Source organism: Lacrimispora sp. 210928-DFI.3.58 (assembly GCF_020554865.1).
GTDB lineage: Bacteria > Bacillota > Clostridia > Lachnospirales > Lachnospiraceae > Enterocloster.
On sequence record NZ_JAJCIC010000030.1, the window covers coordinates 1 to 56,180 of the forward strand.

The 56,180-nt window shown below is 48.5% G+C and carries 51 protein-coding genes, 1 tRNA gene and 2 pseudogenes; 34 read left to right on the top strand and 20 right to left on the bottom strand.

Annotated elements, in window-relative coordinates:
• Positions 1-234: 234 nt before the first annotated feature.
• A tRNA-Pro gene (locus tag LIZ87_RS16475) sits at positions 235-308 on the bottom strand.
• A 76-nt stretch (positions 309-384) separates the two neighbouring features.
• Here LIZ87_RS16475 and LIZ87_RS16480 point away from each other — a divergent pair.
• The 3 genes from LIZ87_RS16480 to LIZ87_RS16490 all read left to right on the top strand — a co-directional run bounded on the left by LIZ87_RS16480 (position 385) and on the right by LIZ87_RS16490 (position 4,569).
• Complete coding sequence (locus tag LIZ87_RS16480) at positions 385-1,185, top strand: Cof-type HAD-IIB family hydrolase (RefSeq protein WP_227148475.1); 801 nt, start codon at positions 385-387, stop codon at positions 1,183-1,185.
• Positions 1,186-1,203: 18 nt separating this feature from the next.
• Entirely contained in the window at positions 1,204-2,634 is a 1,431-nt protein-coding gene (gene lpdA / locus LIZ87_RS16485) for a dihydrolipoyl dehydrogenase (RefSeq protein WP_227148476.1), read from the top strand.
• A gap of 105 nt (positions 2,635-2,739) precedes the next feature.
• Positions 2,740-4,569, top strand: a complete 1,830-nt coding sequence (locus tag LIZ87_RS16490; RefSeq protein WP_227148478.1) for an aminopeptidase P family protein — start codon at positions 2,740-2,742, stop codon at positions 4,567-4,569.
• Between the two features lie 74 nt (positions 4,570-4,643).
• On the opposite strand, the gene LIZ87_RS16495 is transcribed toward LIZ87_RS16490, so the two are convergent.
• Positions 4,644-5,240, bottom strand: a complete 597-nt coding sequence (locus LIZ87_RS16495; RefSeq protein WP_178317197.1) for a prolyl-tRNA synthetase associated domain-containing protein — start codon at positions 5,238-5,240, stop codon at positions 4,644-4,646.
• Positions 5,241-5,444: 204 nt separating this feature from the next.
• On the opposite strand from LIZ87_RS16495, the pseudogene rlmD reads away from it, so the two are divergent.
• From rlmD to LIZ87_RS16555, 12 genes and pseudogenes are all read left to right on the top strand, one after another.
• Positions 5,445-6,581 (top strand): annotated as a pseudogene (gene rlmD / locus LIZ87_RS16500) (23S rRNA (uracil(1939)-C(5))-methyltransferase RlmD); the annotation flags it as partial.
• A gap of 435 nt (positions 6,582-7,016) precedes the next feature.
• On the top strand, positions 7,017-7,928 hold the full coding sequence (locus LIZ87_RS16505) for a helix-turn-helix transcriptional regulator (protein ID WP_178317198.1): 912 nt from the start codon (positions 7,017-7,019) through the stop codon (positions 7,926-7,928).
• 4 nt (positions 7,929-7,932) lie between these two features.
• The gene (locus LIZ87_RS16510; RefSeq protein ID WP_178317199.1) at positions 7,933-8,352 is read left to right on the top strand and encodes a VOC family protein; all 420 of its coding nucleotides are present in this window, start codon (positions 7,933-7,935) and stop codon (positions 8,350-8,352) included.
• Between the two features lie 43 nt (positions 8,353-8,395).
• A pseudogene (locus LIZ87_RS22945) lies at positions 8,396-8,758 on the top strand (GyrI-like domain-containing protein); the annotation flags it as partial.
• A gap of 106 nt (positions 8,759-8,864) precedes the next feature.
• On the top strand, positions 8,865-9,611 hold the full coding sequence (locus LIZ87_RS16520; RefSeq protein WP_178317200.1) for an N-acetyltransferase: 747 nt from the start codon (positions 8,865-8,867) through the stop codon (positions 9,609-9,611).
• A gap of 11 nt (positions 9,612-9,622) precedes the next feature.
• Positions 9,623-9,934: a TfoX/Sxy family protein gene (locus tag LIZ87_RS16525; RefSeq protein WP_227148480.1), complete on the top strand. Its 312-nt coding sequence runs from the start codon at positions 9,623-9,625 to the stop codon at positions 9,932-9,934.
• Between the two features lie 614 nt (positions 9,935-10,548).
• Positions 10,549-11,955 carry an RNA-binding domain-containing protein gene (locus tag LIZ87_RS16530; RefSeq protein WP_227148482.1) on the top strand — a complete coding sequence of 469 codons (1,407 nt, stop codon included), beginning with the start codon at positions 10,549-10,551 and terminating at the stop codon, positions 11,953-11,955.
• 307 nt (positions 11,956-12,262) lie between these two features.
• A complete protein-coding gene (locus LIZ87_RS16535; RefSeq protein WP_227148484.1) occupies positions 12,263-12,493 on the top strand; it encodes a hypothetical protein in 231 nt (76 codons plus the stop codon).
• A gap of 124 nt (positions 12,494-12,617) precedes the next feature.
• A complete protein-coding gene (locus LIZ87_RS16540; protein WP_227148486.1) occupies positions 12,618-13,211 on the top strand; it encodes a LysE family transporter in 594 nt (197 codons plus the stop codon).
• Positions 13,212-13,370: 159 nt separating this feature from the next.
• On the top strand, positions 13,371-14,561 hold the full coding sequence (locus LIZ87_RS16545; RefSeq protein WP_227148488.1) for an ion transporter: 1,191 nt from the start codon (positions 13,371-13,373) through the stop codon (positions 14,559-14,561).
• A gap of 20 nt (positions 14,562-14,581) precedes the next feature.
• Positions 14,582-15,595, top strand: coding sequence for a transglutaminase domain-containing protein (locus LIZ87_RS16550; RefSeq protein WP_227148490.1), 1,014 nt, complete (start codon positions 14,582-14,584; stop codon positions 15,593-15,595).
• A gap of 43 nt (positions 15,596-15,638) precedes the next feature.
• On the top strand, positions 15,639-16,493 hold the full coding sequence (locus LIZ87_RS16555; protein WP_227148532.1) for a patatin-like phospholipase family protein: 855 nt from the start codon (positions 15,639-15,641) through the stop codon (positions 16,491-16,493).
• A gap of 47 nt (positions 16,494-16,540) precedes the next feature.
• Here the strand turns inward: LIZ87_RS16555 and LIZ87_RS16560 are convergent, their stop codons facing one another.
• Both LIZ87_RS16560 and LIZ87_RS16565 read right to left on the bottom strand, forming a co-directional pair.
• Complete coding sequence (locus LIZ87_RS16560; RefSeq protein ID WP_227148492.1) at positions 16,541-16,966, bottom strand: hypothetical protein; 426 nt, start codon at positions 16,964-16,966, stop codon at positions 16,541-16,543.
• A complete protein-coding gene (locus LIZ87_RS16565; RefSeq protein ID WP_227148494.1) occupies positions 16,959-17,099 on the bottom strand; it encodes a hypothetical protein in 141 nt (46 codons plus the stop codon). The genes LIZ87_RS16560 and LIZ87_RS16565 overlap by 8 nt, the downstream gene beginning before the upstream one ends.
• 226 nt (positions 17,100-17,325) lie before the next feature.
• Between LIZ87_RS16565 and LIZ87_RS16570 the strand changes: the two genes are divergently transcribed.
• Genes LIZ87_RS16570 through LIZ87_RS16580 form a run of 3 tightly spaced genes read left to right on the top strand, consistent with a single transcriptional unit; the run spans position 17,326 to position 18,700 of the window.
• Positions 17,326-17,805 carry a spore coat associated protein CotJA gene (locus LIZ87_RS16570; RefSeq protein WP_227148496.1) on the top strand — a complete coding sequence of 160 codons (480 nt, stop codon included), beginning with the start codon at positions 17,326-17,328 and terminating at the stop codon, positions 17,803-17,805.
• Complete coding sequence (locus LIZ87_RS16575; RefSeq protein WP_178316870.1) at positions 17,802-18,065, top strand: spore coat protein CotJB; 264 nt, start codon at positions 17,802-17,804, stop codon at positions 18,063-18,065. Before LIZ87_RS16570 ends, LIZ87_RS16575 begins: the two co-directional genes overlap by 4 nt.
• Entirely contained in the window at positions 18,065-18,700 is a 636-nt protein-coding gene (locus LIZ87_RS16580) for a manganese catalase family protein (protein WP_178316869.1), read from the top strand. The genes LIZ87_RS16575 and LIZ87_RS16580 overlap by 1 nt, the downstream gene beginning before the upstream one ends.
• Positions 18,701-18,742: 42 nt before the next feature.
• Here the strand turns inward: LIZ87_RS16580 and LIZ87_RS16585 are convergent, their stop codons facing one another.
• From LIZ87_RS16585 to LIZ87_RS16595, 3 genes are all read right to left on the bottom strand, one after another.
• On the bottom strand, positions 18,743-19,339 hold the full coding sequence (locus tag LIZ87_RS16585) for an ATP-binding cassette domain-containing protein (RefSeq protein WP_227148498.1): 597 nt from the start codon (positions 19,337-19,339) through the stop codon (positions 18,743-18,745).
• Positions 19,340-19,376: 37 nt separating this feature from the next.
• On the bottom strand, positions 19,377-20,114 hold the full coding sequence (locus tag LIZ87_RS16590; RefSeq protein ID WP_227148499.1) for an ABC transporter permease: 738 nt from the start codon (positions 20,112-20,114) through the stop codon (positions 19,377-19,379).
• 123 nt (positions 20,115-20,237) lie between these two features.
• Positions 20,238-21,356, bottom strand: a complete 1,119-nt coding sequence (locus tag LIZ87_RS16595) for an ABC transporter substrate-binding protein (RefSeq protein WP_227148501.1) — start codon at positions 21,354-21,356, stop codon at positions 20,238-20,240.
• A 163-nt stretch (positions 21,357-21,519) separates the two neighbouring features.
• Between LIZ87_RS16595 and LIZ87_RS16600 the strand changes: the two genes are divergently transcribed.
• The 4 genes from LIZ87_RS16600 (at position 21,520) to LIZ87_RS16615 (ending at position 26,692) form a co-directional block, all read left to right on the top strand.
• Positions 21,520-21,759 carry a (2Fe-2S) ferredoxin domain-containing protein gene (locus LIZ87_RS16600; RefSeq protein ID WP_178316865.1) on the top strand — a complete coding sequence of 80 codons (240 nt, stop codon included), beginning with the start codon at positions 21,520-21,522 and terminating at the stop codon, positions 21,757-21,759.
• 2 nt (positions 21,760-21,761) lie between these two features.
• A complete protein-coding gene (locus tag LIZ87_RS16605) occupies positions 21,762-23,708 on the top strand; it encodes a [Fe-Fe] hydrogenase large subunit C-terminal domain-containing protein (protein ID WP_227148503.1) in 1,947 nt (648 codons plus the stop codon).
• Positions 23,708-24,886 (top strand): SpoIIE family protein phosphatase, encoded by a 1,179-nt coding sequence (locus LIZ87_RS16610; RefSeq protein ID WP_178316863.1) that lies wholly within the window; start codon positions 23,708-23,710, stop codon positions 24,884-24,886. The genes LIZ87_RS16605 and LIZ87_RS16610 overlap by 1 nt, the downstream gene beginning before the upstream one ends.
• A gap of 354 nt (positions 24,887-25,240) precedes the next feature.
• Positions 25,241-26,692, top strand: coding sequence for a 4Fe-4S dicluster domain-containing protein (locus LIZ87_RS16615; RefSeq protein ID WP_227148505.1), 1,452 nt, complete (start codon positions 25,241-25,243; stop codon positions 26,690-26,692).
• An 84-nt stretch (positions 26,693-26,776) separates the two neighbouring features.
• Here the strand turns inward: LIZ87_RS16615 and LIZ87_RS16620 are convergent, their stop codons facing one another.
• From LIZ87_RS16620 to LIZ87_RS16675, 12 genes are all read right to left on the bottom strand, one after another.
• Positions 26,777-27,991, bottom strand: coding sequence for an MFS transporter (locus LIZ87_RS16620; RefSeq protein WP_227148507.1), 1,215 nt, complete (start codon positions 27,989-27,991; stop codon positions 26,777-26,779).
• Positions 27,992-27,995: 4 nt separating this feature from the next.
• On the bottom strand, positions 27,996-28,340 hold the full coding sequence (locus tag LIZ87_RS16625) for a helix-turn-helix domain-containing protein (protein WP_178316860.1): 345 nt from the start codon (positions 28,338-28,340) through the stop codon (positions 27,996-27,998).
• A 25-nt stretch (positions 28,341-28,365) separates the two neighbouring features.
• The gene (locus LIZ87_RS16630) at positions 28,366-29,049 is read right to left on the bottom strand and encodes an SDR family oxidoreductase (protein WP_227148509.1); all 684 of its coding nucleotides are present in this window, start codon (positions 29,047-29,049) and stop codon (positions 28,366-28,368) included.
• A 14-nt stretch (positions 29,050-29,063) separates the two neighbouring features.
• Positions 29,064-29,750: an SDR family NAD(P)-dependent oxidoreductase gene (locus LIZ87_RS16635; protein ID WP_227148511.1), complete on the bottom strand. Its 687-nt coding sequence runs from the start codon at positions 29,748-29,750 to the stop codon at positions 29,064-29,066.
• Positions 29,751-29,795: 45 nt separating this feature from the next.
• The gene (locus tag LIZ87_RS16640) at positions 29,796-30,488 is read right to left on the bottom strand and encodes a ThuA domain-containing protein (protein ID WP_227148513.1); all 693 of its coding nucleotides are present in this window, start codon (positions 30,486-30,488) and stop codon (positions 29,796-29,798) included.
• A gap of 37 nt (positions 30,489-30,525) precedes the next feature.
• Entirely contained in the window at positions 30,526-32,277 is a 1,752-nt protein-coding gene (gene ilvD / locus LIZ87_RS16645) for a dihydroxy-acid dehydratase (RefSeq protein WP_227148533.1), read from the bottom strand.
• Complete coding sequence (locus LIZ87_RS16650; RefSeq protein WP_178314303.1) at positions 32,274-33,041, bottom strand: FadR/GntR family transcriptional regulator; 768 nt, start codon at positions 33,039-33,041, stop codon at positions 32,274-32,276. Before LIZ87_RS16650 ends, ilvD begins: the two co-directional genes overlap by 4 nt.
• A gap of 44 nt (positions 33,042-33,085) precedes the next feature.
• Positions 33,086-33,796: an ABC transporter ATP-binding protein gene (locus LIZ87_RS16655; protein ID WP_227148515.1), complete on the bottom strand. Its 711-nt coding sequence runs from the start codon at positions 33,794-33,796 to the stop codon at positions 33,086-33,088.
• The gene (locus LIZ87_RS16660; RefSeq protein ID WP_227148517.1) at positions 33,793-34,569 is read right to left on the bottom strand and encodes an ABC transporter ATP-binding protein; all 777 of its coding nucleotides are present in this window, start codon (positions 34,567-34,569) and stop codon (positions 33,793-33,795) included. Before LIZ87_RS16660 ends, LIZ87_RS16655 begins: the two co-directional genes overlap by 4 nt.
• Before the next feature lie 3 nt (positions 34,570-34,572).
• The gene (locus tag LIZ87_RS16665) at positions 34,573-35,550 is read right to left on the bottom strand and encodes a branched-chain amino acid ABC transporter permease (RefSeq protein ID WP_178314299.1); all 978 of its coding nucleotides are present in this window, start codon (positions 35,548-35,550) and stop codon (positions 34,573-34,575) included.
• Positions 35,551-35,564: 14 nt separating this feature from the next.
• A complete protein-coding gene (locus LIZ87_RS16670; RefSeq protein WP_178314297.1) occupies positions 35,565-36,452 on the bottom strand; it encodes a branched-chain amino acid ABC transporter permease in 888 nt (295 codons plus the stop codon).
• Between the two features lie 61 nt (positions 36,453-36,513).
• Positions 36,514-37,803 (bottom strand): ABC transporter substrate-binding protein, encoded by a 1,290-nt coding sequence (locus LIZ87_RS16675; protein WP_227148519.1) that lies wholly within the window; start codon positions 37,801-37,803, stop codon positions 36,514-36,516.
• A 423-nt stretch (positions 37,804-38,226) separates the two neighbouring features.
• On the opposite strand from LIZ87_RS16675, the gene LIZ87_RS16680 reads away from it, so the two are divergent.
• Both LIZ87_RS16680 and abc-f read left to right on the top strand, forming a co-directional pair.
• A complete protein-coding gene (locus LIZ87_RS16680) occupies positions 38,227-38,610 on the top strand; it encodes a type II toxin-antitoxin system PemK/MazF family toxin (RefSeq protein ID WP_319638595.1) in 384 nt (127 codons plus the stop codon).
• 90 nt (positions 38,611-38,700) lie between these two features.
• A complete protein-coding gene (gene abc-f / locus LIZ87_RS16685) occupies positions 38,701-40,593 on the top strand; it encodes a ribosomal protection-like ABC-F family protein (RefSeq protein WP_227148521.1) in 1,893 nt (630 codons plus the stop codon).
• Here the strand turns inward: abc-f and LIZ87_RS16690 are convergent.
• A complete protein-coding gene (locus LIZ87_RS16690) occupies positions 40,577-42,559 on the bottom strand; it encodes a sigma 54-interacting transcriptional regulator (RefSeq protein ID WP_227148523.1) in 1,983 nt (660 codons plus the stop codon). The genes abc-f and LIZ87_RS16690 overlap by 17 nt on opposite strands.
• Positions 42,560-42,825: 266 nt before the next feature.
• On the opposite strand from LIZ87_RS16690, the gene LIZ87_RS16695 reads away from it, so the two are divergent.
• The 10 genes from LIZ87_RS16695 (at position 42,826) to LIZ87_RS16740 (ending at position 56,088) form a co-directional block, all read left to right on the top strand.
• Positions 42,826-44,481: an ABC transporter substrate-binding protein gene (locus LIZ87_RS16695; protein WP_227148525.1), complete on the top strand. Its 1,656-nt coding sequence runs from the start codon at positions 42,826-42,828 to the stop codon at positions 44,479-44,481.
• Between the two features lie 264 nt (positions 44,482-44,745).
• Positions 44,746-45,711 (top strand): ABC transporter permease, encoded by a 966-nt coding sequence (locus LIZ87_RS16700; RefSeq protein WP_227148526.1) that lies wholly within the window; start codon positions 44,746-44,748, stop codon positions 45,709-45,711.
• Between the two features lie 4 nt (positions 45,712-45,715).
• A complete protein-coding gene (locus tag LIZ87_RS16705) occupies positions 45,716-46,624 on the top strand; it encodes an ABC transporter permease (RefSeq protein WP_178316938.1) in 909 nt (302 codons plus the stop codon).
• 11 nt (positions 46,625-46,635) lie between these two features.
• On the top strand, positions 46,636-47,640 hold the full coding sequence (locus tag LIZ87_RS16710) for an ABC transporter ATP-binding protein (protein ID WP_227148527.1): 1,005 nt from the start codon (positions 46,636-46,638) through the stop codon (positions 47,638-47,640).
• Positions 47,640-48,635 (top strand): ABC transporter ATP-binding protein, encoded by a 996-nt coding sequence (locus tag LIZ87_RS16715; RefSeq protein ID WP_264468036.1) that lies wholly within the window; start codon positions 47,640-47,642, stop codon positions 48,633-48,635. The genes LIZ87_RS16710 and LIZ87_RS16715 overlap by 1 nt, the downstream gene beginning before the upstream one ends.
• Before the next feature lie 94 nt (positions 48,636-48,729).
• The gene (locus tag LIZ87_RS16720; protein WP_227148528.1) at positions 48,730-49,953 is read left to right on the top strand and encodes a M20 family metallopeptidase; all 1,224 of its coding nucleotides are present in this window, start codon (positions 48,730-48,732) and stop codon (positions 49,951-49,953) included.
• A gap of 92 nt (positions 49,954-50,045) precedes the next feature.
• Positions 50,046-51,206, top strand: coding sequence for a beta-aspartyl-peptidase (gene iadA, locus LIZ87_RS16725; protein WP_227148529.1), 1,161 nt, complete (start codon positions 50,046-50,048; stop codon positions 51,204-51,206).
• Complete coding sequence (locus LIZ87_RS16730) at positions 51,199-52,311, top strand: M42 family metallopeptidase (RefSeq protein ID WP_227148530.1); 1,113 nt, start codon at positions 51,199-51,201, stop codon at positions 52,309-52,311. Before iadA ends, LIZ87_RS16730 begins: the two co-directional genes overlap by 8 nt.
• 233 nt (positions 52,312-52,544) lie before the next feature.
• Positions 52,545-53,255, top strand: a complete 711-nt coding sequence (locus tag LIZ87_RS16735) for a response regulator transcription factor (RefSeq protein ID WP_227148534.1) — start codon at positions 52,545-52,547, stop codon at positions 53,253-53,255.
• 160 nt (positions 53,256-53,415) lie between these two features.
• Positions 53,416-56,088, top strand: a complete 2,673-nt coding sequence (locus tag LIZ87_RS16740) for a sensor histidine kinase (RefSeq protein ID WP_442912224.1) — start codon at positions 53,416-53,418, stop codon at positions 56,086-56,088.
• Positions 56,089-56,180 lie beyond the last annotated feature (92 nt).

The following is a 56,180-nucleotide window of genomic DNA, read 5'->3' on the forward strand; positions in this document are numbered from 1 at the left end:
AAGAAAAGTGGTGCTGGGCGTAATCAACTAGCACCAACTTTGTCTACAGTCTGAGCCGAGGTGAGAGCCTCGGCTTTTGTAATGCCGGATGATGCAGCATCTGTGTGATTCTTTTGACATAGCTTGATGAATCCGTAATGCTGGGGTATAATGATAGGAGGTTTTGCGGTTCAGACTGTACGGAAGAATCAGGACAAAAAAATCCCTGATCTTCAAACGATCAGGGATAAAAAATCGGAGTAACAGGATTTGAACCTGCGACCTCTCGGCCCCCAGCCGAGCGCGCTACCAAGCTACGCCATACTCCGCCTCGAACTTCTATATTATAGCAGAGTTTTTTTGATTTGAAAAGCCCTAATTTTGTTTTTTTAGGAGAAATTTTACATGACACAGACAAATCCCAAGAAGAGGATCGTAAGCTTTGATCTGGATATGACCCTGTTGGATCACAAGACCTGGAAAATACCGGACAGCGCTATGAGGGCGCTTAAGTGTTTGAAGGAAGACAGTGTTGTTGCGATCGCCAGCGGCAGAAATATGGACCATGAGATGAGTATTATGTATAAGGAGCTGATACAGCCGGATGCTGTTATCCATATGAACGGTACGAGGGTGGAGGCAGAGGGAACGGTGCTGTATGAGCATTTGATGGATAAGGAGAGGCTGAGAGCTCTTCTGTCCTATGGGGAGAAGAACGGTATTTCTGTGGGTGTCAGCATGAATGGGCATGATTATTTTACCAACATTCCAGGGGTAGTGCTCTATGATAAGACGCGCTGGGGCATTTCAGAGCGCAGCTTTCAGGATGTCTGGGAGCTTATGGATATGCCTGTGCGCACATTGGTTTACATAGGGGGACCGGAGCGGATAGAGGAGCTGGAGTCCGCATTCCCTGATTTGAAATTCCCTATGTTTTCGGGACGTATGGGCGCAGATGTGGTGGAGAAGGAGGCTTCCAAGGCAGAGGGGCTGAAACGGCTGTGCGAATATTACGGGATCGCCATGGAGCAGACCGTAGCCTTTGGAGACAGCATGAATGATTATGAAATTATCCGTGAAGCAGGCATCGGGATCGCTATGGGCAATTCCTGCGGGGAATTAAAGGCAGCGGCAGATTATGTAACGGATGATATTGATAAAGACGGAGTGTGGAATGCCTGCCGGCATTTCGGACTGATAGGATAGGAAAATGGGAGGTTAAGGATGGCAAGAAAATTTGATCTGGTAATTATCGGGGGAGGCCCAGGAGGCTACACAGCGGCTCTCAAGGCAGCAGAGTTTGGAATGAAGGCAGTCGTGATCGAGGCGAAAAAAATAGGGGGAACCTGTGTGAACCGCGGCTGCATTCCCACAAAGGCTCTTCTTCATGCCTCGAATATGTTCCACATGATGCAGAACTGTGATGAATTTGGCGTATCCACGGATTTTATTTCCTTTGATTTTGCGAAAATGCAGCGGTATAAGAGGGAAGCTGTTATAAAATACAGGGAGAGCGTGGTGCGGAATTTTGAGCGCCTTCAGGTGGAAACAGTCCACGGCACAGCCACACTCCGGCGTGACAGGACCGTGGAGGTCGAGCTGGCAGAGGGAGGAAAAGAGTTTTTCCAGGGCACTCATGTGATCATTGCCACAGGCGCTCTTCCCATTATGAGCCATATTCCGGGAGCGAATCTGCCGGGAGTCTGGGACAGTGACAGGCTGCTGGCAGCTCAGAACTGGAATTTTGACCGCCTGACGATCTTAGGAGGCGGAGTGATCGCCGTGGAGTTGGCGACGATCTTCAATAATCTGTGCGCTCATGTGACGATCATTGAAAAGCAGAAGCATCTGATGGCACCCATGGATGACATTATGTCAATTGAATTGGAGAAGGAGCTGCGCAGGAAGGGAATTGATATTTACTGTGACGCCACTGTGACTGAGATCCGGGAGGAAGAAAACGGCCTTTGGTGCACCATCACCCCAAATGAGGAGGGAGAGCCTGTGAAGATGCGGGCAGGACAGGTGCTGATGGCTATTGGACGGCGTCCGAATATTACACGGCTTATGGGAAATGATGTTTCCCTTAAGATGCAGAATGGAAAGATTGCAGTATCAGAGGATTTTGAGACGAGCGAGCCGGGAGTTTATGCCATTGGCGATGTATGTACGAAGAATCAGCTGGCACATGTGGCAGCGGCCGAGGCCACCTATGTGGTGGAGAAGCTGGCGGGAAGGAATCACAGCATCCGCCTGAAGGCCGTTCCCAGCGGGATGTTTGTCTCCCTTCCCATTGTGCCCAACTGCATCTATACAAGTCCGGAGATCGCAACAGTAGGAATTACGGAGGAAGGGGCAAAGCAGGTGGGACTGAAGGTGCGCTGCGGCCATTTCTCCATGAGGGAAAATGGAAAGTCCATTATTTCAGGAACGGAAAATGGCTTTATCCGCCTTGTATTTGAGGCGTATTCCAATACCATCGTGGGCGCGCAGATGATGTGTCCCAGGGCAACCGATATGATCGGGGAGATCGCTATGGCCATTGCCAATGGACTCACAGCGGAGCAGATGTCCTTTGCCATGCGTGCCCATCCTACATACAATGAGGGGATCGGGCTGGCGATTCAGGATGCCATGCACCACGAACCTGTATAAGCCGGGTCACTCAGCTTAAGAAGACTACGCTGAGTAAGTGTGGCACGTACTGCACGCAAGGGCCTGAGGGCAGACGCTGCGTGCTCATAACAAGGAGGAAATTTTATGAATATGATTGAAGAGAGGCTGAAAAGCCTCCGCAGCCTGATGAAGGAGCGGGGGATGGATGCCTATATGGTACCCACGGCAGACTTCCACGAGTCGGAATATGTAGGGGAGCATTTTAAATGCAGGAAATATCTGACAGGATTTACCGGATCCGCAGGCACCGCAGTGGTGACGTTGGAGGAGGCAAGGCTGTGGGTGGACGGCCGCTATTTTGTCCAGGCAGCAGGCGAGCTTTCAGGAACCTCCATTATCATGATGAAGATGGGCTGTGAGGGAGTTCCCACAGTGGAAGAATATTTGGAGGAAATATTACCGCAGAAGGGCGTTCTGGGCTTTGACGGCCGGGTAGTAAATGCCTTGGCCGGGTCAGAGCTGGAGGAGCGGCTGGAGGAAAAGGAGGTTTCCTTCTGCTGCAGCGGGGATCTGGTAGGAGCTATCTGGAAGGACAGGCCGCCGCGCTCCGCAGAGCCGGTGTGGGTGTTAGATGAGCGGTATGCAGGAAAGGCGGCGGAGGATAAGATCAGGGATGTGAGAGCCGCCATGAAGAAGGCCCATGCTACGGTCCATGTGCTGACATCCCTGGATGATATTGCATGGCTGCTCAATATACGCGGAAATGACATTGCCTATAACCCGGTGGCGCTGGCTTATGCAGTGGTGACAATGGATAAGCTGTATCTATTTGCCAATGAACAGGCTCTTGAAAATAACGCATATCCATATTTGGATAATGATGAGAATGTGACAACCAGGGCCTATCTGGAGGGAAAGGGAGTTACCATACTTCCTTATGAGCAGATATATGAGATGGCGGCAGAGCTCAAGGGAGAGCGCGTTCTTCTGGAGATGGGCCGGGTAAATTACTCCATTTACTGCCTGTTAAAGGAATCAAATAAGATCATCAATAAGATGAATCCCACAGCAGAGGCCAAAGCTGTGAAGAATGCGGTTGAGATCGAGAATGAGAAAAAGGCCCACGTAAAAGACGGCGTAGCAATGACAAAGTTCATCTACTGGCTGAAGAAGAATATTGGACGGATCCCCATGGATGAGATCAGCGTATCGGATTATCTGGAGGAGCTGCGAAGGCAGCAGGAGGGCTGTCTGGGACTCAGCTTTTCGACCATATCCGCATACGGAGCACATGGGGCTATGTGCCACTATTCCGCCACAGAGGAGAGCAATGTAAAGCTGGAGCCCAGGGGACTTTATCTGGTGGATTCCGGCGGACAGTATTATGAGGGAACCACAGATATCACAAGGACCATTGCATTGGGGCCTCTCACAGATGAGGAGAAGGAGCATTTCACCCTGGTGCTCATGAGCATGCTGCGGCTGGGAAATGTGAAGTTTCTCCATGGATGCCGGGGGCTCAGCATTGACTATGCTGCCAGAGAGGTGCTTTGGAAGCGGGGATTGAACTTTGAGCACGGTACAGGCCATGGAGTAAGCTATCTCTCCAGCGTTCATGAGCGTCCAAATGGGATCCGTTTTAAGATGGTTCCGGAGCGTCAGGACAGCGGAGTGTTTGAGGCTGGAATGATCACCTCAGACGAGCCTGGACTTTATATTGAGGGCAAGCATGGAATCCGTACAGAGAACCTGATCCTTTGCGTGGAGGATGAGAAAAATGAATATGGGCAGTTTTTGCGGTTTGAGTACCTGACCTATGTTCCGATCGATGTGGAGGCCATTGATAAGTCACTGATGACGGAGCAGGATGTGGAGTATCTGAACCAGTACCACCGGGCTGTGTATGAGAAGATTTCTCCTTATCTGACTGCGGAGGAGGCAGAGTGGCTAAAAGGTGTGACCGCTGCTATCTAATGACCAAACTATATACGCCGGAATCGGATATGCCTGCTGCAAAAGAGCGGCAGGCGGTCAGATTCCGGCGTGTTTTATGCTTCTGTATAGGGAAGGTCAACTAAAGTGTAGGGATGGCCGATGGCCGGAAGGATCTTGTCCAGCAGATCCCTTGTGCGCAGCCTCAGACTGGAGGTGTTGATGCAGGGATGACATCCGATGTATTCGTGGTTTTCCAGGACATCCTTGTCGATCAGCAAACGTACGCGGTGCTCCTTGTCATTCATGAGTCCGAGAACGCTGACAGAGCCGGGAGTGATGTCAAGGAATTGCTCCATAAATTCCGCTTCAGCAAAGGAAAGACGGGCGCTTCCGATCTGTTTGGAGAGAATGGCTGTCTTGAATTTTTTGTTTCCCGGCATCATGAGAAGATAAAAGTCGGTCTTTTGAGCATTTCTCAGAAACAGATTTTTACAGATTTCGATTCCCAGAAGCTTGTCCACCTCGTGGCAGGCCTCAATGGTGGGCATAGCGTCGTGGTCCAGGCGCTGGTAGGGAACATGGAGGGAATCCAGCAGGTCATAGGTGCGTATTTCCTTCTCCGGACGTCCTGAGATATCTGAGGGGCGTCCGGTGTAAAGAGTCCGGTCAATATAGCAGGTCTGGTTATCTGGTATGGGATGTGTGGTCATGTGCAGTACCTCGTTTGGAAAGTGTTTTAAACTGGGTGCAGTTCTTTTTATTTACACATTATATAGGATATATGGTAAAATGTCCACGTGGATATCATTTTCAGAGGAAAGAGAACATAAAAAATGGAATATTTCAATAATAGAAAAGAGAAAAAGGGCAGTGTGAAAAATGAGGCTTCAGGGAGAAACGGGAAGGGGCAGGGACTATGCCCGGTAAGCCAGCTGTGCGGCGGCTGCCAGATGCTGGACCTGGAGTATGAGAAGCAGCTTCGCTTGAAGCAGAAGCAGGTGGAGGAGCTGTTAAAGGGTTTATGTCCGGTAAAGTCCATCATAGGAATGGAGAATCCCTTTCATTACCGCAACAAAGTGCATGCCGTGTTCTCCCAGGACAGGAGGGGCAATACGGTTTCCGGAATTTACCAGGAAAACAGCCATATTGTAGTTCCGGTGGACAAGTGCATGATCGAGGACGAGAAGGCGGATGAGATCATCGTCACGATCAGGGGAATGCTGAAATCCTTTAAAATACGCCCCTACAATGAGGATACAGGCTATGGGCTTCTGCGCCATGTGCTGGTGCGCCGGGGCTTTCAGACCGGGGAGATCATGGTGGTTCTGGTAACGGCATCCCCTGTATTTCCCTCCAAACACAATTTTGTGAAGGCGCTTCGGGAGAAGCACCCGGAGATCACCACTATTATCCAGAACATCAACAGCAGAGGCACCAGCATGGTGCTGGGAGAGCGGGAGCAGGTGCTGTACGGGAAGGGATACATTGTGGATGAACTGTGCGGCTGCAGGTTCCGGATTTCCTCGCGTTCCTTTTATCAGGTGAATCCGGTGCAGACAGAGCGGCTTTATGGCAAGGCTCTGGAGCTGGCCGGGCTGACCGGAAAAGAGACGGTAGTGGATGCCTACTGCGGGATTGGGACAATCGGTATTATTGCCAGCCGTCATGCAGGCCGCGTCATAGGCGTGGAGCTGAACCAGGACGCAGTGAAGGACGCCATCAGCAATGGTAAGCTGAATGGGACAAAGAATATCCAGTTCTACTGCAATGACGCCGGAAGGTTTCTTGTGAATATGGCTGCCCGCGGAGAGAAAGCCGACATTGTGATCATGGATCCCCCCAGAAGTGGAAGTACGGAGGCTTTTATGAGTTCGATTGGAAAGATGGGGGCAGAAAAGGTGGTGTATGTCTCCTGTAATCCGGAGACATTGGCCAGGGACCTGAGATTTATGAAGAAGCTGGGGTATAAAGCGGTGGAGGGATGGGCGGTGGATATGTTTCCGGCGACTGCTCATGTGGAGACTGTGTGCCTCTTAAGCCGCATAAAATAAGGGTTTATGAGGATTTTTTAAAGCCAAAAAGTGGGCGGTGACAACCTTTTGACAACCCTTTTTTGAGAAGTTGTCAAAGGGAGGCCGCCTTTTCAAATATATCCACACTGCGGGAGGCCATGGTATCCGTGGCAAGGAAATTCAGGAAGAGGCCGGGGACAAACGATGGAAGAGTTCCATTCTGTCTCCTGGTGTGTACACTATACTCGAAGTAAAAGCCGGACAGGGGTCTAAGACCGGGATTGGTTTTATTTCGTTGGATTTTGTGCAAAAGCGATAACGGAATAACGGATCGTTATTGAGCCTGCGGGCATGGGGATAATTCCTGATGTTTGCAGGTTTTTTGTTTACGAAAAAATTTCTAACTGATATAATAAACATGACATACAGCTGTCGTGTTGAGCTTGCTATGATATTAACGGAGCGTGAGAGATTATGAAGATAGACAGGCTGATAGGAATATTGTCGATCTTACTGCAGGAAGAGAAGACAACGGCTCCTGAACTGGCAGAAAGATTTGAGGTGTCCCGCAGGACAATAAACCGGGATATTGAAGATCTCTGCAAGGCCGGGATTCCTATAAAGACTGCCCAGGGTACCGGTGGTGGAATCAGCATTATGGACGGATACCGCATGGACAGAACGGTCCTGACATCAAAGGATATGCAGATGATCCTTGCGGGGCTTAGGAGTCTGGATAGCGTAAGCGGAAGCAGCTACTATGGTCAGCTAATGGAGAAGATCCAGACCGGATCATCGGATTTCCTCAGTGGAAGGGATTTCATGCTGATTAATCTGTCGTCATGGTATAAGGACTCTCTTGCACCAAAGATTGAAGTAATCCAGAGCGCAATAGAGAACAGGCATCTTGTGGAGTTCAAGTATTATGCTCCATCGGGAGAAAGCAGAAGGACGATAGAACCATATTATCTGGTTTTCCAATGGTCAAGCTGGTATGTATGGGGATGGTGTTTGAAACGTGAGGATTACAGGCTGTTCAAGCTGAACCGTATGGACAGAGTTGCAGAAATGGGGAAAGATTTTGTTTGTCGGAATGTACCTATGCCGGATCTGTCAAATGAGAAGATATTTCCGGGCTGCATAAAGGTGAAGGCTCTTTTTGCACCGGATATGAAATGGCGGCTGGTTGAAGAGTTTGGTCCGCATTGTTTCACGGAAGCGGATGATGGAAGGCTGCTTTTTTCGGCAGAATATACGGATATGGATAACCTTGTGACATGGCTTATGACATTTGGGTCAAAGGCTGAAGTATTGGAGCCGGTTGAGGTGCGGAACATTATCCGCAGGAATGCGGAAGAAACATTACAGATTTACATGGAGGATTAGGATAATGAGATTAGATGGCTTTGGATTATTTGTTGAGGATATGGCAAAGATGATCCGTTTTTACAGGGACGTTCTTGGATTTGAGATTAAGGAAGAAGAGGATGCGTCAAATGTTTATCTTGTGAAGGACGGAACATTGTTCCTTTTGTATGGCAGGAGAGACTTTGAGAAGATGACAAGACGGAGATATGAATATATCAAGGGACTGAATGGTCATTTTGAAATGGCGTTATATGTCGATACATTTGCTGAGGTTGATGAGGCGTATAAGAAGGCTGTAGAAAATGGTGCGGCATCAGTGCTTCCGCCGGAGCTGGAACCCTGGGGACAGAGAACCTGCTATATCGCGGATCCGGAAGGAAATCTGATAGAGATCGGTTCATGGAACAAGCCTTATGAAGAGAAGGATCTGACGGTGGGATAAAGGCTATGGCCTTGATTATAAGAAGGAATAGAAAGAGTTCGATATGCCAAAGGGAACGCTTGCTATCGTAACTGTTCCGAAAATGAATTAGATAGCGGTAAGGGGCAGCGGGAATCCCAATGATGAAGATGGCGAATACAAGCAGGCTATAGGTTTTCTGTAGGGGATTGCATTTACGATGAAGATGAATAAAAAAGGTGATCATCAGATAGACGGATACTTCGATTATGTGGTGCCGCCTTTGGAAGGATCCTGGTGGCAGGGCGAGCGGCATCCGGTGGATGCCATGGTGCGAACAGACTGAGCCGGCAGGCGAGGCGGCGTGGCTGGTGTTGCTTATGCACATAAGGATACTTTTCAATGGATATCCGCCATCCGTTTGCCGGAATTTGTTACGAAAGAAGATCGTGTCATATGATGATGAGCCTGCCGCGGTAGAGGTGATACACGTAAGGCTGCCACGGAGAAGCGGAAGACCGTGGCAAGGCATCCGATAAGGAGGGCTTGAATGTATGGAATATATCAGAGTTACGAAAGAAAATCTTGAAAAGGAGCACATCTGCTGTGCCATTTCAAACAAAAGGGATGTGCAGGTAGCATCGAAAAAAGCTTGGCTTGCAGACAGGCTTGATGAAGGACTTGTGTTTCTTAAGAGCGTGGAACGTGGTAAGTGCTTTATTGAATATCTCCCTGCGGAGAATGCATGGAATCCCATCAATGCCCCGGGGTATATATATATCGATTGTCTGTGGGTATCAGGTTCTTTCAAGGGACATGGATATTCAAGTGATCTGCTTTCCGAATGTATTAAGGACAGCAAGGAGAAGGAAAAGAAGGGGTTGTGTATTCTGGCAGCAGCGAAGAAAAAACCGTTCTTGGCAGATCCGAAGTTCTTAAAGTACAAAGGCTTTGAGGTCTGTGATGAGGCTGATAACGGAATTCAATTATGGTATCTGCCATTTGAAAAGGGAGCAGAGACTCCTTCGTTTAAAGAATGTGCAAAGCATCCTCATATAGATGAAGGTGGCTATGTTCTTTTCTATACAAACCAGTGCCCGTTTAATGCGAAGAATGTGCCGGTTTTGGAAGAGACGGCTGAGAAGAATGGTATATCTTTCAAGGCTGTAAAGATTGAGAGCAGAGAGGATGCTCAGAATGCACCGACTCCGATCACAACATATGCTCTGTTTCATGACGGTGAGTATGTCACGAATGAGCAGATGAATGATAAGAAGTTCTTGAAGCTTATCAATGGGTAGGAGGAAATGATATGGCGTCAACAAAAGAGTATCTGGATTTTGTCATAGAACAATTATCATGGCTGGATGAAATCAGCAGCCGGGCAATGATGGGAGAATACATCCTTTATTATCGAGGAAGGGTGTTTGGAGGAATATACGATGACGGACTTCTGGTGAAGCCGGTTCCGGCGGCTGTAAAGCGGATGCTGGATGCTGAAATGGAACTGCCTTATGAAGGAGCCAAAGAGTTGATTTTGGTTGATGATGTAGATAATCGGGAGTTTCTGGGTGAGCTGATTGAAAGTATGTGGGAAGAACTGCCGGAGAAAAAGAAAAAATAAAAAGGAACCGTTGTGGCTGATGGAGAAGTTTTTCTCTGCCAGCCATTATTCTTTGCTCAAAAATTGGAAAAAGCCGTTAACTCATACCTAAACCTTCAGAAAAGCTGAAGGAGGTCTGAGTGATGTATATCCTGGAATATAAGGACGGAGTGAAACCAGAAAAGCTAAGTCCGAAGGCAAAAGCCAATATGGAGCGCCGTTTGCGAACTTTTTGCGAGCGGCGCTTTTAGCGCTGACAGACAGAGCAAAACCCGACATAATGAAGTTCAGGGGATACTGTGTGACGATGAGCAACCGAAAATGGAAACCTGATACCTATGTGAAATTTAGTTTGGATATGGAAGATTATTATAGGATTAAGGATCAGGAAAAATAACTAATTTTAATGTATTGAACTTATAGCGACAACTGCTGATACGTGTAGATTAATAGCTGTTTTTTGTGATATATATAAAAGGCTGCATTTTTACAAAGAAACTGTGTTGACCATGGACATTGAAATGTAAAAGTGCATAAATAAGAAAGAATGAGAAAAAATAAATTTATCACCCACTTTATCACCCACCTATGCTATAATAAGTGGGTGATAAACTCATAAAGGAAGGTAAATCAATATGAGGAAAGCAGACGAAATAATAGAAGAACTTCGGAAGTATGATTCCGAAAGAGAGTGGTTTGAATTTAAGGAAAATTGGTTTAAAGCAGATGAGTTGGGTGAATATATATCAGCATTATCTAATAGTGCAGCTATTGTAGGGAAAAAGTTCGCATATTTTGTCTGGGGAATCAATGACCAGACCCATGAAATTGTTGGAACTAGTTTCAATTGCAATCAAGATGTAAAGCATGAGCCATTAAAACACTATCTTGCAAGGCAGTTTAGCCCAGATATCAATTTTACATTTGAAGAACTGCTTATAGAAGGGAAAAGGATTGTTCTTTTAACTATTCCGGCAGCGAAATCTTTACCTACATCCTATGCAAGAGAAAGGTATATTCGTATAGGATCAAGCAAAGAAAATTTAAGAAAATATCCTGAAAAAGAAGCCTTTCTATTTGAAGTACTCAGGCATGGATTTCCAACAATAGAGAATACTCCGTCAGACTATCAGGAACTTACATTTGAAAAGCTGCTTATTTATTATGGAGCAAAAGGATTAAAGCTGAATCAGGATACCTTTAAAAAGAACCTGTCTTTCTATACAGAAGACGGGAAATATAATATTTTGGCACAGTTATTATCTGATAATTCACATATACCAATTCGGGTAGCAATTTTCTCTGGCACGACAAAAGCAGATAATATGTATTCCGTGCGTGAATTTGGCAATCAGTGTCTATTGTATTCATTGGATGAGGTATTGCGTTATGGTGACGTGCTGAATATCATTCAGGCAGATGAAAGGGAACGTGTTGTTGAGAGAAAAGAAGTTCCGTTATTTGAAAATGATGCTTTTCGTGAGGCGGTGATTAATGCCTTCGTTCATAATAAATGGGTAAGTGGAAATGAGCCGATGATTACGGTATTTTCTGATAGAATTGAGATATTGTCCCGGGGTTCCCTTGCACCGGAACAGACGATGGAAGGTTTTTTCGCAGGAGAATCTGTACCGGTGAATAAGAAATTGTCAGAAATATTGTTGCAGCTTCATATTAGTGAAAAAACTGGACGAGGTGTACCTAAAATTACGCAGAGATATGGAAAAGAAGCCTACGAATTCAGAGAAAATTCTATTGTAGTTACAATTCCATTTAATTGGATTAATGTTATGGGCGATAAGGTGGGGGATAAAAGGAGTGATAAAGTGGGTGATAAAAATACTGGGTTATTCTTGAACCATACGCAGGCCCGTATTTTGGCAGAGATACGGAATAATCCGAATATTACGAAGCCACGTCTTGCTGAGATACTTCAACTCGGTAAAACTACGATAGATAAAGGAATAGCAGTTTTAAAGAAATGTGGATATATAGAAAGAGTAGGTTCTAATAAATCCGGTTATTGGAAGGTGTTAAAATAAAGTAAGCGTATTTTAGTGAATTTGACCAATGCCTCAGCGGAGAAAAATAATAAATAGCTTAAGGCGGCATATAGAAATTTGCGATAGGCTATAACAGAGAGAAGTACATGTCAGGTGACGGTAGCGATCTACCGAAGAACAAAACCCTGTAGAGTTGGAATATTGTGTAGAGGAATACCATACCGCAGATGTTGAAGTAACAGAACTATCTACGGCTGCTTATGTGAAGAAGGAAAGCCAGATGTTGATTGCTGATAAGATGCAGTAAATTGTTGATGCGGAGGCTCCAATCACGTATGATCGGTTGATGAAGAAAACGTTGCGGGCATTTAATATCGCAAGATCCAGCACACAGACGTTGGATGTAACGGATAAGGCGCTGAATAAAGATAGCCTGCTTAAAGCTACGATTCGGACAATGGGGTATGCAAGAAGCAGCACTGCATTACTTGCCGCGGCAGAGCGAGGTCTGAAGTATGGCAGGAAGACCGGAGAGATTGTTCAGGACGCGGAGAAGCGGTTTATGTTAAGCAGTTGACAAAACTTGAATAAAAAACGTATGTACAAACAAAACAGCGATTAAATTCGGTTGCTCAACGAAAAGACAGTCGAAAGTATCGCATTGCTTCAGAAGAACAAAAATAATTAGGATGGTGATGAGAATGCCAAAAACGATGCTTCCTTCTTTTCTTCTCTACTGCTATATTGGTGCGATCACTCCGGGGCCGGCGAATCTTTGTTCCCTGTCTACGGCGCTTCGGTTTGGAAAAGGGATCGCATTGCGGCAGTGGAGGGGATTGTTTACCGGATTTTTTCTTGCGTCTATGGTGTCAGTGGGGATCACATATTTTCTGGGAACAATGTTGAATCAGTATGTGGGGATATTTGCGTGGGTGGGAGCAGGCTATATTCTGTGGATGGCATGGCATATGCTCCGGCCTTCGGGGAGCCTATCGGAGAAAAATGTGGACATGCCGTGCTTTCGGACCGGGCTTTTGGTGCAGCTGACCAATGTAAAGATCATGGTATTCTGCCTTACTGCATTGGCATCCTACGTATTGCCCTACAGCGGCTCCTTCTGGGTGCTGCTGGGAGTAGGCCTGTTTCTTCCCTTTACCGGGCCAATAGCCAATCTGGTATGGTTATTTGCGGGGGCCTCCCTGCAGCGGTTATTTGTCAATCACCGCAGGGCGGTGGATATTGTGATGGCGGCTTCTTTGATGCTGTGTGCAGTCAGTTTGGTATGGCCTCATTGAGGAGGGGAAGATCAGCGTACTGTCAGAAAGACATATGAAATTTCTGTTTAGAAGTGGGAGGAAATATGCTATATTATTGTAGGGGAACGGTAGAGGTCTGTTTACAGCAGAATGGAGTTGGATTTCAAGAACAAAAGAAAAATAAGCGGGGAAATGATTATGAGAGGGGTAAAACGCCGGACATTTGAGATCATCCAGATAGGGAAGGATCAGGATATTCCGAGCATTGCATTTGACTTTTTTATAGCGGTGGTGATAGTCGCCAATCTGTTTGTGACGTTGTTCGAGACCTTTTCTGCGGCTGAACCATTTATGAAGCTGCTGCAGACCGTGGATTTTATAACAATGGTCATCTTTGGCATTGAATATAGTCTGAGAGTGTGGACGGCTGAATACCTGTATCCGGAGAAAAGTCCGGCAAAAGCAAAGCTTGCCTATATGCGCTCCTTCTATGGAGTGATCGAGATGCTGACGTTCCTGCCGTATTTCCTTCCGGTATTTTTTCCGATGGGATTGGTGGCCTTTCGGATGTTCCGTGTGGCAAGGATCTTCCGGCTGTTCCGTATCAATACATACTACGATGCATTCAATGTTATTACTGATATATTGAATGAGAAAAAGGATCAGATTTTTTCGTCTGTCTGTATCATCATGATACTGATGATCGCCTCTTCCCTGTGCATGTACAGCCTGGAGCATGACGTGCAGCCGGACAAATTTCAGAATGCATTTTCTGGGATCTGGTGGTCCATGTCAACGCTGCTCACAGTGGGCTACGGAGATATTTATCCCATTACTTCAGCGGGACGGATGATTGGAATTTTTATTGCATTTCTGGGCGTAGGAACAGTGGCGATCCCTACAGGTATTATTTCAGCGGGCTTTGTGGAGCAGTATACAAAGTTAAAGACGATCTCCACCTATTCTGACGAGTCAGACATCCGCTTTATTACATTAAAAATCGATGAAGGCCATATCTGGCAGAACCTTCCGGTGGAAAAGATCTTTCTGCCGCCGGGCCTTATTTTGGCAGCTATCTGCCGCGGAAACAGGACGATTGTGCCGCGGGGCGACACGGTCCTTGAGGCCGGGGATAAGCTGGTGATCGGAGCAGAGGGCTACAAGGATGAGATCGGCATAAAGCTGAAGGAAATTGTCCTGAGGGAGCGCCATCCGTGGGTGGGTAAGCCTATCCGTGACCTGGATATTTCCAGGCAGACCCTGATCGTCATGGTGCGCAGAGGAAACAAAATCATCATTCCAAATGGTTCGCTGGTATTACAGGCAGAGGACATGGTGATCATGTATACAAAGCGGGATGTGCGTGACAGTGTGGAGATCAGCCTCTGATAGGATCCGGGGAGGAAGAAATGGAAGCATATTATTACAGCCATATGAATAAAAGGGAGCAGAGCGTGTATCATGCAATGAGGAGCGGACTTACTGCTCTTGCCCCCTCTTTTCCGGTTCCGAAAATGGAGGGAAAGGAGTTGGGCGATATCTTTTTTAAGCTCCGCCTAGATTGTCCGGAGATATTCTACGCAGTGAGCTTTCACTACCGTTTTTACCAAGGGGCAGACAATGTGGAAATGCTCCCGGAATACCTGTTTGACAAGGCAAAGGTGAAGGAGCATAAGAGTGCAATGGAGGCCCGTGTGGCGAAGCTTGCCAGAGCCGGGGCCGGCCTTACGGAGTGGGAGAAGGAGAGGTATATCCATGATTTTATCTGTTCCAATGTACGCTATGACAAGCTGAAAAAGCCCTATTCCCATGAGATCATCGGGCCCTTAGGGCAGGGCGTGGGAGTGTGTGAGGGCATTGCGAAGTCAGTAAAGATCCTGTGTGATGCCCTGGGCATCTGGTGCATGATCGCCATTTCTGACAAGAATACAGAGAAGGGCATCAAGTACCGCCATGCGTGGAATATTGTGAGGATTGGAGGGACGTATTATCATCTGGATGCGACCTTTGACAACAGCTTAGGGCGCGATGGCATTATCCGGTACGACTATTTTAATCTGGATGATGGCCGGTTCTTTAAGGACCATGAGCCCCTTTTATATGAGGCGCCGCCGTGCGGGGATGGGAATCACTTTTATTATAAGGAGAAGAAGCTTTCCTTTACAAAGGCGGAGGAGGTGTTCAAACGGGCACAACAGGCTGCACGGAAGGGAAGGCCGTTTTTGTTTCACTGGCGGGGCGGATATCTCACCAGGGAGGTGCTGGCTGAGCTTGCGGAGGGGATCAGGAAGGCGGCAGAGGAACGGGGAATGTATGTGAAGCTGAGCCTCAATTGGCCGCAGGCCGTGATACTGGCCGTGTTTGTGAAAGAGGCGGCAGAGAAGGAGATCCGCATGGAAAATGCCAATGAGGGAGAGGAATAAAGAGGAGTATATCTCCTATATGGAGAGGCAGAAAGGAAGGACTATGGAAGGCAGAAAAAAGATAGGTCTTGTGCTGGAAGGCGGAGGCATGAGAGGCATTTATACAGCCGGCATTCTGGATGTTTTTATGGATCATGGCATCCGCTTTGACGGAGTGATCGGGGTTTCTGCAGGAGCAGTCCACGGCTGCTCCTTTATCGCGGGGCAAAGGGGAAGAAACATCCGTTATTATAAAAAATACTGCAATGACAGGCGTTTTATGAGCTTTTGGAACCTGATCACAACGGGAGATATTGCGGCGGAGAAATTCTGCTACCATGAGCTGCCGGAACGGCTGGAACCCTATGATTATGAGGCCTTTGAACGGTCAGATACAGAGTTTTATGTGGGATGCAGCAATCTGGAGACTGGGAAGGCGGAGTACATTAAACTGACGGATATGAAGGGACAGATCGACTGCCTGAGGGCATCTGCTTCCCTGCCCTATGTGTCCAGGATCGTACGGGCTGAGGGGATGAAACTGTTGGACGGAGGCTGTACGGACAGCATACCGGTGAAGGCTTTTATGAGGCTGGGATTTCAACGGGATGTGGTGATCCTGACCAGGGAAAAGGGCTATAGAAAGGAACCGGAGCATACGTGGATGGCAAGGCTAATGTACCGCAGATATCCGAAGTTTGTGAGGGCTGTTGCGAGACGCCATCTGGTCTATAACAAGACGCTGGAGGATATAGAAGCCCTGGAAAAGGCAGGAAGGATTTTTGTGATCCGTCCCAGGGAGCCCTTGAACATTGGCCGTATGGAGCATGACCCTGAGGAACTGCAGCGGGTTTATGATATTGGAATGGAGGATGGAAAGCGCCAGCTGGCAGATATGGTGAGCTGGATGGAAGGCTAAGGTATGCCCGGCAGCGGTTGCTGCCGGGCATCATGCTATGCTGTCTGTCAGTCGCTGCAGGTGTTGCAGCCGCAGCCGTCATTGCGGCTGTCACGGCGCACTTCCTCTAAGGTAAAGCTGCGCCCCTGGCGGCCCCAGGAGCCGTCATTGAAGCCGGCCCAATAGCCATCGCGGAAGCCATCCTGGTATGCGCGCCTTCTTACGCCGCTGCAGATGTCATTATTGCTGAAAGTGGTATTGCAGCCGCATCCACAGGTGCTGTTTGTGTTGAAGCCGAAAGTATTGTTACAGCCGCAGTTATTGCCGCAGCCCCAGGTGTTGCCGCAGCCCCAGGTATTGCCACAGCCCCAGGTATTGCAGCCGCATCCACAGCCACAGCGGGAGGTATTGTTGCATCCACAGCCACAACGGGAGGTATTGCAGTTGCATCCACAGCTATTTCCACGGTTACATCCAGATCTAGAATTACACATATATGATACTCTCCTTTTCATTGATCTGCTGTTCCAAAAGAGAACGGCAGGTTGATACTGCACTGCATGATACGGCGGTGCCTGCCGCCTTTTTTGCTGCCTTGCAGTGGTTGATTGGTTTGTAGTATATCATATGGGACGGGGAGACAAAGTGTGAATGACCGTCTGAAATATTTTCCTGTCACGGGCAGAGGATGGTTTCATAAACTATAGTAGAAAATGGATTGAAAGGAGTATCCAAATCTATGGATCCTTATACAGATGTACGCGGACAATGCTGCGGCAGAGGACGCTGCCGCATGCCGCGCAATGCTTCAGCTTGCGGCAGCAGCGGTTATACGCGGCCTTTTCGTACAGATATGATGAATGACTTATGGCAGGGCTGGGAGAGTATGGAGGGGTGGGCTTCGATACCGCCGGTTGAGGCGTATACGCAGCCAGGTCAGTCCTATATGCAGCCTGATCAGTCCTATATGCGGCCCAGTCAGTCTTCTATGCAGCCAGGTCAGTCCTACACGCAGCCCAGTCAGCCTTCTATGCAGCCCAACGAGTCCTATGCGCAGCCTGATCAGTCCTATACGCAGCCTGGCGGATCTTCCATGCAGCCAGGTCAGTCCTACACACAGCCCGTTCAGTCCTATATGCGGCCCATCCAGCCGGGTAATGGCTGCTGCCCGTCTACAGCAGCCGGCTGTCTGGAGCAGCAGTATCCCACTGCAATGGCCTATGTGCCATGGCAGCAGTGGCAGGCGACCTATGGGCCGGAGCGGGGGCTGGCTCAGGGAACAGTCTTTCCGGAGATGGATCTGCCATTTATATTCGGGGGGTGCAGCAGATGATGAACACTACATCACGCGATGCTATGCTCCAGCAGGTAAATCAGGCCGGATTTGCCATGGTAGACGCTAATCTTTATTTAGACACACATCCCTGTGACACAGAAGCCATTGCCTATTATAATGAGATGCGGGAGGCCTACAGGAGCGCGAAGGAGGCCTTTGAAGCACATTTCGGGCCTCTCCGGGCATCAGGAAATGCAGACACCGCATATTGGTCCTGGGTCAGTGATCCATGGCCCTGGGAAGGAGGCGATTACTGATGTGGATATATGAAAAACGCTTGGAATTTCCGGTGAACATCAAAGAGCCAAATGCGAAAATGGCGCAGTTTATCATGAGCCAATACGGCGGTCCCGATGGCGAGATGGGCGCCTCCATGCGCTATCTCTCCCAGCGCTATGCCATGCCTTATAAGGAGTGCAAGGCAACGCTCACGGACATTGGAACCGAGGAGCTGGCACACCTGGAGATCGTTGCGGCCATCGTCCATCAGCTTACGAGGAATCTGACAGCAGAGGAGTTAGTAGAGCAGGGCTTTGGGCCTTATTATATTGACCACACAACAGGAATATGGCCCCAGTCGGCAGGCGGGGTTCCCTTTAATGCCTGTGAATTCCAGTCAAAGGGAGATGTGATCACAGACCTGCATGAAGATATGGCTGCGGAACAGAAGGCCAGAAGTACTTACGACAACATCCTTCGGGTGGTGAAGGATTATGATGTCTGTGAGCCTATCCGGTTTTTGAGAGAAAGGGAGATCGTGCATTATCAGAGATTTGGCGAATTGCTGCGCATCACCCAGGAGAAGCTGGATGAGAGGAATTTCTATGCCTTTAATCCGGCTTTTGACGGTAATCCTATGCCGGGACGGCAGGGGCAGGCCGACCAGCTGTAACAGTCAGGTTGTCGGGACAGTTACAGGCGGAAGCGGACAGTTCTATAGACGGATGATCTGTCCATTCAGCAGCAGGGCATCCTCCTCCTGGTGGGTCGTCACCAGGAGGAAACGGCCTGCGCGGCGGTCTAAGATATAGCGGATGACCTCCTGCTTTGTACCCTCGTCCAACCCTGTGAAGGGCTCGTCCAAGAGCAGGATATCGGAGGGAGCAAGCATAGCCCGGAGGATTGCGACACGGCGCTTCATGCCGCCGCTTAAGGTGGAGACAGGGCGGGTGAGGCATTCTTCGGGCAGCAATTTCAGAAGCTCTTTTTTGAGATCAATATCCTTTTGGCAGTTTCCAAGGACCATTGCCACATTTTCCATGGGAGAAAAAGACTCGCACAGCCTGTTTTCCTGAAAAACGGCGGATATTCTCAGGCTGTGAAAGGGAGTGGACCCCTCATGGCACTCGGCTGTGATGAGCCCGGAATCCGGCTGCTCCAGTCCCATGAGAATGCGCAGCAGGGTAGTTTTGCCGGAGCCGGAGGGACTCATAAGGCAGTAGCAGATATCCTGCTTTAAGGTCAGGCTGACCTGATCCAGCACAGAAAGAGCTCCATAGCTTTTTGTAATATGGTCTAAATGGATATACATGGATGTGATACCTCCCGGATGCTTGATGAAAAAGGGCCTAATGGCGGATATGTCCCAGAAGCCACAGGAAAATGCGCTCAAAGACAGCGCTGATCAGGATAATGACAAAGGTCCAGGCAAACAGTCCGGCAGTATCCAGGTAGAGCTTAGAATAGTAGAGCTGTTCGCCGATGGAGCTGTCCGGTATGCCAATGACTTCGGCAGCAATACCTGATTTCCAGCTCATTCCCAGGGCAGTCCTGCAGCCGCTTACAATGTATGGATGGACGGCAGGAATATAGATAAAGCGTATCCTCTTCCAAAGAGGAAGAGAGAAGACCGAGGCCATCTCCAAAAGCTCATTGCTGGTACTCATAAGGCCTGCCAGGGTACTGGTGTAGATCATGGGAACTACCACCAGGAAGGAAATGAAGACGGAAAGATTGCCGGAACCGATCCATATGAGAGCCAGGATGACAAAGGAGGCTACAGGGACAGATTTGACCAGGAGCATGACTGGCTCTAAAAGCTCCCTTATGAGAGGACATGCATAAGCAAAAGCCCCCAGCAATATCCCGCAGCCAAAGGCAGACAAAAATCCCAGGCTTATCTTGAAAAAGGAGTGGGAAAGGGTGATCCAGAAGCCTGCGGTGCGGCCCTGGTCCAGGAGAGCAGCCATCATATCAAGAGGACCTACGAAGATGACAATATTATTGATCAGAATGTGGACGGCCTGCCAGACTGCTATCCAAAACAGCCATATGATCCATTTCCTGACAGTATGGGCTTCCCTCATAAAAACCTATCCTTTCTGTGACAATATAATAATGGCATGATAGCCGGAAAACGGCGGCGCAGGATCATCTGCTCCGCCGTCTCCGTGAAAAACTGGTGAGTGAAAATGCGTAACGATTCAGCACTATGGCATATAGTAGAAATCATCTCCCGGCATAGCGCCGCCGATGGATGCCGCATCCTGGCTGTTTAATACCTCCAGGTATCCGCTCAAGGCATCCTTCATTTCCTGGCCTGTGATGCAGACAATGTTGCAGAAGGGAAGTGCCTTCTGGGCAATCGGAGCCTTTTCAACGATGCCCTGGTCTGCGATCAGCTGTGCTGCTTCCTCAGGATGCTCTGAGGTATAGGCAGCGGAGGAAGCGTGATCCTCTAAGAACTGCTTTACAGCCTCCTCATTCTCCGCTAAAAAGCCGCTGCGGGCGATGGTAACGCCTGTGACAAGCTGGCTTTTGCTTTCTGCATTTAACAGGTTCCACTGCTCTGTCAGATCCAGCACTGTCTTAAGTGCATCATTCTGGATGCAGGCAGCTGTGGCGAAAGGCTGCGGGAGAACGCCGATGGCGGAGGGGTCTTCCTTTAAGATAGAAGCCACCTCTGTTGCCTCTGATTTAAACTGCAGGTCCACATCATCCCCGGTGAGTCCATTTTCAGCAAGGAGGTAATTTACCACATACTCGGGAGTCGTTCCCTTTCCGGTCATGTAAATGGTCTTGCCCTTTAAATCTGCCATGGAAGCAATGGAATCATCGGATGCAACCACATAGAGAACGCCCAAGGTATTGATATCGATGACGGCTACCTGACCCTTTGTCTTGCTGTAAAGGACGCTTGCCACATTAGCAGGTACCAGAGCAATGTCCAAGTCTCCGGTTGCGATCTTGCCCACCAGCTCATCTGCCTTTCCTGCCATGGTAAACTCATAGGAAAGGGCGGCCTCACCATTGGCGGCAGCATCCATCAGCTGTACAAGTCCCATGGAGGTAGGGCCCTTTAAGGAGCCTACACGGACAACCATACTGCTGTCTGCGCTGCCGGCTTCGGGTTCAGAAGCCTGGGCGGCACTGCTGTCTGCTGTGGATGAAGCCTCCGGGGAAGCTTCGGCAGATGCTGCTTCTGTGGTCTGTACTTCGGCAGCCTGTGTCTCAGAAGCCTTTGGTGCAGAAGACGGATTGCCGCAGCCGCCAAGGACAAAAGAGGCGCCCAGAAGAGCTGCCAAAAGCAGGTTCATACGTTTCTTCATAATACATCTCTCCTCTCATAAACAACCTCTACTATAGCATAGAACCCTTATGTTTTCTACAAAATATTTGAGAAATATTATTGATATAAATATGACAATATGAGATAATGAACATAACGTTTGGGGAGACCCCATGAATATTTACCTAGTGGAGGAATAAGGGATGAAAGTAACAATATGTATTGGAAGTGCCTGTCATTTAAAGGGATCCAGGGAGATCATTGAGAAGCTGCAGAAGCTGGTGTCAGCCAACGGCCTGTCAGACAAGGTGGATTTAAACGGCGCATTCTGCTCCGGCAACTGCGATCATGGCGTCTGTGTTACGGTAGAGGGAGAGCTGTACTCACTGAAGCCGGAGGATACAGAGGAGTTTTTCGAGAACGAGATTAAGGGGAGACTGTAATTATGGGCATGGAAATCATTGATTTCAAAGCCACCAAATGTAAGCATTGCTATAAATGCGTCCGTTACTGTGAGGTAAAGGCGATCCAGGTAAAGGATGAGCGGGCGGTGATCATGCCGGATAAGTGCATACTCTGCGGACACTGCCTGAAGATATGTCCTCAGTCAGCCAAGACCCTGCGCAGTGATCTGGATATGGTGAAGGGGCTTATCAGGGCGGGCCACAGGGTAGTGGTATCCATTGCTCCCGCCTATATGGGGTTATTAAAGTACAAGACCATCGGACAGGTAAGGGATGCCCTGATGCGTCTGGGATTTGAGGATGTCAGGGAGACATCCGAGGGCGCTGCCTTTGTGACAGCCGAATATACAAAGCTTTTACAGGAGCACAGAATGGAGAACATCATCACCACCTGCTGCCCCAGTGCCAATGATCTGGTAGAGATCTATTACCCGGAGCTGGTGCCCTATCTGGCACCTGTGGTATCGCCGATGATCGCCCACGGCAAGCTGTTAAAGGAGGAGCTGGGCCGCGATGTGAAGGTGGTATTCTTAGGCCCCTGTATTGCAAAGAAAAAGGAGTCCAGGGATCCACGCCATGACAGCTGCATTGACGCTGTGCTGAATTTTAACGATATCAACCAGTGGCTGGAGGAAGAGGAGATCGTGATAGAGGACTGCGAGGATAAGCCCTTTACGAAGTTCGATCCAAAGGTAAACCGCCTTTATCCTGTTTCCAACGGCGTAGTGAGCTCTGTTCTGGCCACAGAGCAGGGGACAGACGGCTACCGCAAGTTCTATGTCCACGGCGAGTCCAACTGTATTGACCTGTGCAAGAGCATGGCACGCGGAGAGATCAAGGGCTGCTTTATTGAGATGAATATGTGCTCCGGCGGATGTATCAAGGGACCGATGGTGAATGACGAGTCCATTTCCAGATTTAAGGTAAAGCTGGATATGGAGGAGCGGATCAAGCGTGAGCCGGCAGAGGCCAGGGAGATGGAGCCTGTATGGGAGAAGCTGACCTTTGGCAAGAGGTTCTTAGACCGCTCACCGAAGGATCTGATGCCCACAGAGGAGCAGATCCGGGCAATTTTGAGAAAGACAAATAAGACAAAGCCGGAGGATGAATTAAACTGCGGAGCCTGCGGCTATCCCACCTGCCGTGAGAAGGCCATTGCCGTGTTCCAGAACAAGGCAGAGGTAAGCATGTGCATCCCCTTCATGCATGAGAAGGCGGAATCCATGGCAAACCTGGTGATCGAGACCTCACCGAACATTGTACTCATTGTAGGGGATGATATGCGGATCCTGGAGTACTCCGATGTAGGCGAAAAATACTTTGGCAAGACGCGCTCTGAGGCGTTAGACATGTACCTGTACGAGTTTATCGATCCGGTGAATTTCCAGTGGGTATTCGACACCCACCAGAACATCCACGGCAAGCGGGTCAACTATCCTGAGTACAACCTGTCCACCCTGCAGAACATTGTATACATAGAGAAGGAAAATGCAGTTTTGGCCACCTTCATTGATATTACAAAGGAGGAGGAGCAGGCCAGAGAGGAGTACGAGAAGAAGCTGGAGACCATTGACCTGGCACAGAAGGTTATCCACAAGCAGATGATGGTTGCCCAGGAGATCGCAGGCCTGTTAGGCGAGACAACGGCAGAGACAAAGACTACCCTGACAAAGCTGTGCCATTCCCTTTTGGAGGACGGCAGCGACAGCGGCTACACAGGCGGTGAGGAGGACAGGGATATCCCGGATGCCCACCTGGGAAGCGGTGCAGTGCCCTTAAAGGGCGTTATGACGGCTGAGAGCCAGGAAGAGCAGAAGAAGACGGGATATGTCCATGTGGGAACCATTTCACCTGCTCCAAAGCCCGCAGGCTATGTGCGCGTGAACAGCGCAGATCTGAAAAAGCCGGGCGGCATCGGAGGTAGATAATGGGGATCACAGTTGATGTTGCATATAAGAGCCTGAATAAATATACGGAAATTCTCTGCGGAGACAAGGTGGAGCTTCTTCAGACAGAGGACTCCAATATTATGATCCTTGCAGATGGAATGGGAAGCGGCGTGAAAGCCAATATCCTGTCAACATTGACATCAAAGATCCTGGGCACCATGTTCCTGAATGGCGCTACCCTGGAGGAATGTGTGGATACCATCAGTGAGACGCTTCCTATCTGTCAGGTGCGTCAGGTGGCTTATTCCACCTTCAGCATTCTCCAGGTCTACCATAACGGGGATGCCTATCTGGTGGAGTACGACAATCCGGGATGTATTTTCATCCGCGACGGAAAGCTGATGGAGATTCCGAAGAATGTCCGTGTCATGCAGGGAAAGTCCATCAATGAATACCGCTTTAAGGTGAAAAAGGGTGATGCCCTGATTCTTATGAGCGACGGCACGATCCACGCAGGTGTGGGGGACCTGCTGAATTTCGGATGGCTGTGGCAGGATATTGCGGATTATGCGGTGCGCCAGTATCAGCTCACCATATCGGCTATGCGTCTGGCAGCAGCCATCAGCCATGCCTGCGATGAGCTGTATCAGTTCCGGCCGGGAGATGACACCACCGTTGCCTGCATGAGGATCATTGACAGCAAGCCAGTCCATCTCATGACCGGCCCTGCCAGGAATCCGGAGGACGATGTGCGGATGGTCCATGATTTTATGTCCAATGACAACGCAAAGACCATTGTCTGCGGCGGCACCAGCGCGACTATTGTATCCAGGGTGCTGAACCGGCGTCTGGATGTATCCTTAGATTATGTAGACCCGGAGATCCCGCCCATCGCCTATATGGACGGCGTGGACCTGGTGACAGAGGGCGTGCTGACGCTCAACCGCGTGGTCCAGCTGCTGCGGCGTTATGTGAAGAATGAGACGGTTTCCGAGCAGTTCTTTGAGGAGCTGGATAAGCCCAATGGTGCATCCATGGTGGCAAAGGTGCTGATCGAGGATTGTACCGAGGTGCATCTCTATGTGGGGAAGGCGATCAACAGCGCATACCAGAATCCGGGACTTCCCTTTGATCTGGGCATCCGGCAGAACCTGGTGGAGCAGTTAAAGCATGTGATCGAGGAGATGGGAAAGCATGTGGTCGTCACCTATTATTGACGGTTTCATTGGGGATTTTGCTGAAAAACGCGTATAGGAAGAGTGTACGCTATTTTGTACTTGCATTTTTCGGCAAGGTATAGTAGATTTCATTTGTTGATATTTATTTAACGATCGCAAGGAGCTAAGTTTTTAAACGGACATGCCTGCTGATGCAGGCATCACCATAAATGAAAGTCAGATGGCTCGGTGCTTCGCACTCCCGCCATCTGCCGCCGATATTCGGAATCCGGGCTATTGCCCTGCTTCCTCATACCGGCTTGCCCGTCCGATGTCCAAACGCCTGTGTGTGCCAGCACGCCCGTTCGTTTGTCCGCCGTCCGGGACTTTTAGTAAAATAAGGAGGAAATGAAAATGATAACCAATGATGCGACCATCCTGCGTCTGAAGCATGATGTCCTTTACGAGGTAGCAAAAGCGGCATGGGAAGGAAATCTGGAAGAGCAGAGAGACCAGATCCCGTTCAAGATGATCCCAGGCCCCCAGGCACAGTACCGCTGCTGTATTTATAAGGAAAGAGAGATCATCAAACAGAGGGTACGCCTTGCAGAAGGTAAATGTCCTGCTGGAAAAGACAGCTACAATGTGGTGCAGGTGATCAACGCAGCCTGCGAGGAGTGTCCCATCGCATCCTATATCGTTACGGACAACTGCCGTAAGTGTATGGGAAAGGCCTGTCAGAATTCCTGTAATTTTGGTGCGATTACCATGGGCCGTGAGCATGCCTACATTGATCCGAACAAATGTAAAGAGTGTGGAAAATGCTCCCAGGCATGCCCTTACAACGCCATTGCCCACTTAGAGCGTCCCTGTAAGAAGATCTGCCCGGTGGATGCCATTACATATGACGAGTACGGCATCTGCGTGATCGATGAGAAGAAATGCATCCAGTGCGGCGCCTGCATCCACAGCTGCCCATTTGGCGCAATCGGTTCCAAGACCTTTATGGTAGATGTGATCCGTCTGATCAAAGCTGGCAAGCGTGTAGTTGCCATGGTAGCTCCTGCAACAGAAGGCCAGTTTGGCAATGATATCACCATGGCAAGCTGGAAGATCGCATTGAAGCAGCTGGGCTTTGCCGATATGGTAGAGGTCGGCTTAGGCGGCGATATGACTGCAGCTTATGAGGCGGAGGAGTGGGCTGAGGCCTACAAGGAGGGAAAGAAGATGACGACCTCCTGCTGCCCTGCATTTGTCAATATGATCAAGCAGCATTTCCCAATGCTCCTTGACAATATGTCAACTACAGTTTCTCCTATGTGCGCTGTTTCCAGACTGTTAAAGAGCCAGGATCCTGGGACCGTCACTGTGTTTATCGGCCCCTGCATTGCAAAGAAGAGCGAGAGCCTGGATCTGAACATTGAGGGAAATGCGGACTACGCCATGACCTTTGGTGAGATCAGGGCTATGATGCGCGCAAAGGGTGTGGAGCTTGCTCCGGCAGAGAACGACTACCAGGAGGGCTCCGTATTCGGCAAGCGCTTCGGCAACGGCGGCGGCGTGACAGCGGCTGTGCTCCAGTGCTTAAAGGAGATGGATGAGAACACCGATATCAAGGTGATGCGCTGCAATGGCGCTGCTGAGTGTAAAAAGGCCCTTCTTCTCATGAAGGTGGGAAGACTGCCTGAGGACTTTGTAGAAGGTATGGCCTGCGTAGGCGGCTGTGTTGGAGGCCCCAGCAAGCACAAGACCGAGATCGAGGCAAAGAAGGCAAGAGACCAGCTCATCGCTTCCGCAGATGACAGGAAGGTGCTGGAGAATCTGAAGAAGTATCCGATGGATCAGATTTCGATGCACAGGCATTGATGTTGTTTTTAGAGAGGATGCTCTCCATAACTGATTTATAGTTATAGAGAGCATCCTCTCTCTCATTAATGCACAAGAAATACTTTATGTTTTTGCGGTATGGCGGATCAGGACGGTTAAGATCAAAGTGCATAAAAACACTAGGACAGGAATCAGCATAATCCCTGCTTTATAACCAATATGCTCCATAAATATACCAAGTATCCATGATAAAAGCGTAGTAGAAATTGATTGCACCAGGCTAATGGTTGCTGTAGCTGTTCCGGTCATATTTGGATACAGGGCACAGGCCATTGCAATAATGGTAGGATATGCGGCGCCTGTAAATACACCACCCATAAAAAGTGCTATAATGATAAAAAGTCCATTTCCGATCAAAAGAACTACCATATAAATAATGGCTGTAACGAAACACGCAGCGCAAAGATACTTCTGATAAGGAATCCTTTTATCAATGACCGGCTGTATAAATCTTGCAACAACAATTCCAGTCCAGAATAACACCAGGGCAAAGTTCCCGATCTCATCCCCTAATCCAAGCCCTTTTTGGACATAGGTGGTGATCCAAAGACTGATTGACTGTTGATATCCCATATAGAACGCACATAGTAACGCTAACAACTGCAGGTGACGGTTTAAAAGCAATGTTGCAATATTAGATAGTAATTTTTTTATGGAATACTCAGAAGGCGCTGACTGAATAACCTCTGCTTTGGAAATTACGAGAATAAAAAGTCCCACAATCATTGTGCAGAGAATGCCAATATGTATAAATGACTGATTCCAGACAAATCCTGCATACTGAGCAAGTACACCATATATTGGTCCGGCGAGGGAGCCAATGCTAAAAAATGCATGCATAATATTCATGTATGCAGTGCGCCTTTCGCCATATGCTTCTGACACAAATGCACTGATAAGGAGATTCAGATAAGCGTTTGTTGCACCAAGCAGTATAAAATAGAAAAGAAGCAGATGATATATGGGTGCCATACCAATACAATACATGACCGCTGTATAAACAGCAAAAATGATTGCGATCAATTTAAGTTTTGGGAAGCGGTCTGCTAATGCACCACCAAACATCATTGCACTGAAAGAACCGATGGATTGAAAGGAACCGATCAGGCCAATTTGGGAATTGGATAAATGATAACTTTCCATCATCTCTGGGATTAAAATTCCAGTCATGGTTGCTGCAGTTGCAAAGAAGAACATAATGCCGAAGAGACAGTAAAGGATGGTCTTCATTTGAATGGCCAATGTTCGGTTGGTATCAATTATTTTATTTTTTTGCATAAAGTTAATCGCTTTCTGTGAAATCAAGTACTGGCTGCCTTCGATACTTAGATGGATTGATTCCGACATTTTTTTTAAAAGCCTTAGAAAAATAATTTTGATTACTGTAGCCACAAGCTTTCGCGATCTGGTATAATTTGAGTGTCTCATCATTTAACAATTCTTTCGCCATCTGAATACGTACCATTGTTATATACTGGCCAATTGTCTGACCGGTTTCTTTTTTAAAAAGATTGGAAAGATATGCAGGGGATAAATATACAGACCTGGATAATGTCAGGATATTTAGGTCACAGCTGGCATAATTACGCTTAATTATATGACAAACAGTAAATACTGTACCATTCATTTTTTCTCCTTTTACAGAAAATGCATTACCAAGGGATTTCACGATAGTGATGATCCCGCATTACCAGACGGTTTTCATCACAGTGGATATTTTTGGCACTCTCCCTTTCATCATAATATAGATCCTGTTCGATATATTCCCCTGGGAGCCAACCGCATTCCATATTATCTGTGCAGAAGCACCGAAAGGAAAAGCCCTCTGGACGAAGCTGGTTAAAATACAATTTTTCCATCATATGAAGGGCCGAAAGAGACATATGGTATGCAAAATCTCCGGTGCTGTCCGTCCAATTTATGCTGGCGCATGTTGAGGTAAGAAATGCGATCCGTTTCAATTCGCTTTTTCGCAACAATGGAAGAGCAGCTTCGACCATGGCCCAGGTTCCATTGATATTGTAGTCAAGAACATTCAGAAGTTCTTGATAGATATGTCCTGTTCCGATGGCTCCATCATCTTCAGCTTTCCTTTTTGCACATAGGACAAGAATATCTATTTTGAAGGATTCCTGTTCAATCTGTGTGATAAATTTTTTTAGCTGAAGCTTGTCTAATAAATTAATTCCAACGGCATAGACATTGCGTGTGATAATAGAATCGTGTGTGCGGTCTGTATAGCAGCCATATACCTTATTACCCTTTTGGGCATACCAGATAGCGGTTTCCATTGCTTCCGGATACTCTAGCCCTGAAACTAAAATTATTTTTTCCATAATAAATACCTCTTCTAAAATGGCCATGTCATGTCCAGAGCATCTGTCATAACCAGTGTATCTTCCCATGTGCGGTCTGTTGTAAACTGTTTATAGGCAGTAATTGCGGCATCCTCTGGTTCAAAGTATCCATTCGCTGACTTAGCGCCCTGCATGTAGCTTCTCACCCAGCCAGGATGATATAATCGAAATGTATAGCCCTCTTTCTGAAGCTGGTTGAACATAAGCCTTGCGGCCATGTTTAAGGCGGTCTTCGACATGCAGTATGCCGAACACTCTTTCCGATGGGCAACAGAGATACTGCCTGCTTCTGAAGAGACGATACAGATTCGCTTCATTCCGCTTTTCATCAATGGAAGAGCGGCTTCCACCATTTGAATAGGGCCGATTGTGTTTACACGAAACACAGCCAGCATTGCATCACGGCTGCCGCTTTGTGAAATTCCAGCAACATTCACAAGCATATCTAGTATGTCTGTCTTCTTGGAAATCAAATGGATCGCTTGCTCTACTGACTCATGGCTACTCACGTCTAATGGCAGCAGTTCCAGAAAATCAGGAAACCGCTTTTTCAGGCCTTCAAGCTGTTTCCACTCCGGCATAAACTGACCGGCAAATACCTTCCATCCATTTATTGCAAATAATTCTGCCAGTGCATAACCGACACCTCGATCAGCGCCAGTGATCAATACTTTGCGCATATAACTCCTCCTTATACGGTATTCCAATGGTTCGCTCCCAGACAGTCATTTTTTCTGTAAGCACCACTTAAGAGAGTTCATAATAAGCTTTCTAAAAGCTGGATGTTCCCATACTGCCACAGTATGACCAAGAGTAATAACACTCATACGTCCTTTTCCCAGTTCACGTGTATAACCAGCTATCTGGGTCCCGCCACTTTCAGAAGTAGAATACAGAAATGGCTTTGCATCCGGAGCAAGATCTGTAATCTGATAATGTTCATCGTGAACCGTAAAAGAATCAATTCCCTGTGCCACTGGATGTAAAGGGTCTGATACCCAGACGTTGATGTCGCAGCGAGCTGGATGTCCTATAAAGTGATTTCCGATCAACATCTGGAATTTCCGGCAAGGATTTAAAAATTTTTCTTCCTGACGTTTACATGAATGCTCGCTAAATGTACAGGCGGAGTGTACAGCAATAAATCCGTGGCCGGATTCAATATATTTAAAAAAATCTTCTGGCCCTATCTCATGCACTCCGTCCTCGAACCATGGCTGCTGGTTTGCAGCAGTAACATTATTGCCTTTACAACAAATGATGGCTTGAAATTGTTCAATAAAATCCCAGGTCAGAATATCTTTGGCAGCCTTAACCACATCAAATTGGTACTCATTCTTTCCCAGGCCGCAAATGCCTCTCTCGATCACTTCGGCTGGATGCCACCAATCGTCACACAGTATTAATATCTGTTCCATATCAATTACCTCCCATTTACAATAATGTCATATTCTGTTAATCATCAAAATTCAAATAGGCTCCCTTCATGGGACTTGCGGCGTGGTCGCTGAATATTCTGAGAACCCCCTTTGGGTATTTTTTATCTTTAGGTTTCCAATGCTTCCGGCGCTCTGCCAATATGCGGCCGATCTGTTCAGCAGTCTTTGTCTCCCCTTTGACGCCTACTATATTGAGTCTGCGCTTTGGGATATCGATTTCGATCAGATCATCCTCCTCTACGAGTGCGATTGGGCCGCCCGCTGCAGCTTCAGGACTGCAATGGCCAATGACCGGACCAGTAGAAGCTCCAGAAAAACGTCCATCTGTGATCAGTGCAATACTCTTTCCCAATTCAGCATCACTGCTGATTGCTTCGGAAGTATAAAACATTTCTGGCATCCCACTCCCTTTTGGCCCCTCATAGCGGATAAATACGGCGTCCCCTTTTTTGACCCTGTGTTTTAATACGGCATCAAGACATTCTTCCTCGCTGTCAAAGGGTTTGGCTCTGAGAACCGCCTGATGCATTTCCGCAGGGCAGGCAGTATGCTTGATCACAGCACCCTCTGGGGCCAGATTTCCTCTTAAAATAGCAATGCTTCCGTTACATCCGAGTGCCTGATCAAATGGCCGTATAATGTCTCTTTTTGTCAGTGAAACACCATAGCGTTTATTAAAATCTTGTAGTAACTGGTTACAGTGGTCATAAAACCCATTTCCTTTTAAATCTGCTAAATTTTCTCCCAGAGTCTTTCCGGTAACAGTCATGGAGTCAAGATGAAGAAAGGGCTTGATTTCCTCCATGATAGCAGGAACCCCGCCGGCATAATAGAAACACTCTGCGGGCCAGCGTCCGGTTGGGCGTAGATCGAGAAGATAATGGGCGTTCTTGTGGAGGCGGTCAAAGGTATCCCCCGTGATTTCGATGCCGAGTTCATGGGCAATGGCAGGTATATGTAATAATGCGTTGGTACTTCCGGAGATTGCAGCGTGTACTAAGATCGCATTTTCAAAGCTAGCCATTGTTATAAGATCACTAGGTCTCATACCAGGCATTTTGGCTAATTTTACGGACTGTATCCCGGCCTGATAAGCATATTCGAAAAGATCTGGACTTGTAGCAGGCATTAAGGCACTGCCAGGCAATGCCAGGCCAAGAGCCTCTGCCAGGATCTGCATGGTAGAGGCAGTGCCAATGAATGAACAGGCGCCACAGCTGGGGCAGGCATTATGTTTTGCCCAGTTCAATGTCTCTTCTGTAATCTCTCCACGCTGATATTTGGCACTATATATTCCGACCTGTTCAAGTGTCAGCATTTTTGGGCCGGCGTTCATAGTCCCGCCTGGTACCACAATAGCTGGAATGTTGACCCGGCATAGGCCCATCAAGCTTCCGGGCATTCCTTTATCACAACTGGCCAAATATACACCTGCATCAAAAACAGTCGCATTTGCATGGATCTCAATCATATTGGCGATCATCTCCCGGCTGGCCAGACTGAAATTGATCCCATCTGTCCCCTGGCTTTCTCCATCACAAATATCTGTGCAGTAATATCTGGCTCCATATCCGCCTGCGTCGGCAATTCCACGCCGGACTTCCTCTGCAAGAGTATTGAGATGGACACTTCCCGGATGGCTGTCACCAAAGGTACTTTCAATGATCACCTGAGGTTTGGAGAGATCTTCAGGTTTCCATCCGGTTCCTATTCGAAGAGGATCCAACTCCGGTGCTAATGCTCGCATTTCTTGACTTTTCATTATCATGAACAATTCCCTTCCTTGAAAATTTCTTTTTTGTCTAAGTGTGTTTTTGTTTGAACCTCTTTGTGGATTTTTGAAATAAGCATTCTGTTATAAAGCAGATGCATCTGCATGGCCCATTTAGCACCTTCAGGATTTTTGGCTGTAATACATTCCAGTATTTCGCGGTGTGTTTCCATTGTCTCCTGTTTAAGCGCACTGCTTGTTACATCAATGGAGGCGACAATAGATGAATGAATGACAGGTATCAACTTTTCTACCACAGCATTCTTGCTGCACGAAGCTATGATCCTGTGGAAAATAATATCCTCCTGTAGATGATTTTTTCCGGATAAAATAAACTCGTCCACCAGCTCGCATTGCTTTCTAAGGGCCTCTATTTGTGCTTGTGTAGCATTTTGTGCAGCCATTGCTGCGATTTCTGGTTCTATTATCAAACGGACAGTCAACAGGTCCATTGCAAGGCTTGCCTTATCCTTAATAAAGGCTAAGCCAAGTGGATCTTCCGTCATCCCCATTTGTTCTGAAATAAAAGTGCCTGTTCCCCGGCGGATTTCCACAATATTTCTTGAAACGAGAATTTTGATCGCTTCACGGACTGTACCTCTCCCAACGCCGATACTTTCTGCCAGATCGAACTCATTTGGGAGCTTCTCTCCGGTATCTAATCCGCTCTCTATGATATAGTTAATGATTTGCTCCGCGGCCTGTTCTGCCAGCGAGCGTCCATTGTAAATTTTGAAAGAGTGCTTTATCACATTTTCCATTTAAGAATCTCCAGTCGTAAGATGTGTATGATATGCTTTCTGGATTAACCTCCCAGATAGGCTTTTTGGATTTCTTCATTTTTGGCCAGCTCAGAAGCATCTCCAAACAAAGTGATTTTTCCATTCTCAATTACATAGGCACGGTTGGAGTTTTTGAGAGCCATCTTTGCATTTTGCTCTATCAGCACAATCGTGATTCCTTCCTCATTCAAAAGTCGGATGTTTTTAAAAATATCTGATACCACAACGGGGGCGAGACCCATGGAAGGCTCATCCAGTAAAAGCAATTTTGGATGTGCCATCATGGCACGCCCCATAGCGAGCATCTGTTGTTCTCCTCCTGACAGGCTTCCGCCCTTTTGGTGGATACGTTCCTCAAGCCGTGGAAACAATTTGAATACACGTTCAATATCAGGCTGTGCATTTTCACCTTTTGGCCTGGAATACGCGCCCATCTTCAGGTTTTCTAATACAGATAATTCGCTGGAAATTTGTCTCCCTTCTGGAACCTGAACAATTCCCAGTTTTACAATCTGATCAGGTGTAATTTTGCTATTTAATGTCTGTCCGTTGTAGGTGATTGATCCTTTGTAGCTCATGAGGTCGGATATACAGGTTAGCAATGTGGTCTTTCCTGCTCCATTTGCTCCTACAATAGAGACAATTTCTCCTTTATTTACCTCCAGGTTAATTCCCTTCAACGCATGGATATTGCCATATGATGCATGAAGATCCTCAATCTTCAAATAACTCATTCCTCATCCTCCTTGCCCAAATATGCTTCAATTACCTGTGGATCCTGCTTTACTTTATTTGGAGAACCCTCGCATATCTTTCGGCCATGGTCAAGAACCGTGATCACATCCGAAATTCCCATCACAAATTTCATATCATGTTCTACGAGAAGAACCGTAATACCATAATCTCTGATTTTATATATGATCTGAGCTAAATCATTTGTTTCTGATGCATTCATCCCGGCACAGGGCTCATCCAGCATGATGATCCGGGGCTCGCTGGTCAATGCTCTGGCAATCTCCAGAATGCGTTTTTTTCCGTAAGGAAGATTACTTGCCAGGGTCTCCTTTTCGTTTTGCATTCCAACAAATTCCAACATAGCTTCAGCCCTATGGTAACATTTCCATTCCTCCTCTTTCATTTTTTTTGTATGGAACATGGTACCCAGTATCGTAGAATTCGTCCTGGTGTGGTGCCCAATCATAACATTTTCCTGTGTTGTCATGGCATCGAAAAGCCGGATGTTTTGGAAGGTTCTGGAAATTCCTAGGTCTGTAACCTGATGGGGCCGAAGCTTTGTAATATCCCTTCCGTTGAAAGTTACCGTACCGGATGTAGGCATGTATATTCCTGAAATGACATTGAAAAATGTTGTTTTTCCAGCCCCGTTGGGCCCTATAAGTGCATGGATTTCTCCTTTTTTTATTGTCATATCCACTTCATTAACAGCTTTCAGTCCACCAAACTGCATTGTTACCTTTTCTGCTTTTAACAAAATATCCTCTGCCAAAATTTACACCTCCTGAACGACGGTATTTTTCTTTTTTTTATTGATTTTTTTAATAAGAGAATGTATCCCGCCATAAATACCCTTTGGCATAAACAGCATTACCAGGATAATCATAACGCCGTATACTCCGTCGAGATACTCTGAAAATGGTCTTAAAAGTTCTGGAAGAGTGCCGATTACTAAAGTTCCTATAACCGGTCCGAATAAACTTCCCATGCCGCCGCAAACAGTCATGGTAAGCAGGGTGATTGAAGTTTTGTTAAACATATCTGCTGATAAATAATTCATATTGACTGCATAAATGCATCCGGCAAGCCCGGCCAAAGCAGCGGAAATACCACAGACAAGAAATTTATATCCATTTACATTAATACCCATGGCGGCTGCAGCTATGGGTGCATTCCTGATTGCCTGCATTGCCCTTCCTGTTTTTGAATAGATCAAACGGTAACAGAATAGGAAAACTAAAAGAGCAATCGCAAGGGCCAGATAATATAATTCAAAGTTGGTTATTTTGTATCCCAATATTGTTAATTTGGGAATCCCGGTAAATCCATTTGCACCGCCTGTAAGCCATTTTACGTTAATGATAATTAACATAACTGCTTTGGCAAAACCGGAAGTAGTCATGGAAAGAAATATCGCAGATAATTTTGAACAGGCAAACCCTATAAAAAGTCCACAAGCGAATGAGATTAAAATGGCTCCCACTGTTGATAAGAGAAAATGGATTCCTAAGGTTTTATTTAAAATGGCATAGGTATATCCTCCTATGGCCATAAATGCTGCATGACCAAGAGATGTCTGTCCGGTGTACCCCATCAGAAGATTCAGGCTGGATGCCAATATTCCAAAATAACAATATGAGATCAAAATATTAAGGAGATAGTTGTTTTTCCGCCCTACAATAATTGGGGCCAATAGCGCTATGACAATCATAATACCAATGACAGTCCAGGTTGACTTTTTTGTTTTATGCATTACTATGACCCTCCCTATACCTTAGTGATTTTTGCCTGTCCCAAGATTCCCTGAGGCCGCCAGAACAGAACTATGATTAATATGATAAATGTGAACACATCTTTATATGCTGTTGATATATAGAGAGAGCACATTGTTTCTGCAACGCCCAGTAGGATGCCGCCAAGCATAGCACCGGGAAGGCTTCCAAAGCCGCCCATGACAGCCGCCGTCATAGCGCGGTTTCCCATAGAGCTTCCCATAGAGAAGCTTACGGAATATATGGGGCCCATAAGCACTCCGGATACTGCGGCCAGACATGCGGCAATAATGTATGTAGCAGTAATAATGGTGGTAATCTTCACACCCATCAGAGACGCCGCTTTTCTGTTCATTGAGACAGCGCTCATAGCAATCCCTGTTTTGGTTTTTTTCATAAAGATTACAAGAGCAATCATCAGCGCAGAACAGATGCTGATTGTCCAGAGATTCTGTGGTGAAACAGCAAGAGTTTCTCCCATAAACGGGATATGGATCGCCTGATTATTGAACATGGCAGGAAACCGCTTTACATCTGATCCCCAGACTATTTTCGCAATCTGTTGCACGACATACTGCATCCCAAGGGTAGCGATTAAAAGTGCATTTCTCGGTCGATTATACATTGGGCGGTATGTAATCCGTTCTAACCCCAGCATTACGATCGAGGTTATAATTCCGGCACCGACAAATACCAAGACAACGGGCAGCCCTAAGCGGGTTGAAAGCGTCAATCCAATGAATGCGCCTAACATATAAAACTCACCTTGCGCAAAATGTCCCATTTTCAAGGTACTGTAAATAACACTATATCCAAGCGCAATTAAAGCATAGATAGCACCTTGAGATATACCACCAATTAAAGCCTGCAAAAACATAATCATATGGATGCATTCCCTCCTTTTAAAAAAGAGCCGGAATGTGGTTCCGGCTCTGTTATGTTTATTAGGGATAGATCTTTGTCTGCGAATAATCCTCTCCCCATTCGCCGATATTTACCTGCATAAGTCCTTCGCCATCGTCAAATGCGCTATAATCGAAATGACCCTGTACACCATCAAAGGAAGCGTTTCTCAGCTGCTCATTAAGCTTTATGCTGAAATCGTCTGCATTTACATCATAGGGTCCAAGATTATTTAATGCGGTTACAATATGAAATACAGAATCATATACACGGGCAGGAACGTCGGCAGGATCCTGACCTAAGGGATCGAACTCCCTAAAATTGTTGATATATCTGACAATATCAGGATTGCTCTCATCTGGAATGTAGCCAACAGGGAAGACAACTCCCTGCAGATCCTTAGCCTCCCATACCTCTGCTACCTGGCGCTGTGCCATACTGGTTCCGCCGGCTACCAGAACATCTTCCGGGACATTGCCCCAGTTTTGTTCAATGTTTTTCTGCAAAACATTTGACTGACCGCTGACTAATCCCCAAACAATTACAACTTCTGCTCCGCCATCCTTCATTTTTAATACCTGAGCCGTAAAGTCGCTGTCCTCGCCTGTGATGGAATCCTTTGTCACTAACTCGAGGTCATATTTTTCTTTCAGGACTTTTTCGATGTGATCAGCGGCAGAAGTCCCACCTTCTGTATTGATATGGATCATACTAAGTTTTGTATAACCTTTTTCTTCGACCAGATATTTGAGCAAAGTTTCGGCTTGAACGAGATCTGTACTGGTTTCGATACAGAGATACTGAAAGCCCTGCGCAACAGAAGCGGGGCCGGATACAATGCCCAGAAGCGGAACCTCTGCTTCATCGAACATTGGGCCTGATACCAAAATCATAGTGGTCAGCAGGTGGCCGATTGATACATGCGCTCCATACTGGTCAAGAACATACGAGGCGGCTATTGGAGCGCCATCCGTTGAGCCTTTATCATCTACGTATTCAAATTCCAAAATGTAGTCTTTTAACAAATCATCTTCATTGATTACTTTCATAGCAGAATCAATGGAAGCCTTATAGAGTTCACCAAATCTGGAAGATGTGCCGGACAGAGGGCACATTACTCCGACTTTCACAATCTGTTTTTCTCCGTTTTGATTTTCCAATGAGTCCGAATTGTTTGTATTTACAGCATTAGCTGAAGATGCTGCTGAACCTGAATTAGCATTGGAAGAGGAGCTGCTGCATCCATTGAGTGTCATACTCATAATCGCTGCTGCCATTAAAGAGGCAGCTATCTTACTAAAATATTTTTTCATATGTTTTCCCCATTTCATTGTTACAGTCCTACGTTGTTTTCATTCTCTGCTAGCGAAGAGATACGACATCGCACATCCGATGTCTGTAAATATGTTATAACGAAAATATGTCAAAATGTCAATACATATAGTATATTTTTTGAAATACAGTAGGATTTTACTCTTTTATTTGTGCATTATATAAAGAGAATTTAGATTATATTTAAAAGATATGGTAATTTGACGATAAAAATATTAAAAACAATGCATATTCCCGTATGTGCGAGATTCATTAGATAAAAGAATAGTGGAGAGAAAGTGGAATAAAAGAAAAAGAGACATATGATGACGATGCATTAAAAATTAATTCCATGTGTATTTCCTCCCAAAACCGTCAATACTCACTGTTGAAGGACATCCCTTCCAAAATAAGAGATCAACTGAGCAGTGAGGAAAGATAGAATGAAGAGAGAAAATGAAACAAAACATTTGGAGATCACAAGAGGGGACCTGTTCTATGCAGACCTTTCCCCGGTGGTTGGTTCCGAGCAGGGCGGGGTGAGGCCAGTGCTGGTGATACAGAATGATACGGGAAATAAATACAGCCCTACGGTGATCGTGGCAGCTATCACAAGCAGGACCACGAAGGCGGCCATTCCCACCCATGTGGGAATCAACCGGATGGCTGGAGGGCTTAAGCAGGACTCTACGGTGCTGGCAGAGCAGATACGGACCATTGACCGCAACCGTTTAAAGGAATACATAGGACATCTGGGAGCGGGACAGATGGCCGGGATCGAGCGGGCAGTGATCACCAGCCTGGGGCTGGGGCATCTGTGCGGGTAAGCTGTGGTGAATTGCTTTTTTCTGCGGGATTTGTTATGATAGCAGAGGAAATCAAAGGAGATAGAGAAAACAGATCGTGAGATAGGGAATATGAGATACCAGATCATAGATGGGACAGTAACCCTGGGCGGCAGGACGATACTGTCCCATATTGAATTTGAGATACGTGGAAATGAAAAGATAGCGGTGGTGGGGAGAAATGGGGCTGGAAAGACAACGCTCCTTAAACTGATCGCAGGAGAGCTGGAGCTTGACCGGGATGACAGGCGTAAGGGGCCGGGGATTACGCGTTCCAGGGCCCTGACGATCTGTATGCTGGGACAGATGGCCTTTCAGGATGAGGCCAGAACCGTAGAGGAGGAGCTTTTGGCTGGCTGCCCGGCTGTGGATACCTATGACCGTGAGCGCTATGAATATCAAAAGGAGTACGATACCCTGTTTACAGGGCTGGGGTTTGTGAAGGAGGACAAGGGAAGACGGCTGTCCTCTTTTTCCGGTGGGGAAAAAACAAAGATTGCTCTGATAGGGCTTCTCCTGGCAAAGCCGGATATCCTGCTGCTGGATGAACCCACCAATCATCTTGATTTGAATACGGTGCAGTGGCTGGAGGATTATCTGAGGCAGTACGGCAAGGCAGTGGTGATGGTGTCCCATGACCGCTTTTTCCTGGACAGGACAGCGGATATTGTCTACGAGCTGGAGTCAGGACGGCTTACCAGGTATTCCGGCAACTATACGAGCTACAGGGAGCAAAAGAGAAAACAGTATGAGCTGAAAAGGAAGACCTATGAACGCCAGCAGGAAGAAATCGCCCGTCAGAATCAGCTGATCGAGCGCTTTAAGCACAAGCCAACGAAAGCCTCCTTTGCCCGGTCGAGAAAGAAAATGCTGGAGCGGATGGAGCGGGTGGAAAAGCCTGAGGAGGATATGTCCCATATTTTTACAGGGAATATCACGCCTCTGATCGCGGGGAGCAAATGGGTGCTGGAGGCAGAGCATTTAAAGATCGGGTACGGAAAGCCCATACTGGAGCTCAGCCTGCGCATCCGCAGAGGACAGAAGATCGGGATATTGGGAGAAAATGGAAGCGGGAAATCTACCTTTCTGAAAACCGTGGCCGGCTTTCTTGATCCTGTGGAAGGAGTCTGCTGCCTGGGAAACAACATCACAATAGGATATTTTGACCAGTTTTCGGCGGAGATCACCTCGGAGAAAACAGTGGCGGAGCACTTTGGAGGGCTGTTTCCGGGGCTTACGGATAAGGAGGTCAGAAGTACCCTGGGAGCCTATTTGTTCCGCGGAAAGGATGCCTCAAAGCGGGTATCCGGCCTGTCAGGGGGAGAGAAAGCCAGACTGGTGCTGGCAGAGCTTTTGGAAAGCCTCCCCAATTTCCTCATACTGGATGAGCCCACCAACCATATGGATATCCAGGCAAAGGAGACGTTGGAGTCTGCTTTTCAGGCATATCAGGGAACGATCCTGTTCGTATCTCATGACAGGTATTTTATCCGGCAGGTGGCCCAGTCTATCCTGATATTTGAGGATCAGTCTGCTATGTATTACCCCTTTGGCTATGAGCATTACCTGGAGCGCTTAAAGAAGGAAAGGCAAGGTGAGAGCCTGGCTGCCAGGATGAAGGCGGAGGAGCAGGCATTGATCGCAGGCCTTAAGTCGGTTCCGAGGGCAGAACGCCACCGCCTGCGGGAGATCCCCACAGAGGAGGCCTATGACGACTGGCGTTTGAGACTGGCGCGGGAGCGCATGGAGAAGGCGGCAGAGCGGGTGGAGGAGCTGGAAAGGCAGCTCGCGGAGGCAGAGCTTGCGGGCTGGAGGCTGTTTTACACGGAGGAGGCTGGGGCCTGTGCGCAGACGGAAAATGTCTCCTATGAGGCCGCCTGCCATGAATGGCACACCTGCTGCATGGAATGGTATGACATTTTCCAGGAATGCTTTCCGCACTCTGACATCACACATTTACCATAAGAGCTCCAAGCTCTGTGACCTCGCAGCCCCCTCTGGTGCGGTGGACCTTGATGTAGCCGCCTTCTGCCAGCCTCTGTAAGATGGTGCGGATCTTGCCCTCTGACAAGCTGATCCCCTCCTCCGCCAGTCTGCTCTGGATCGCGGCCCTGCCGATACGCGGGCTGGCTGCGATCAGGGAGAGGATTTTCTTGTCGGTCAGCTCCAGCCGTGTTTCGCGGCTGCGTATCTGGTTTAAAATATATCCCGGCAGATCGTTTAACTGCAGAGGCTCCCGTTTGTACAGGCAGGAGAAATAGCTGCACAGATTGTTGACTTCTTTGATGTTTCCCGGCCAGTCATATCTCTTTAAATAAGAAGAAAGATTTTCTGAGAGCACCTGTCTGGCAGTGACAGAAGGGTCCTTAAAGGCATGCTTTAATGCGCTTTCCAAAAGAAGGGGGATATCTCCCCGGCGCTGCCTTAGGGGAAGGGTGTTTAAGGAAACCGTATTGAGCAGGAAAAAGAGGTCATCCAGAAAGCGTCCCTCCAGCACCAGAGCGTAGAGATCCGTGGTTGTGGTGGCAATGATCCTTACATTCAGGGGACTTAGCGTGTCGGCACCCATTGCCATATAGTATCCGTTGTGGAGCACATTCAGAAGAAGCTGCTGGGTCTCTAAGCCCATGTGATGGATGCCGTTCAGCAGCAGAGTTCCTCCTGCTGCGGCCTCAAGGGCCCCCACACGGTGATGCAGGCCCTGGGCCGGGTTTTCCCTGGAGCCCAGAAGCTCGGCTTCAATATAAGAGGGTGTCAGGGAAGAGAAGTTCAGTGAAACAAAGGGCCCCTTATGCCGCATGGAGTTGCGGTGAATGGCCTGAGCCAGCATTTCCTTTTCCGTGCCGCTTTCCCCCTGGATGATGATATGGTAATCATTCAGGGATACCCTTCTGGCAGTATCCAAAAGATGGAGCTGGATGGGATGGCAGGTCACAAAGTGGCTGAAATCACAGAGATGAAGGACCCTGGGCGGAAATAAAAGCCTGGAGGCCCCTTCCTCACAGGGGGCGCCGTGGAGAAGATACAGGGCTGTATTGCGGCTGAGAGTAAACTTCTGGGACCAGAGGCGTAAGGGCCGCATTCCCTCCTTCTCTATGATGATGTCATTCTGGTTGGGAAAATCGTAGGGGATTCCGTATTCCTTTAAGAGCTGGACAAAGCTTTCCCCTATTTTATTCCCATCTTTAAAGCCGATAAGCTTCTGAAAGGCGGCATTGATGAATTCCACCTGCCCGCCCTGATTGACAAGGCACAGGCCCTCGGAAACATTTTCAATGATGATCCGGCTGATCTGCCTGGAGTCCAGGCTGCGGCTGAGCTGCTGGTTGGAGAGCTTTAACACCTGGACGAGATGGCTCATGTAGTTTCGTGTGATCTCATCTGCCAGGCTGGTGGGAAGGCCAAAGAAGGCGATGATCTCATTGATGGTGGAGATATCCACTACTCGGTTTCCGATATCAATGACAGTCCGCACGCATCGGGGGACAAGATGAAGCTCGCCGGGGGTCACACCGTAGATAATATCCTCCTGGTATCCGGGACATCCCGGATAATAGGGGATAAACTGGTATTGAGAAAACCCGTATTCCTGCAGCTGCCTTACCACCTCCAGAGCAGAGGCCTCCGTATCGTTGACAAGATAGACCAGAGAACCCGGCGGGATCTGCAGGATCTTATGGAGATAGGTGTGGTTGAAAATACGCATGCATATGAGCTGCCCGATCCTGTCAGGAATGGAATAAGGCAGATTATGATAAACATTCTCACTGGAAAACAGGATAAGGTCTGTCTTCTGAAGTGCTTCCGGGGTCAGATCTGCGGACTGAATGGATTCAATGGTAAGATATTGGCTGAAAATAGAGGAGAGATAGGAGGCAATCCCGATCTTTGCCACTGGATTCTGTGTTAATATCAACAATTTTTTCTTCATTCTATAGGACCTCCCTTTATTAGGTAAATTATAAGGCATTTTTCGCGGCAAAACAACCTAAATGCCTTAAAAAAGAAAGAAAAATAAAATGTTTTGATATTTGAAACTGCGTTTCTTTGACATCAATGTGTTAATTCACTAAAATACTAATAAGCAAGGGCGCTCTTTAATGTCAAATAGATGAACTGCGCCATGCTTTTTTCTTTATATCCAAAATGGTAACAGGACGGATATACGGAAAAAGCGAAGAAAAGGAGGATATGCAAATGAAAAAAAGAACATTGTCATGGATGCTTGCGGCAGCGATCGTAGCTGGTTCCCTGGCAGGCTGCGGCGGAGGTTCCACGGAAACAACGGCAGCATCAGGCGGACAGGAGACCACAGCAGCAGCTTCCGCTGAGGCAGGAGCAGGGACCGAGGCAGCAGCTGGTGAGACATCCGGCAAGGACAGCCTGGTGATCGCAATGGCTTCCGATATTTTATCCATGGATCCCTACAGATACGACGAGGGCCCCACAAACCAGGTTATGCTTCATATGTATGAGGGACTGGTCCGTCAGGCAGCTGATATGTCTTTCGAGCCATGTCTTGCAGAAAGCTGGGATACATCTGAGGACGGCCTGACATGGACCTTCCATTTAAGAAAGGGCGTTAAGTTCCATGACGGCGAGGAGATGGATTCCGCAGATGCTCTGGCTTCCATTAAGACAGCCATGAATCCGGATTCCCCATCCGCATTCAGCAGCTACACCAGCAGCTTTACTTCTGTTGAGGCTCCTGATGCTGAGACGATTGTGATCACAACCGATACGATCAATCCCCTGATGCTGTTCGATCTGGCTCAGATCTACATCTTAAAGCAGGAAAATGTTGAGGGCAAGACAGAGGAGGAGATCGCTGCCAAGGTAGTCGGTACAGGCCGCTATAAATTCGTAGAGCAGGTAAAGGAAGACCATATTGATATGGTCGCAAATGAAGATTACTGGGGCGAGGTTCCGGCGATCAAGAATGTGCGCTTCCGCCCGATCACCAATGAGGCTACCAGAACTGCAACCATGCTGACAGGAGAGGTTGATTTCACCATCGGTGTTTCTGTCCGCGACATTGACAGACTGGAGAACACAGAGGGGATCAGCGTTTTAAGACAGAAGGGTCTGCGTGAGATCTATCTGAACCTTGACAGCCGTGAGGATTCTCCTCTGTTCCCAGGACAGAAGAACCCAATGTCTGATCCAAAGGTACGTCAGGCTATGTATCTCGCAATTGATGAGTCTGCTATCATCAAGAGCATCATGAACGGCTGCGCGTTTGAGATGAATTCTATCGTTCCTGAGGGTTATGTTGGTTACAAAGAGGTAAGCCGTGAGGCATATGATCCGGAGAAGGCAAAGGCTCTTTTAGCAGAGGCAGGATATCCGGATGGCTTTGAGGTAACCCTGGATGCGCCAAATGACCGCTATATGAATGACGCGCAGATCGCTCAGGCTGTTGCCGGCTTCCTTGAGAAGGTAGGCATCAAGGTGAACTTAAACCTGATGCCAAAGGCAAACTTCTTCAGCTACATCAAGCCGGTTGAGAACAATTCCATGTTCTTAATGACTGGCTGGTCTGATTCCTCAGGCGATGGCCTGTCACTGGCTCACGATATGCTGCACACCTATGACAGAGAGGCTGGCAAGGGTACAGTAAACAGAGGACATTACTCCAATGCAGAGGTAGATGCCCTGATCGAACAGGCATTGACTGAGCTGGATGATGCAAAGAGAGGCGAGCTGGTAGCTCAGATCGATGAGATCGCAAGAGCAGATTACGCATATATCCCGCTTCACTTTGAGCAGGATACCAATGCGATCAAGGATACCTTGAACTATACTCCAAGAATGAACAACTATGTATTCGCATGGGAGTTTTCTTACAAATAAGTGAGAGATAGACAGGTAATGCCTGCAAAGGGAGCCGTGTGAAACCGGCTCCTTTTCAGGCTTTTACGGAGTATCAGGCAAAGGGCGCCGCTGGAAAGGGCGGCCCTTGGTGGCGCGTTTTGTCCGGTACTCCGAAAGGCTTCGTTCGCATAGAAGCCTGCCGTCAGGCGATATGGAGGTTTTAAAAGCACAGAGGTATTCCCGGAGGTCCGGCTGGAAAGGGGCTTTGAGGAGTACAGCTAATGGAATAGGAGGCAAGCGACAGTGATAAAATATGTAGTAAAACGTTTCGTGCAGATGATCGTGGTGCTGTTCATCGTATCAGTGCTGGTGTTTCTTCTGACGAACTTTATCGGCGATCCTGTAGACATGCTGGTTCCCGAAAATGCCACTCTCGAACAAATCGAATCCGCCAGGGCACGCCTGGGCCTTGACAAGCCCCTTCCTGTACAGTACGGCATCTTTTTAAATGATGTGCTCCATGGAAATTTGGGAAAGTCCTATACCTATGGCCTTCCTGCCATGAGCCTGATCGTGGAGCGTATGCCGGCCACGCTGGAGTTAGTGGCTGTGGCAGCCACACTGGTGCTGCTGGTATCCATACCTCTAGGTGTGTACGCGGGAGCTTATCCGAAGAGAAAGACAAGTAAGCTCATCATGTCCGGTTCCATTCTGGGCATTTCCCTTCCCTCCTTCTGGCTGGGAATGATGATGATCTATATTTTTGCAGTGGTCTTGAGAGTTCTTCCTGCTTCAGGAAGAGGAGAGCCTGTGGATGTGCTGGGGGTAAAGCTGAGCCTGTTCGCACCTGGAGGGATCCGCTATATCATCCTTCCGGCCGTTACCCTGGCACTCACCAATCTGGCTACCATGCTGAGGCTTACCCGCTCCGGCATTCTGGAAAATATGCGCCAGGATTACATCAAGTTTGCCAGGGCAAAGGGCGTTCCGGCAAAGTCCATCCTCTTTGGACATGCCCTGAAAAATGCATTGATCCCGGTCATCACTGTTTTTGGCCTGGATCTGGGAAATATGATCGCCTTTACTACCATCACAGAGACCATCTTTGCATGGCCCGGCATGGGAAAGCTTTTGATCGACGCCATCAACAAGGCAGACAGGCCCATCATCGTGGCATATCTGATGGCGGCCTCCTGCATGTTCGTGGTTTTGAACTTTATTGTAGATATTCTTTACACTCTGGTTGACCCCAGGATCGAATTGAGGTGATGACATGGAGCAGACAGTACATACAGAGAATAAAAGTTGGTGGAAGCGTTTTCTGGCATCGGAGTTTTTCTTCCACTATAAGCACAACCTGCCGGCCATTATCGGAAGTATTTTGGTGCTGATCGCAGTTGTGATCGCAGTGTTCGGGCGCTTCTTCGCTCCCCAGAACCCATACGATCTGACACAGATCGACCTGATGGATTCCTATCTTCCGCCGGTGTGGCTGGATGGAGGAAAGGCCGGCTTCCTTCTGGGAACAGATGCCCAGGGACGTGACATTTTCAGCGCTATCATTTATGGAAGCGCCAGTTCTATTATGATCGGTCTGGTGGGTATGTCGGCTTCCTGTATCATAGGTACAACATTGGGACTGATCGCCGGATACTTTGGAGGAAAGGTTGACGCCCTCATCATGCGTATTGCAGATGTGCAGCTGTCATTTCCTTCCATGCTGATCGCCCTTTTCATCATGTCCGTATTCGGGCGCGGTGTAGGAAAGCTCCTTATTGCCCTTACTATGGTGGGCTGGGTTACATACGCCAGAACGGTCCGTGGTGAGACGCTTTCCGTGAAGAAAATGGAGTACGTGGAGGCAGCCCGAACCATTGGCCTGCCAAACCGCATCATTATCTTAAAGCATGTTCTGCCCAATGTAGTGAATTCCATTATCGTTCTGGCAACCATCCAGGTGGGCAGCTTCATTCTGACAGAGGCTACCTTGAGCTTTCTGGGCGTGGGCGTTCCTATCACAAAGCCATCCCTGGGGCTGCTTGTGAAGACGGGCTTTGATGTTCTGTTCTCAGGACTTTGGTGGGCTTCCGTGTTCCCAGGCCTGTATATCATGCTGATCGTGTTCGGTATCAATCTGCTGGGAGATTTCCTGCGTGATGAGCTGAACCCCAACCTGAAATAAGGAGGCGCCAGATGGAAGACAAGATTTTACTTGATATAAAGGGTCTTAAGACCTATTTCCACACCTTCAAGGGAGTGGTGAAGGCAGTTGATGATGTAAGCTTTGACGTGAAAGAGGGAGAAATTTTAGGAATCGTAGGTGAGTCGGGAAGCGGCAAGTCTGTCACAAGCTTTTCTATCTTAAAGCTGGTGGAGGAACCGGGAGTCGTAGAGGCAGAGCGCATTTTCTTTGACGGAAAGGATCTGACAAAGGCCGGGGAGAAGGAGATGACGAAGATCAGGGGCAAGGAGATCGCCATGGTCTTTCAGGATCCCATGACCTCCTTAAATCCCCTCTACACCATACAGAGGCAGATGGAGGAGGTGCTGATCCTCCATGAACCCCAGATGAATGCGGCCCAGAGGTGGGCGCGCTGTATCGAGCTTCTGGCCTCCGTGGGCATCCCCAATCCGGAGGAGCGCTTAAAGGAGTATCCCAACCAGTTTTCCGGCGGTATGCGCCAGAGGGTGATCATCGCCATTGCCCTGGCCACCAATCCAAAGCTTCTGATCGCCGATGAGCCGACGACAGCTCTGGATGTGACCATTCAGGGACAGATTCTGAAGCTTATGAAAAAGCTGGTAAAGGAGCACCATACCTCTCTGATCTTGATCACTCACGACCTGGCTGTGGTATCCCAGATGGTGGACAAGATCAATGTTATGTACTGCGGCAAGCTGGTAGAGACAGGAAGCACGGAGGATATCATTTATCACAATGCCCATCCCTACACAGAGGGACTTTTAAATTCCATTCCAAAGCTCTATGAGGACAGGGACCGTCTGGACTATATCCCAGGCATGGTTCCCAACATGTTTGAGCTGCCTGAAGGCTGTTATTTTGCGCCCAGGTGCAAATATTGCCAGGAGATCTGCCGCCATGAAAAGCCGCAGATGCAGGAGGTGGGGCCAGGCCACAGAGCAGCCTGTCATTTCCCACTGCTGAAGGAAAAGCAAGCAGCAAAGGAGGCAAAGTGATGGAGCCATTGATCGAAGTAAAGAATTTAAGTCAGGAATTTCATCTCACAAAGGGCCTTCTGCAGTCCCTGCGTTTTGAGAAGGGAAAGCTGATAAAAGAGGATAAGGTGGTACATGCAGTCAATTCCGTGAATTTCCAGATCCAGAAGGGCGAGGTCTTCAGCCTTGTGGGAGAGAGCGGCTGCGGCAAATCCACCACAGCCAGAACCATCATCCGCCTGCTGGAGCCCACTGGCGGACAGGTGCTTTATAAGGGCAAGGATATCAGCCATTTAAGTGCAAAGGAGCTTCTTCCCTATAGAAAGAGCATGCAGATGATCTTCCAGGATCCTTATGCTTCCCTGAATCCGAGGCAGAGGGTGGAGGAGATCATCATGGAGCCCCTTCTGTTCCACGGCATTGCAAAGACCAGGTCTGAGGCCAGGGAGAGGTGCATGGATATCTTAAAGCGCGTGGGCATCCGCCCGGAGCAGGCCGGACGTTACCCACACCAGTTCTCCGGAGGCCAGAGACAGCGTATCGGAATCGCCAGAGCCCTTGCGGTGAACCCGGAGTTTATCATTGCCGATGAGCCTGTGTCTGCTCTTGACGTGTCCATCCAGGCACAGATCCTGAACCTTTTGATGGATTTAAAGGATGAGTTCAACTTTTCCTATCTGTTCATTGCCCACGATCTGTCCGTAGTAAGGCATATCAGTGACAGACTGGGAGTGATGTACCTGGGGTCCATCGTGGAGCTGGGAGATAAGCATGCCCTTTTTGGCAATCCTGTCCATCCCTACACAAAGGTGCTCTTTTCCGCAGTGCCTACCGTAGGTGAGAAGCCTCTGGTGGAGAGCATTGAGGCTCAGGGAGAGATCCCCAGTCCGGTCAATCTGCCCAAGGGCTGCTATTTCAGTGACCGCTGCCCCTATGCGACGGAGAAATGCCGCAGGGAGAAGCCAGTCCTTAAGGAGATCGAGCCGGGACATCTGGCAGCCTGCCATATGCTGTAAGAACAGTACGGAATGTAAATGTCAGCAGAACATCAGGGATGAGGTGATGTCTGCTGCGGACAGCAATATATCAATTGATGGAGCGAAAGGTACTATGGATAATGTAAGAGATGAGATGATACAGACAGGGAAGGAGGCTATCTCACAGAGGATCGATTCCCTGAGGGAGGAGCTTCTGCGATTATCCCATGACATTCACGATCATCCGGAGATCGGATTTCAGGAGTTTCTGGCTGTGGAGTACATATCAGAGGTGCTAAAGAGCCAGGGCTTTCAGGTGGAGGAGGGCTACTGCGGTGTGCCCACCTCCTTTAAGGCAGTAAAAAAAGGAAAGGACGCCGGTCCGGTGGTGGCCTTCTTAGCAGAGTATGACGCCCTTCGGGGAGTAGGCCATGGCTGCGGTCATAATGTGATCGCAACCTGTGCAGTGGGAGCATTCCTGGGCCTGGCATCCCAAATGGAAGAGCTGGCTGGAGAGGTGTGGATCATAGGAACACCGGCAGAGGAGGGCGGCGCAGGAAAGGCAGTGCTCCTGGAGAAGGGCGGATTTGAGGGTGTGGATTTCGCGCTGATGATGCATCCAACCGGAGGAGGCGAGCAGTTCAACTATATCAACCGTGGGGGGCGCGCTTCCGGTTCCCTGACGGTTTCCTTCCATGGAAGGTCAGCCCATTCCTCTAATCCCGCTCTGGGCATCAATGCTTTAAGTGCGGCGATCAGCGTCTTTAATCAGATCGATATGCTGCGTCCATGCTTTGATATCCAGGATAATGTGAACGGCGTGATTTTGGAAGGAGGTACAGCCTCCAATGTGATCCCGGAATATTCAAAATCCGAGTTCTGTATCCGGGCCGAGACCATGAAACGGGTGGAGGAGCTGGTTCAGATGATAAAGGACTGTGCGGACAGGGCAGCCGGGCTTACGGGAGCAAAGGCAGAGTTTGAGGAGGAGCCGATCTATGCGGAGCGCTATCCCTGCAAGCCCATGTGCGACGCGTTCAGGGACAATATGGCTGCGCTTGGGATCTCCATGTGCTATCCAAAGCCCGGACAGCGTTTCGGATCCTCTGATATTGGAAATGTTTCCATCAGGATCCCGGCTATTCACGATTATCTGTCCATCACGGATGACATGTCCATCATGGCCCACTCTGTCCAGTATGCAGAGGCAGCGGTGACGCCCCAGGCAGATGAGATCTGCATTAAGGGGGCAAAGGGACTGGCTATGACCGGCCTTGACCTGCTGCTGAAGGAGGACCTGCGCAGGGAATCCGTTGCCTATCATGAGCAGATCGTTCCTGATTTTTATAAAAAATAGTTGAGCGCCCGTTTTTATGGAGTGAGGGAGGAGCGCAATAAAAAGGAAATGTGAGTAACGGAGAATTTGTGAGATAACAGGAGAGTAATCATATGATATTGTTAAAGCAGGCGGACGTATACAGCCCGGTCCATTTGGGGAGAAAAGACGTTCTTGTATGCGGCGGCCGTATTGAAGCAATGGGAGACGAGATCCAGCCGGGAAACAACTGTCAGGTTGTGGATGCTGCCGGAAAGATCCTTGTGCCGGGACTGATCGACTGTCATGAGCATATAACCGGAGGAGGCGGAGAAGGCGGATTCTTCACCAGGACTCCGGAAGTGTGCCTGTCTTCTTTGATACGTTCGGGCATCACCACTGTGGTAGGCCTTTTGGGCACAGATGATATGACCCGCAGTGTTGAGGCTCTGGTGGCAAAGGCAAAGGCTCTGGAGACAGAGGGCATCACTACCTACACGCTCTGCGGCGCCTACGGATACCCATCGCCTACGATTACGGGAAGTGTGAAAAAGGATATTGTATATATCGATAATATGCTGGGAGTCAAGCTGGCCCTGTCAGACCACCGGGCGCCCAATGTGACGCTGGAGGAGCTGATCCGTCTTGCCAGCGATGTGCGCACGGCAGGCATGATCGGCGGAAAGGCCGGGATCGTGGTGCTGCATATGGGAAGCGGGGAGAAGAGGCTTGATTTGGTGTTTGAGGCCTTAAAGCAGACCAATATTCCGGCAAAGACCTTCCATCCCACCCACATGACCAGGTCGCCTGAGCTGTTTCGGGAGGGAATGAAGCTGGCAAAGCTGGGAGGATATGTGGATATCACGTGCGAAAGCTTTGACGAGAGCAAGGAACGCCCAGGCTATATCGCAGGACTGTTAAGGGAAGCAAAGGAGGCAGGAGTGCCTATGGACCACATTACCCTGAGCTCTGACGGCCAGGGCAGCTGGTCTACCTATGATGCCTATGGAAATCTGGAAAAAATTGGAGTCACTTCTGTGAGAAATCTGTATGATCAGCTGGTTGCCCTGGTAAAGGAGGATGGCTTTGAGCTTACAGAGGCTTTGAGCTATTTTACAGAAAATGTAGCCAGATCTCTGGAGATCTATCCGAAAAAGGGCTGTATTGCAGAGGGGACGGACGGCGATCTGCTTCTCCTGAAGCCTGATCTGAGCCTGGATACTGTGATCGCAAAGGGAAATATCATGATGGAAGGAGGCACCCTTCTTGTCAGAGGGGCATACGAACATGATTGATATTAAGATGATAAAGGATATGACAGACGCCTTCGGGCCCAGCGGCTTCGAGGAGGAGGTTGTAAAGACCATCCGCGGATATTGTCAGCCTATGGATATGGATCATGACGCCATGAACAATGTATATGTGAGGCTGGAAGGGCCCATAAAGGAGCTGTTGGACGGAAAGCGGGAGGGCAGGAAAAGGCCTGTGATCATGCTGGATGCCCACACGGATGAGTGCGGCTTTATGGTCCAGGGGATCATGGACAACGGGCTTCTCTCCATCATCATGCTGGGAGGCATGGATCTTGCCAGCCTTCCGGCTCACACTGTGATCCTGCGCACCGGAGCAGGAAGGAAGATCAGAGGTATCATTACCTCCCGTCCCGTGCATTTTATGACAGAGAAGGAGAGAAGCGCTCCTCTCGATATACAGGAGCTGTTCATTGATGTGGGTGCAGGAAGCCGCAAGGAGGTAGAGGAGCTTGGGATCCGTATCGGAGATCCTGCTGCCCCGGAGGTGTCCTTTGACTATGATGAGGAGCGGGGGCTGTGCTTTGGAAAGGCCTTTGACAACCGCATGGGCTGTGTCTGCATTCTCCATACCATGAAGGCCCTGCAGGAGATGGGAGCCGGGCTTTCTGTGGATGTTGTAGGGGCCTTTGCTTCCCAGGAAGAGGTAGGCCTCCGGGGGGCCACTGTGACTTCAGAGCAGGTGCAGCCGGATCTTGCCATTGTATTTGAGGGGTCACCGGCAGACGACTTCTATTACAGCAGGGAGAAGGCCGAGGGCGTTCTGGGAAAGGGCGTGCAGATCCGCTGTATGGACAAGAGCTATATCACCAATCCGGCATTTTTAGCTTATGCCCATGAGCTGGGAGAGAAGAAGTCCATCCCCTACCAGGATGCAGTGAGAAGAGGCGGCAGCACCAACGCAGGCAAGATCAGCCTGGCGGGACGGGCGGTGCCTACTCTGGTGCTGGGAATCCCCAGCAGGTATGTTCACAGCCACTATAATTTCTGTCTGGAGAAGGATATTGCGGCCACCGTGGATATGGCGGTAGAGGTGATAAAGAATCTGGATAAGGAGCGCATCGATCAATTGATGAGGCGCGATGTGTAAACACGATTATTTATAAAAGAGAGTAGAAAGAGCGTTTGAGGAAGATGGTTTTGGTCATTTCCTTGAAGGCTCTTTTTCATTGTCTATTTTACCGTTCAGTGATAGAATAGCCACGTGGGAGGAAGAGGACTCTAAACCCTTCCTTCCGGGAAACTTTAGAAAATCTTTTGTATTTTATGAAGGCCAAATTTGGTTTTGGCTGTTAAGATATGGCACATAAGGAGGATATGGATATGACAGGGGACCGGGTACTTCTGGTAGAGGATGACAAAGAGATCCGCGAGGGCGTGGAGATATTTTTAAAGAGTCAGGGCTACCTCGTATTTCAGGCTGCAGATGGGATCGAGGGACTTGAGATATTGGAAAAAGAGAAGATCGATCTGGCCATTGTGGATGTAATGATGCCCAGAATGGACGGAATTACGATGACGGCAAAGCTGCGGGAAAAGCACGATTTTCCGGTCATTTTCCTATCCGCCAAATCAGAGGAAGTGGATAAGATCCTGGGGCTTAACATGGGAGCGGATGACTATGTGACAAAGCCCTTTACTCCAATGGAGCTGCTTGCCAGGGTCAATTCCCATCTGAGGCGTTACCACCGTTTTATGGACCGCTTAAATTCCAGACAGGAGGAGAATCCAAAACTGCACCGGCTGGGAGGCTTAGAGGTCAATGAGGAGACGGTGGAGGTATTTGCCGATGGAAAGCCGGTGAAGGTAACGCCGATCGAATTTAAGATTTTGCTGCTGTTGATACAGAATCCGGGACGGGTATTTCCGGCAGAGGAGATATACGAGCGGGTTTGGAACGAGCGGGCGATCAATACGGATACGGTGATGGTACACATCCGAAACCTCCGGGAAAAGATCGAGGTTAATCCGAGAGAGCCCAAATACATAAAGGTGGTGTGGGGAGTTGGATACAAGATTGAAAAACAACCATAAATGGGGCGTGCTTCTGATCGTCCTGATCGTGCTGGCTGTTTCTGCTGCTACCGTGGGACTTTACCCCTATATGCATCAGAAGGCCAGGGCATACAATGAAAAATGGGGAACAAGGAGGCTGGAGGAACGGTACGATTTTGGAAATATTGCCACTCAGGCCATGAACTTCAGCTATGAGATCTGGCATCAGAGGAGGCAGGAGGAGGAAGGAAAGCTCCTTACGTATTCCCAGACATTCCTGCCTCAGCTGGAAAAACAGCTGAATAAAGCAGCCGCCATGGAGCAGGGAGGAGAAGCAGGAGCGGGTTCCTTAGGGCAGGGAAATGCCGGCGGCAGTATGGAAGCAGCGGCATCCTCCGAAGGCGGAAATACGGCAGGTCATATGGGAAGCTCTGTTTCTGTCAGCCCAGGATATTCCGTAGGCTATACGGTGGGGATGGCCGGAGATTCGCCGGATGGCGGGAACACGGATGTCTATATTGGCGTATACCCGGAGGAAGCTGCGGGGGAGCAGACCGAAGAAGACGGCGAAGAGCCTGATCTGGCAGAAGGGGCAGGTCCAGAGAAATATGATGCGGATTATTACAGGGAGCTTCAGAAGATGATGGATGAGCTGGGGGCTGCCTGGCAGGATCTGTACCAGCAGTATGGAAGCACCTTGTCTTATGCCGTTTTAGGACCGGATGGAAACTATGTGCGAAGCAATGTGAACCGGCCGGAGGAGTATTTTGACGCTCCACTGGAGACAGACGAGCTGCAGTTTACAGTGGAATTTTCCTCCTCCGGAAGGATGAGTCTGGCGGAGGTCTCCGGAACAGATGACTTCTGTTCCAGGATGCTCCAGGCTGCAAGTAAATATGAATTTTATGATCCTCTGGCGGTGCGCCTTACGGACAGCTACCGCTACAGCGGCGTCCAGTTTTTCGGGCCAAAGGATATGATGATCGTGTTCCGCTGTAATCCCATGATTATGAACGGCTGGGGAACAGCGTCGAGATCAAATAGTGAAGGAGCCTTAAATTGCTGGGATTATCTGAGCGGGAAGGGATTCTATACAGTGGTAGTCCTGATGTCTGCTGTGCTTTTGGTGACAGCCCTTTGCTTGCCCTTGATAAGATCCTTTGAGATCGGAAGGAGCGCTCTGTGCAGGCTGGCCTTTGAACCCTTAAGCTGTATTGGCATCGGCTGGCTCTGCTTGATGGCGGAGGGGAGTATCCCGGCATCTCTGGTAGCCTATACGATTGATGGAAGTCTGAAAGAGGAACTTTTGGAGGCCGGCTTTTTGGGCTGGTCCAGCACGGCGCTGACGCTGGCGGCAAACCTTATTTTCTGGTGTGCGGTCTACGGCTCTTTCTACTGGGGGATCACCTGCTACAGAGGCATATTCAGCCTGGGGCCCTGGCGCTATTTTAAGGAGCGCACCTGGGCAGGAAGATTTCTCCGGTTTATCAAAGGTCAAATATGCAGGGGATTGAATGTGTTCCAGGAAACGGATTGGGAGAGCCGCTCCTCAAAGATTATTGGAAAGGCGGTGATCGCCAATTTCCTGATACTGGCACTGATCTCCTGCCTGTGGTTCTGGGGCATCGGTGCGCTGGTCATTTATTCCTTTGTTCTGTTCTTTATGCTGAGAAAATACTGGGGACAGATGCAGGAAAAATATCAGACGCTGTTGAATGGGATCAACCAGCTAGCTGAGGGAAATCTGGACGTGGAGATCCGGGAGGATCTGGGGATATTCAACCCCTTTAAGGAGCAGCTGGGAAGGATACAGGAGGGCTTTAAGAAGGCAGTAGCCCAGGAGGTGAAGAGTGAGCGAACAAAGTCAGAGCTGATCACCAACGTATCCCATGATCTGAAAACACCGCTGACAGCTATTATCACCTATGTAAATCTGCTAAAGCAGGAGGGGATCACGGAGGAGGAGAGGAATTCCTATATCCAGATCCTGGACAGAAAATCCATGCGGTTAAAGGCCTTGATCGAGGATCTGTTTGAGGTCAGCAAGGCCAGCAGCGGCACGGTCACCCTTCATTTGGAGCAGGTGGACATTGTGAGCCTCTTAAAGCAGGTGCGGTTTGAACTGGCGGATAAGATCGAAAGCTGCGGCGTGGAATTCCGCTATCAGCTGCCGGAGAAAAAACTGGTGCTGACTCTTGATGGGCAGAAGACTTGCCGGATCTTTGAAAACCTCCTGGTGAATATCACCAAATACGGACTTCCGGGAACAAGGGCTTATATCCAGGTGACGGAGGAGCGGGGAGGCTGGGTATGTGTTTCCATGCGCAACATTTCTGCAAAGGAGCTGGATGTGGCACCGGAGGAGCTGACAGAGCGCTTTGTGCGGGGAGACCAGTCAAGAAATACAGAGGGCTCCGGATTGGGGCTTGCCATTGTGAGGAGCTTTGTGGAGGTCCAGGGCGGCGCTATGAAGATCGATATTGAAGATGATATATTCCGTGTTATTATACGGTGGAGAAGGCCGGAGTGCGGGGAGGAGAAAGGGCCGGAAGGAGAGGCAGGATCGGGTGCTGATAGAGGTCCAGGCACTGGAGCAGGCACAGCCTCTGAAACTACCAGTGAAGGCGGAGCCTTTCAGAACGCCAGCAAAGACGGGGCTGGCGGTAAAACGGAGCAGGCCGAGATCGTGGATCTGAACTCACTGGATCATCAAAATGCAATTGCTGTACCGCCATATCAGCCGGACTGGGGATCCGAAAAAGGAGAGGACATTCTAAGGGACTCCGGCTCCTTTGAAGGCTTGCTGAGCTCGGCAAAGCAGCGAATCAAAAGGTGGATGCCGAAAAGGATACAGAACATAAAGAAGGATTGATAGCAAAAACGGCAGGCCGGTATGGATATACCGGCCCCAGACTGTAGACAAAGTCCCGAGCGAGAGCTCGGACTTTTCTACATTTATCGCCG

What these genes read in the sequence shown, in the direction of transcription:
- LIZ87_RS16490 (WP_227148478.1), top strand. Translation starts at nt 2,740, where the DNA reads ATGAATATGATTGAAGAGAGGCTGAAAAGCCTCCGCAGCCTGATGAAG.
- LIZ87_RS16710 (WP_227148527.1), top strand. Translation starts at nt 46,636, where the DNA reads ATGGAAGACAAGATTTTACTTGATATAAAGGGTCTTAAGACCTATTTC.
- LIZ87_RS16480 (WP_227148475.1), top strand. Translation starts at nt 385, where the DNA reads ATGACACAGACAAATCCCAAGAAGAGGATCGTAAGCTTTGATCTGGAT.
- LIZ87_RS16605 (WP_227148503.1), top strand. Translation starts at nt 21,762, where the DNA reads ATGGGCATGGAAATCATTGATTTCAAAGCCACCAAATGTAAGCATTGC.
- LIZ87_RS16650 (WP_178314303.1), bottom strand. Translation starts at nt 33,041, where the DNA reads ATGGAAAATGTGATAAAGCACTCTTTCAAAATTTACAATGGACGCTCG.
- LIZ87_RS16570 (WP_227148496.1), top strand. Translation starts at nt 17,326, where the DNA reads ATGATGAATGACTTATGGCAGGGCTGGGAGAGTATGGAGGGGTGGGCT.
- LIZ87_RS16670 (WP_178314297.1), bottom strand. Translation starts at nt 36,452, where the DNA reads ATGATTATGTTTTTGCAGGCTTTAATTGGTGGTATATCTCAAGGTGCT.
- LIZ87_RS16740 (WP_442912224.1), top strand. Translation starts at nt 53,416, where the DNA reads ATGAACTTCAGCTATGAGATCTGGCATCAGAGGAGGCAGGAGGAGGAA.
- LIZ87_RS16600 (WP_178316865.1), top strand. Translation starts at nt 21,520, where the DNA reads ATGAAAGTAACAATATGTATTGGAAGTGCCTGTCATTTAAAGGGATCC.
- abc-f (WP_227148521.1), top strand. Translation starts at nt 38,701, where the DNA reads ATGAGATACCAGATCATAGATGGGACAGTAACCCTGGGCGGCAGGACG.
- LIZ87_RS16615 (WP_227148505.1), top strand. Translation starts at nt 25,241, where the DNA reads ATGATAACCAATGATGCGACCATCCTGCGTCTGAAGCATGATGTCCTT.
- LIZ87_RS16560 (WP_227148492.1), bottom strand. Translation starts at nt 16,966, where the DNA reads ATGTGTAATTCTAGATCTGGATGTAACCGTGGAAATAGCTGTGGATGC.
- LIZ87_RS16525 (WP_227148480.1), top strand. Translation starts at nt 9,623, where the DNA reads ATGGCGTCAACAAAAGAGTATCTGGATTTTGTCATAGAACAATTATCA.
- LIZ87_RS16630 (WP_227148509.1), bottom strand. Translation starts at nt 29,049, where the DNA reads ATGGAAAAAATAATTTTAGTTTCAGGGCTAGAGTATCCGGAAGCAATG.
- LIZ87_RS16545 (WP_227148488.1), top strand. Translation starts at nt 13,371, where the DNA reads ATGAGAGGGGTAAAACGCCGGACATTTGAGATCATCCAGATAGGGAAG.
- LIZ87_RS16720 (WP_227148528.1), top strand. Translation starts at nt 48,730, where the DNA reads ATGGATAATGTAAGAGATGAGATGATACAGACAGGGAAGGAGGCTATC.
- lpdA (WP_227148476.1), top strand. Translation starts at nt 1,204, where the DNA reads ATGGCAAGAAAATTTGATCTGGTAATTATCGGGGGAGGCCCAGGAGGC.
- LIZ87_RS16505 (WP_178317198.1), top strand. Translation starts at nt 7,017, where the DNA reads ATGAAGATAGACAGGCTGATAGGAATATTGTCGATCTTACTGCAGGAA.
- LIZ87_RS16705 (WP_178316938.1), top strand. Translation starts at nt 45,716, where the DNA reads ATGGAGCAGACAGTACATACAGAGAATAAAAGTTGGTGGAAGCGTTTT.
- LIZ87_RS16625 (WP_178316860.1), bottom strand. Translation starts at nt 28,340, where the DNA reads ATGAATGGTACAGTATTTACTGTTTGTCATATAATTAAGCGTAATTAT.
- LIZ87_RS16495 (WP_178317197.1), bottom strand. Translation starts at nt 5,240, where the DNA reads ATGACCACACATCCCATACCAGATAACCAGACCTGCTATATTGACCGG.
- LIZ87_RS16640 (WP_227148513.1), bottom strand. Translation starts at nt 30,488, where the DNA reads ATGGAACAGATATTAATACTGTGTGACGATTGGTGGCATCCAGCCGAA.
- LIZ87_RS16540 (WP_227148486.1), top strand. Translation starts at nt 12,618, where the DNA reads ATGCCAAAAACGATGCTTCCTTCTTTTCTTCTCTACTGCTATATTGGT.
- ilvD (WP_227148533.1), bottom strand. Translation starts at nt 32,277, where the DNA reads ATGATAATGAAAAGTCAAGAAATGCGAGCATTAGCACCGGAGTTGGAT.
- LIZ87_RS16550 (WP_227148490.1), top strand. Translation starts at nt 14,582, where the DNA reads ATGGAAGCATATTATTACAGCCATATGAATAAAAGGGAGCAGAGCGTG.
- LIZ87_RS16590 (WP_227148499.1), bottom strand. Translation starts at nt 20,114, where the DNA reads ATGAGGGAAGCCCATACTGTCAGGAAATGGATCATATGGCTGTTTTGG.
- LIZ87_RS16730 (WP_227148530.1), top strand. Translation starts at nt 51,199, where the DNA reads ATGATTGATATTAAGATGATAAAGGATATGACAGACGCCTTCGGGCCC.
- LIZ87_RS16530 (WP_227148482.1), top strand. Translation starts at nt 10,549, where the DNA reads ATGAGGAAAGCAGACGAAATAATAGAAGAACTTCGGAAGTATGATTCC.
- LIZ87_RS16565 (WP_227148494.1), bottom strand. Translation starts at nt 17,099, where the DNA reads ATGATATACTACAAACCAATCAACCACTGCAAGGCAGCAAAAAAGGCG.
- LIZ87_RS16655 (WP_227148515.1), bottom strand. Translation starts at nt 33,796, where the DNA reads ATGAGTTATTTGAAGATTGAGGATCTTCATGCATCATATGGCAATATC.
- LIZ87_RS16675 (WP_227148519.1), bottom strand. Translation starts at nt 37,803, where the DNA reads ATGAAATGGGGAAAACATATGAAAAAATATTTTAGTAAGATAGCTGCC.
- LIZ87_RS16575 (WP_178316870.1), top strand. Translation starts at nt 17,802, where the DNA reads ATGATGAACACTACATCACGCGATGCTATGCTCCAGCAGGTAAATCAG.
- LIZ87_RS16595 (WP_227148501.1), bottom strand. Translation starts at nt 21,356, where the DNA reads ATGAAGAAACGTATGAACCTGCTTTTGGCAGCTCTTCTGGGCGCCTCT.
- LIZ87_RS16620 (WP_227148507.1), bottom strand. Translation starts at nt 27,991, where the DNA reads ATGCAAAAAAATAAAATAATTGATACCAACCGAACATTGGCCATTCAA.
- LIZ87_RS16555 (WP_227148532.1), top strand. Translation starts at nt 15,639, where the DNA reads ATGGAAGGCAGAAAAAAGATAGGTCTTGTGCTGGAAGGCGGAGGCATG.
- LIZ87_RS16665 (WP_178314299.1), bottom strand. Translation starts at nt 35,550, where the DNA reads ATGCATAAAACAAAAAAGTCAACCTGGACTGTCATTGGTATTATGATT.
- LIZ87_RS16535 (WP_227148484.1), top strand. Translation starts at nt 12,263, where the DNA reads ATGAAGAAAACGTTGCGGGCATTTAATATCGCAAGATCCAGCACACAG.
- LIZ87_RS16690 (WP_227148523.1), bottom strand. Translation starts at nt 42,559, where the DNA reads ATGAAGAAAAAATTGTTGATATTAACACAGAATCCAGTGGCAAAGATC.
- LIZ87_RS16680 (WP_319638595.1), top strand. Translation starts at nt 38,227, where the DNA reads ATGAAGAGAGAAAATGAAACAAAACATTTGGAGATCACAAGAGGGGAC.
- LIZ87_RS16735 (WP_227148534.1), top strand. Translation starts at nt 52,545, where the DNA reads ATGACAGGGGACCGGGTACTTCTGGTAGAGGATGACAAAGAGATCCGC.
- LIZ87_RS16585 (WP_227148498.1), bottom strand. Translation starts at nt 19,339, where the DNA reads ATGTATATCCATTTAGACCATATTACAAAAAGCTATGGAGCTCTTTCT.
- LIZ87_RS16715 (WP_264468036.1), top strand. Translation starts at nt 47,640, where the DNA reads ATGGAGCCATTGATCGAAGTAAAGAATTTAAGTCAGGAATTTCATCTC.
- LIZ87_RS16695 (WP_227148525.1), top strand. Translation starts at nt 42,826, where the DNA reads ATGAAAAAAAGAACATTGTCATGGATGCTTGCGGCAGCGATCGTAGCT.
- LIZ87_RS16580 (WP_178316869.1), top strand. Translation starts at nt 18,065, where the DNA reads ATGTGGATATATGAAAAACGCTTGGAATTTCCGGTGAACATCAAAGAG.
- LIZ87_RS16610 (WP_178316863.1), top strand. Translation starts at nt 23,708, where the DNA reads ATGGGGATCACAGTTGATGTTGCATATAAGAGCCTGAATAAATATACG.
- LIZ87_RS16635 (WP_227148511.1), bottom strand. Translation starts at nt 29,750, where the DNA reads ATGCGCAAAGTATTGATCACTGGCGCTGATCGAGGTGTCGGTTATGCA.
- LIZ87_RS16510 (WP_178317199.1), top strand. Translation starts at nt 7,933, where the DNA reads ATGAGATTAGATGGCTTTGGATTATTTGTTGAGGATATGGCAAAGATG.
- LIZ87_RS16520 (WP_178317200.1), top strand. Translation starts at nt 8,865, where the DNA reads ATGGAATATATCAGAGTTACGAAAGAAAATCTTGAAAAGGAGCACATC.
- iadA (WP_227148529.1), top strand. Translation starts at nt 50,046, where the DNA reads ATGATATTGTTAAAGCAGGCGGACGTATACAGCCCGGTCCATTTGGGG.